General features: G+C 64.8%; 49 protein-coding genes and 1 other RNA gene (1 of these 50 cut by a window edge). 26 read left to right on the top strand and 24 right to left on the bottom strand.

The annotated features are described in order from the left end of the window. Positions 1 to 463: 463 nt before the first annotated feature. The 3 genes from ssrA to QUG01_RS06070 form a co-directional block, all read right to left on the bottom strand. Positions 464 to 829, bottom strand: a transfer-messenger RNA (tmRNA) gene (gene ssrA, locus QUG01_RS06080). Between the two features lie 69 nt (positions 830 to 898). Beyond that, on the bottom strand, positions 899 to 1,516 hold the full coding sequence (ribA, locus tag QUG01_RS06075; RefSeq protein WP_052246674.1) for a GTP cyclohydrolase II: 618 nt from the start codon (positions 1,514 to 1,516) through the stop codon (positions 899 to 901). Positions 1,517 to 1,576: 60 nt separating this feature from the next. Continuing rightward, a complete protein-coding gene (locus tag QUG01_RS06070; RefSeq protein WP_500829349.1) occupies positions 1,577 to 2,299 on the bottom strand; it encodes a GAF domain-containing protein in 723 nt (240 codons plus the stop codon). A gap of 107 nt (positions 2,300 to 2,406) precedes the next feature. Between QUG01_RS06070 and QUG01_RS06065 the strand changes: the two genes are divergently transcribed. Then, on the top strand, positions 2,407 to 3,480 hold the full coding sequence (locus QUG01_RS06065) for a patatin-like phospholipase domain-containing protein (protein ID WP_500829347.1): 1,074 nt from the start codon (positions 2,407 to 2,409) through the stop codon (positions 3,478 to 3,480). A gap of 52 nt (positions 3,481 to 3,532) precedes the next feature. Here QUG01_RS06065 and QUG01_RS06060 read toward each other — a convergent pair whose 3' ends face one another. The 4 genes from QUG01_RS06060 to QUG01_RS06045 form a co-directional block, all read right to left on the bottom strand. After that, positions 3,533 to 6,202, bottom strand: coding sequence for a M9 family metallopeptidase N-terminal domain-containing protein (locus tag QUG01_RS06060; RefSeq protein WP_500829346.1), 2,670 nt, complete (start codon positions 6,200 to 6,202; stop codon positions 3,533 to 3,535). Between the two features lie 411 nt (positions 6,203 to 6,613). Further along, positions 6,614 to 7,498, bottom strand: coding sequence for an Hsp33 family molecular chaperone HslO (hslO, locus tag QUG01_RS06055; protein ID WP_500829345.1), 885 nt, complete (start codon positions 7,496 to 7,498; stop codon positions 6,614 to 6,616). Next, positions 7,495 to 8,085: an Ntn hydrolase family protein gene (locus QUG01_RS06050; protein ID WP_043622951.1), complete on the bottom strand. Its 591-nt coding sequence runs from the start codon at positions 8,083 to 8,085 to the stop codon at positions 7,495 to 7,497. Before QUG01_RS06050 ends, hslO begins: the two co-directional genes overlap by 4 nt. A 136-nt stretch (positions 8,086 to 8,221) precedes the next feature. Continuing rightward, the gene (locus QUG01_RS06045) at positions 8,222 to 8,995 is read right to left on the bottom strand and encodes a substrate-binding periplasmic protein (protein WP_500829344.1); all 774 of its coding nucleotides are present in this window, start codon (positions 8,993 to 8,995) and stop codon (positions 8,222 to 8,224) included. 255 nt (positions 8,996 to 9,250) lie between these two features. Between QUG01_RS06045 and QUG01_RS06040 the strand changes: the two genes are divergently transcribed. Continuing rightward, complete coding sequence (locus tag QUG01_RS06040; RefSeq protein ID WP_500829343.1) at positions 9,251 to 9,517, top strand: hypothetical protein; 267 nt, start codon at positions 9,251 to 9,253, stop codon at positions 9,515 to 9,517. 115 nt (positions 9,518 to 9,632) lie between these two features. Here QUG01_RS06040 and QUG01_RS06035 read toward each other — a convergent pair whose 3' ends face one another. Continuing rightward, on the bottom strand, positions 9,633 to 11,006 hold the full coding sequence (locus tag QUG01_RS06035) for an MATE family efflux transporter (RefSeq protein WP_500829342.1): 1,374 nt from the start codon (positions 11,004 to 11,006) through the stop codon (positions 9,633 to 9,635). Positions 11,007 to 11,111: 105 nt separating this feature from the next. Here QUG01_RS06035 and QUG01_RS06030 point away from each other — a divergent pair, with 105 nt between their 5' ends. Continuing rightward, positions 11,112 to 11,768, top strand: coding sequence for a TetR family transcriptional regulator (locus QUG01_RS06030; RefSeq protein WP_500829341.1), 657 nt, complete (start codon positions 11,112 to 11,114; stop codon positions 11,766 to 11,768). Here QUG01_RS06030 and QUG01_RS06025 read toward each other — a convergent pair. The 11 genes from QUG01_RS06025 to QUG01_RS05975 form a co-directional block, all read right to left on the bottom strand. Continuing rightward, the gene (locus QUG01_RS06025) at positions 11,722 to 12,813 is read right to left on the bottom strand and encodes an ABC transporter permease (RefSeq protein WP_500829340.1); all 1,092 of its coding nucleotides are present in this window, start codon (positions 12,811 to 12,813) and stop codon (positions 11,722 to 11,724) included. The two genes, QUG01_RS06030 and QUG01_RS06025, sit on opposite strands and share 47 nt — an antisense overlap. Before the next feature lie 4 nt (positions 12,814 to 12,817). Next, positions 12,818 to 13,930, bottom strand: coding sequence for an ABC transporter permease (locus tag QUG01_RS06020; protein WP_500829339.1), 1,113 nt, complete (start codon positions 13,928 to 13,930; stop codon positions 12,818 to 12,820). Further along, positions 13,927 to 15,645, bottom strand: a complete 1,719-nt coding sequence (locus QUG01_RS06015) for an ATP-binding cassette domain-containing protein (RefSeq protein ID WP_500829338.1) — start codon at positions 15,643 to 15,645, stop codon at positions 13,927 to 13,929. Before QUG01_RS06015 ends, QUG01_RS06020 begins: the two co-directional genes overlap by 4 nt. Next, the gene (gene hlyD, locus QUG01_RS06010) at positions 15,642 to 16,625 is read right to left on the bottom strand and encodes a secretion protein HlyD (RefSeq protein ID WP_500829337.1); all 984 of its coding nucleotides are present in this window, start codon (positions 16,623 to 16,625) and stop codon (positions 15,642 to 15,644) included. The genes QUG01_RS06015 and hlyD overlap by 4 nt, the downstream gene beginning before the upstream one ends. A gap of 2 nt (positions 16,626 to 16,627) precedes the next feature. Next, the gene (locus QUG01_RS06005) at positions 16,628 to 17,272 is read right to left on the bottom strand and encodes a TetR/AcrR family transcriptional regulator (RefSeq protein ID WP_500829336.1); all 645 of its coding nucleotides are present in this window, start codon (positions 17,270 to 17,272) and stop codon (positions 16,628 to 16,630) included. A 91-nt stretch (positions 17,273 to 17,363) separates the two neighbouring features. Continuing rightward, the gene (locus tag QUG01_RS06000) at positions 17,364 to 17,864 is read right to left on the bottom strand and encodes a metal-dependent hydrolase (protein WP_052246679.1); all 501 of its coding nucleotides are present in this window, start codon (positions 17,862 to 17,864) and stop codon (positions 17,364 to 17,366) included. A gap of 318 nt (positions 17,865 to 18,182) precedes the next feature. Beyond that, the gene (locus QUG01_RS05995) at positions 18,183 to 19,817 is read right to left on the bottom strand and encodes a methyl-accepting chemotaxis protein (RefSeq protein ID WP_500829335.1); all 1,635 of its coding nucleotides are present in this window, start codon (positions 19,815 to 19,817) and stop codon (positions 18,183 to 18,185) included. Positions 19,818 to 20,013: 196 nt separating this feature from the next. Continuing rightward, on the bottom strand, positions 20,014 to 20,601 hold the full coding sequence (locus tag QUG01_RS05990; protein WP_500829334.1) for a HupE/UreJ family protein: 588 nt from the start codon (positions 20,599 to 20,601) through the stop codon (positions 20,014 to 20,016). A gap of 36 nt (positions 20,602 to 20,637) precedes the next feature. Then, positions 20,638 to 21,624, bottom strand: coding sequence for a GTP 3',8-cyclase MoaA (moaA, locus tag QUG01_RS05985; protein WP_500829333.1), 987 nt, complete (start codon positions 21,622 to 21,624; stop codon positions 20,638 to 20,640). 4 nt (positions 21,625 to 21,628) lie between these two features. Next, the gene (gene fdhF, locus QUG01_RS05980) at positions 21,629 to 23,776 is read right to left on the bottom strand and encodes a formate dehydrogenase subunit alpha (protein WP_500829332.1); all 2,148 of its coding nucleotides are present in this window, start codon (positions 23,774 to 23,776) and stop codon (positions 21,629 to 21,631) included. Positions 23,777 to 23,808: 32 nt separating this feature from the next. Next, positions 23,809 to 24,345 carry a 4Fe-4S dicluster domain-containing protein gene (locus QUG01_RS05975; RefSeq protein WP_500829331.1) on the bottom strand — a complete coding sequence of 179 codons (537 nt, stop codon included), beginning with the start codon at positions 24,343 to 24,345 and terminating at the stop codon, positions 23,809 to 23,811. Positions 24,346 to 24,632: 287 nt separating this feature from the next. On the opposite strand from QUG01_RS05975, the gene QUG01_RS05970 reads away from it, so the two are divergent. Genes QUG01_RS05970 through hypE form a run of 6 tightly spaced genes read left to right on the top strand, consistent with a single transcriptional unit; the run spans position 24,633 to position 30,528 of the window. After that, positions 24,633 to 24,974, top strand: a complete 342-nt coding sequence (locus QUG01_RS05970) for a hydrogenase maturation nickel metallochaperone HypA (RefSeq protein WP_500829330.1) — start codon at positions 24,633 to 24,635, stop codon at positions 24,972 to 24,974. A gap of 12 nt (positions 24,975 to 24,986) precedes the next feature. Next, the gene (hypB, locus tag QUG01_RS05965; RefSeq protein WP_500829329.1) at positions 24,987 to 25,802 is read left to right on the top strand and encodes a hydrogenase nickel incorporation protein HypB; all 816 of its coding nucleotides are present in this window, start codon (positions 24,987 to 24,989) and stop codon (positions 25,800 to 25,802) included. A 2-nt stretch (positions 25,803 to 25,804) separates the two neighbouring features. Next, positions 25,805 to 28,099: a carbamoyltransferase HypF gene (gene hypF / locus QUG01_RS05960; RefSeq protein ID WP_500829328.1), complete on the top strand. Its 2,295-nt coding sequence runs from the start codon at positions 25,805 to 25,807 to the stop codon at positions 28,097 to 28,099. Positions 28,100 to 28,108: 9 nt separating this feature from the next. After that, positions 28,109 to 28,351, top strand: a complete 243-nt coding sequence (locus tag QUG01_RS05955; RefSeq protein ID WP_103320464.1) for a HypC/HybG/HupF family hydrogenase formation chaperone — start codon at positions 28,109 to 28,111, stop codon at positions 28,349 to 28,351. 9 nt (positions 28,352 to 28,360) lie between these two features. Then, positions 28,361 to 29,500 carry a hydrogenase formation protein HypD gene (gene hypD, locus QUG01_RS05950; RefSeq protein ID WP_500829327.1) on the top strand — a complete coding sequence of 380 codons (1,140 nt, stop codon included), beginning with the start codon at positions 28,361 to 28,363 and terminating at the stop codon, positions 29,498 to 29,500. Further along, positions 29,497 to 30,528 (top strand): hydrogenase expression/formation protein HypE, encoded by a 1,032-nt coding sequence (gene hypE / locus QUG01_RS05945; RefSeq protein WP_500829326.1) that lies wholly within the window; start codon positions 29,497 to 29,499, stop codon positions 30,526 to 30,528. The genes hypD and hypE overlap by 4 nt, the downstream gene beginning before the upstream one ends. A 69-nt stretch (positions 30,529 to 30,597) precedes the next feature. Here the strand turns inward: hypE and QUG01_RS05940 are convergent, their stop codons facing one another. Next, the gene (locus tag QUG01_RS05940; protein ID WP_500829325.1) at positions 30,598 to 31,137 is read right to left on the bottom strand and encodes an REP-associated tyrosine transposase; all 540 of its coding nucleotides are present in this window, start codon (positions 31,135 to 31,137) and stop codon (positions 30,598 to 30,600) included. Between the two features lie 129 nt (positions 31,138 to 31,266). Between QUG01_RS05940 and QUG01_RS05935 the strand changes: the two genes are divergently transcribed. The 13 genes from QUG01_RS05935 (at position 31,267) to QUG01_RS05875 (ending at position 44,898) form a co-directional block, all read left to right on the top strand. After that, the gene (locus tag QUG01_RS05935; protein ID WP_500829324.1) at positions 31,267 to 31,752 is read left to right on the top strand and encodes a DUF6650 family protein; all 486 of its coding nucleotides are present in this window, start codon (positions 31,267 to 31,269) and stop codon (positions 31,750 to 31,752) included. 301 nt (positions 31,753 to 32,053) lie between these two features. Further along, on the top strand, positions 32,054 to 32,620 hold the full coding sequence (locus QUG01_RS05930; RefSeq protein ID WP_500829323.1) for a 4Fe-4S dicluster domain-containing protein: 567 nt from the start codon (positions 32,054 to 32,056) through the stop codon (positions 32,618 to 32,620). Beyond that, positions 32,617 to 34,638, top strand: coding sequence for a hydrogenase 4 subunit B (gene hyfB, locus QUG01_RS05925; RefSeq protein ID WP_500829322.1), 2,022 nt, complete (start codon positions 32,617 to 32,619; stop codon positions 34,636 to 34,638). Before QUG01_RS05930 ends, hyfB begins: the two co-directional genes overlap by 4 nt. Positions 34,639 to 34,648: 10 nt before the next feature. After that, a complete protein-coding gene (locus QUG01_RS05920) occupies positions 34,649 to 35,587 on the top strand; it encodes a respiratory chain complex I subunit 1 family protein (RefSeq protein WP_500829321.1) in 939 nt (312 codons plus the stop codon). Positions 35,588 to 35,596: 9 nt separating this feature from the next. Further along, positions 35,597 to 37,036 carry a hydrogenase 4 subunit D gene (locus QUG01_RS05915; RefSeq protein ID WP_500829320.1) on the top strand — a complete coding sequence of 480 codons (1,440 nt, stop codon included), beginning with the start codon at positions 35,597 to 35,599 and terminating at the stop codon, positions 37,034 to 37,036. Between the two features lie 10 nt (positions 37,037 to 37,046). Further along, positions 37,047 to 37,697, top strand: a complete 651-nt coding sequence (gene hyfE, locus QUG01_RS05910; RefSeq protein WP_500829319.1) for a hydrogenase 4 membrane subunit — start codon at positions 37,047 to 37,049, stop codon at positions 37,695 to 37,697. A gap of 4 nt (positions 37,698 to 37,701) precedes the next feature. Further along, positions 37,702 to 39,237 carry a hydrogenase 4 subunit F gene (locus tag QUG01_RS05905; protein ID WP_500829318.1) on the top strand — a complete coding sequence of 512 codons (1,536 nt, stop codon included), beginning with the start codon at positions 37,702 to 37,704 and terminating at the stop codon, positions 39,235 to 39,237. A 16-nt stretch (positions 39,238 to 39,253) separates the two neighbouring features. Beyond that, positions 39,254 to 40,960 (top strand): hydrogenase large subunit, encoded by a 1,707-nt coding sequence (locus QUG01_RS05900; RefSeq protein WP_500829317.1) that lies wholly within the window; start codon positions 39,254 to 39,256, stop codon positions 40,958 to 40,960. A gap of 9 nt (positions 40,961 to 40,969) precedes the next feature. Continuing rightward, positions 40,970 to 41,509, top strand: coding sequence for a formate hydrogenlyase complex iron-sulfur subunit (locus QUG01_RS05895; protein WP_500829316.1), 540 nt, complete (start codon positions 40,970 to 40,972; stop codon positions 41,507 to 41,509). 50 nt (positions 41,510 to 41,559) lie between these two features. After that, complete coding sequence (locus tag QUG01_RS05890) at positions 41,560 to 42,300, top strand: NADH-quinone oxidoreductase subunit B family protein (RefSeq protein WP_500829348.1); 741 nt, start codon at positions 41,560 to 41,562, stop codon at positions 42,298 to 42,300. Between the two features lie 2 nt (positions 42,301 to 42,302). Next, complete coding sequence (locus QUG01_RS05885) at positions 42,303 to 42,713, top strand: formate hydrogenlyase maturation HycH family protein (RefSeq protein WP_500829315.1); 411 nt, start codon at positions 42,303 to 42,305, stop codon at positions 42,711 to 42,713. Then, complete coding sequence (hycI, locus tag QUG01_RS05880; RefSeq protein ID WP_500829314.1) at positions 42,703 to 43,182, top strand: hydrogenase maturation peptidase HycI; 480 nt, start codon at positions 42,703 to 42,705, stop codon at positions 43,180 to 43,182. Before QUG01_RS05885 ends, hycI begins: the two co-directional genes overlap by 11 nt. 93 nt (positions 43,183 to 43,275) lie before the next feature. Beyond that, positions 43,276 to 44,898, top strand: coding sequence for a sigma 54-interacting transcriptional regulator (locus QUG01_RS05875; RefSeq protein ID WP_500829313.1), 1,623 nt, complete (start codon positions 43,276 to 43,278; stop codon positions 44,896 to 44,898). Positions 44,899 to 44,906: 8 nt separating this feature from the next. Here QUG01_RS05875 and QUG01_RS05870 read toward each other — a convergent pair whose 3' ends face one another. Further along, a complete protein-coding gene (locus tag QUG01_RS05870; protein WP_500829312.1) occupies positions 44,907 to 45,815 on the bottom strand; it encodes a LysR family transcriptional regulator in 909 nt (302 codons plus the stop codon). 133 nt (positions 45,816 to 45,948) lie between these two features. On the opposite strand from QUG01_RS05870, the gene QUG01_RS05865 reads away from it, so the two are divergent. Then, positions 45,949 to 46,707 carry an SDR family oxidoreductase gene (locus tag QUG01_RS05865; protein ID WP_500829311.1) on the top strand — a complete coding sequence of 253 codons (759 nt, stop codon included), beginning with the start codon at positions 45,949 to 45,951 and terminating at the stop codon, positions 46,705 to 46,707. A 129-nt stretch (positions 46,708 to 46,836) separates the two neighbouring features. Further along, on the top strand, positions 46,837 to 47,634 hold the full coding sequence (gene trpC / locus QUG01_RS05860) for an indole-3-glycerol phosphate synthase TrpC (RefSeq protein WP_500829310.1): 798 nt from the start codon (positions 46,837 to 46,839) through the stop codon (positions 47,632 to 47,634). 60 nt (positions 47,635 to 47,694) lie between these two features. Here the strand turns inward: trpC and QUG01_RS05855 are convergent, their stop codons facing one another. The 3 genes from QUG01_RS05855 to QUG01_RS05845 form a co-directional block, all read right to left on the bottom strand. Continuing rightward, positions 47,695 to 48,618 (bottom strand): lipase secretion chaperone, encoded by a 924-nt coding sequence (locus tag QUG01_RS05855; protein WP_500829309.1) that lies wholly within the window; start codon positions 48,616 to 48,618, stop codon positions 47,695 to 47,697. A gap of 1 nt (position 48,619) precedes the next feature. Beyond that, positions 48,620 to 49,552, bottom strand: a complete 933-nt coding sequence (locus QUG01_RS05850) for an esterase/lipase family protein (protein ID WP_500829308.1) — start codon at positions 49,550 to 49,552, stop codon at positions 48,620 to 48,622. 187 nt (positions 49,553 to 49,739) lie between these two features. After that, a complete protein-coding gene (locus QUG01_RS05845; protein ID WP_500829307.1) occupies positions 49,740 to 51,866 on the bottom strand; it encodes a patatin-like phospholipase family protein in 2,127 nt (708 codons plus the stop codon). A 205-nt stretch (positions 51,867 to 52,071) separates the two neighbouring features. Between QUG01_RS05845 and QUG01_RS05840 the strand changes: the two genes are divergently transcribed. Next, positions 52,072 to 53,589, top strand: coding sequence for a PilZ domain-containing protein (locus QUG01_RS05840; RefSeq protein ID WP_500829306.1), 1,518 nt, complete (start codon positions 52,072 to 52,074; stop codon positions 53,587 to 53,589). 206 nt (positions 53,590 to 53,795) lie between these two features. Beyond that, positions 53,796 to 54,989 carry the 5' portion of a S8 family serine peptidase gene (locus QUG01_RS05835; protein WP_500829305.1) on the top strand. 600 nt of this gene lie beyond the right edge of the window, so the window shows 1,194 of its 1,794 coding nt (coding positions 1–1,194); it begins with the start codon at positions 53,796 to 53,798; its stop codon lies beyond the right edge, outside the window.

Below are 54,989 nucleotides of genomic sequence, written 5' to 3'. Positions count from 1 at the left end.
CGGCGGACTGTGCGCCTTGCTTCCGGCCCAAATCGGCTCAAACGCGATCCACTCACCAAACGTCAACAGCCCCTAGCTGCGCCCGGCTTTCTCCTGCTTCAAAGACCAACTGGCTGAACTGCTCATCGCTCATACGCATCCGTACAGAAACTCCTGTCATCTTAGGTAGTAATCAGTATCTTATTTTACGCGATAGCCCCTTGGCTGTCCGCTTGTCGCCTGTACGCAGGCTGAAATTGATCTCTCCCAAGCCGGGAACAACTTGTCGGAAATAGTAGGTGGATCGTCGAAGGTAGATATGAGAAGCGAACTCATCAGGCCCATATCGATAGCTGGAACCAATGAATTCTGAATTGGGAATAGAAAAAGCCCCTACAGGTCTTTGGTGCACTATGGCACACTCTGGACATGTAAGGGCTTGATTCACTGAGGAAATGCTATCACTCAATGAGTTATGACATGTTGGTGGAGGCGGCGGGAATCGAACCCGCGTCCGGAAATCCTCTACAGTGAGTTCTACATACTTAGTCGTGTCATTTGGGGTTTAACCGCTGCCACGCCGACGGACAGGCTGGACTTTGGCGAGTTACCTATTGTTTCGCACTGAGCCAAGTAACCCGGCACAGCACTAGCAGATGTAGAGTGACACTACAGGGTTTTGACGCCCCCGGCCCATCTGCGAACCGTTGTAGTGTCTGGCCGGCCGTTAGGCTGCCAGAGCGTAAGTTTCGTCGTTTGCGACTATATAAATTCAGCGTTTTACGGGGTGACTGAAATCCCGGTATGCCCTCATCTGCTTCGCAACCCCCGTCGAAACCAGGTCGCCCCCAGATAGGAATGCTTATTATATTACAACTATCATCGCTTGGCGAGCCTTCGCATGGCTCGCCCATCCACCTTACTTGAACAGCATATGCCCCAGCTTGGCGGCCTTGGTGTCCAGGTAACGGTCGTTATACGGATTGCGCCCCACCTGCAAGGGCACATGCTCCACCACGCTGATGCCGGCCGCCTGCAAGGTGGCCAGCTTGCGCGGATTGTTGGTCATCACCCTGACGCTGCCTATGCCCAGATGCTCCAGCATGTGGCGGGCGATGCGGAAGTCGCGCATGTCGGCCGGGAAACCAAGCTGTTCGTTGGCTTCCACGGTATCCGCGCCGCCGTCCTGCAGCTTGTAGGCGCGGATCTTGTTGATCAGGCCGATGCCGCGGCCTTCCTGGCGCAGGTACAGCAACGCGCCGCGCCCGGCCTTGCTGATGGCCTCCATCGCCGCTTCGAGCTGGAAGCCGCAATCGCAGCGCAGGGAGAACAGAGCGTCGCCGGTCAGGCATTCCGAATGCAGCCGCGCCAGCACCGGCTGGCCATCGGCCACCTCGCCCAAGGTCAACGCCACATGCTCCTGGCCGCTTTCTTCCTCAAAGCCATGCATGGTGAACTCGCCCCATGGCGTGGGCAACTGGCAGCTGGCGATATAACGGATGACTGGCTCAGGAACAGACTGCGGATGCGACGGCATGACTTCTCCAACACTGAGGGGCGCAACGGAAAAAGGCCGGTTAGGCGGCCTGAATGGACTTTAGTTGGGGAGCGATTCCTCATTTTCAAGCGGCGGCAGCTTGACCAGCAGCTGCGGCAGCACCACGGCCAGCGCGGCCAGCCATACCAAGCGCTCCGGCGTAAAGTGGCCGGTCTGGAAGGATTCGGCGTCGATGATGCCCAGCACATTGTCGTCGCCGCCCAGCACCGGCAGGCAGACTTCGCTCTTCACCTTGGGGTCGCACTCGTAGTAGCCGCCGCCTTCGGCGCGCCACTGCGCCACATCGTCAACTAATACAGCCCAGCCGGTCAGGCCAACGCGGCTGTTGTTGCTGTGCTCGGCAAATGCCTCGGTCAGCGGAAATTCCGCTCGGCTTTCCAACCCTTGATAAGCCAGCTTGACCAGCACGGCGTTGTTGCCGGCGCCAATCTTGCGGTAGATGCCCAGCCAGTCGGCGCCTATCTTGTTGTTGACCGAATCCAGCAGCGCATGCAGGTTGACCAGCGCGGCGGTCGTATCGGCGGTTTCCGCGCCCAAGATCACGCGCAGGTCGTAAGGCGTCTCATCCAGCTCGTCGATCAGCGAGCAGCTGCCGCCCTCGCCCAGCTTGGGCACCTGATAACGATACAGATCTCGGCGCGGCGCCGGCTTGTTGACGGCAATCACCGCCTGCAACGTCATCACCGCGATCTGCAGTTCCGTGACATCGAGTTTCAGGGCTTGTTCGCGCAGATAGTCGGTCAACTGGCTTGCGGGTATCATCAAGGGCGCTCCTGGGCTGCGGCGCGTCGTGCAACGCGCTTGAATTGCGAAACGCAACAGGATAACAAACCCGGCCACGCTTCGCCATTTCGCCACTTTATATCGTAATGACCGCCATTCATATCCGCCAACCCGCGCTCATCATCAAAGCCGGCCGCCGCGCCCGGCAATTGCTGCAAGACGGCCTGCGGCCGGACCAAGTCGCCATCCTGCCCGGCGCGGCCGGCGGCCCCAAGGCAGTGGGCATGACCGGGCTGGATCAGGCGGTGTTCCGCTGGCTGGAACAGGCGCCGCGCGAGCGCGAGCTGGTGGGCGCCTCGATCGGCGGCTGGCGCTTCGCCTGCGCCATGCAGCCCGATCCGGCCGCCGCGTTGGCCCGGCTGGCGCAGCGCTACACCGAGGAAACCTACCATCCCGCCATCACCATCGCCCAGATCACCGCGCAAACCCGGCAGATGCTGCGCGATATCCTGGGCGAGGGCGGGATGGAAAACATCCTGAGCCATCCCCACTACCGGCTCAGCTTGCTGCTGGTGCAATCGCACGGGCTGGCCAACCGCGAGGACAAGGCCGCGTTATTGGCCGGGCTGGCCGTGGCGGCGGCGCTGAACGCGCTATCCCGCCCGTTGATCCGTTACAGTTTCCACCGGGTGATCTGCCATGACGCGCGCAGCAGTCTGCGCTTTCAGCCGCAGGATGCCATCCCCACCCGCCTGCACGCCTTGCATGCCGGCAATCTGGAAGCCGCGCTGATGGGCACGGTGGCCATCCCGGGCGTGCTGCAAGGCGTCCAGTTGCCGGACGCGCCGCCAGCCATCTACCGCGACGGCGGGCTGACCGATTACCACATCGACTTCCCCTTCGCCCACGGCGATGAGATCGCGCTGTATCCGCACTTCACCGACCGCATCGTGCCGGGCTGGTTCGACAAGACCCTCCCGTGGCGCAAACCCAGCGCGGCGAATCACGCCAATACCGTGCTGCTGGCGCCGTCGCGGCCCTACCTGGCCGCCCTGCCCGGCCGCAGACTGCCGGATCGCAGGGATTTTCGCCGCTATCTGGGCCGGGACGAGCTGCGCCGCCAGCACTGGCGCACCGCCACCGCGGAGAGCCAACGCCTGGGCGACGCGTTTCTGGAATGGCTGGAGATGCCTGCCACCATTGAGGTTCAGCCTTTGTAATCAAAAAAGCCGGGCGAACCCGGCTTTGACTGATTTCAGGCACCCGACAGCGTCAGCCCGCCTGCGCCCAGCACTGATCTTCCGGCACATTGCGCGGCGTGGCATTCAGCTCCACCACCACATCGCGGGACTGCGCGCCCTTGCTGACGCGCACGGTCATCTTGTCGCCCACGCCGGGTTGATCGGCATCGCGGCGGTAGTTGAACGCCCCCCACTCCGCCACCTGGGCGCGGCCCAATTGCGGGCCTTGCACCAGCTGATAGCGCTCCACCCCACCCACGCCCTGCAGCTGGCCGCGCAGGCAGCGCACCGGGCTGCCATAACTGGTCTTGGCCAAGCCCAACTCCCCCGGCTGCGGCGGCTGCGGCTTAGCGTCGCCCGCCGGACCCAGCGGACCTTCGCAGCGCAAGGCGGCGGTCTTGCGCTTGAAGTCGTAGTCGGTGGCGGCGCAATTGGCGGCAAGCAGATTATTCAGGCCGCCGGTTTTCACCAGGCTCTGCAAGGCGCCGTCCAGCACGCGGTCCAGCTCCTGCCGCGCCTGCGTGGTATTGGCCGCGTTCAGCGGCAGCGACCCCGTGCACTCGAAACGGCGCAGCGCGCTATCCTTGCCGTCCGCCCACACCTGGCAGCCTACCGGCAGCGAGCGGCGCATCGCCGCCTCTACGGCGGCGGCGTCGCCGGTTTGCCATTTATCGGCAGCCAACCAGTCCACGCCTTCCGTGGTGGAGGTATTGCCCAGTTGCCCGGTCTGCGCCAGCTTCACCTGCTGGTCGACATAGCTGCGGAAACCGGACACCAAGGCGGCATCGCCGCCCATGTCGCGCACCAGCGCGTCGAAGCGTTTGACGTCGTCCGCGCGCAAGGCGGACAGGATGTCGGCGATCTTGCCCGGCTGCTGCTGGTTCAGATAATAAAACCACAGCGCGGAATGGCTGTAGAAATCCCAGCCGTCGCTATAGCTGGAGCGCATGATGCGGGACGGCTCCAGGAAGCTGCCCGGCCAGCCGCCCGCCACCACGTCCACCACATGGCCGCGCACCTTGATGCCATCGCGCGAGGTGCTCCAGGCCATGAACTCGGCAAAGCCTTCGTCATACCACGGCATGCGGCGATCGTCGCGGTAGAACTCTGACGTGCCCCACATGCCAGGCTGGATGAAACGTCCGGACAGATAGTGCACATACTCGTGGCGCACCAGCTCTTCCAGCGTCAGGTAGCTTTCCTTCGGCACTTCGCGCTGGAAGGTGTAGAAGGTGCCGTCTTTTTCGATATAGATGCCGCCATTATCGGTGGACAGCTCATTCAGCAGGCCCTGGAAGCGCTGGTAGTCGGTCTTGGTGCCATAGATCACCATGCGCAGCTTGGCGTTGCCGTCATCGGGAACCGGATTGCTGGTGCCGGCCACGCGGAACAGTTGGGTCTGCACCTGTTTCATGGCGTAATACAGCGGCTCGACATCGGCCAGACTCAGCGGCGTTTCGAATACCAGATTGCCGTTATCGAAGCTCCAGCGATTGGGGAACAGATGCGCGCGCAGCTCCTGCTCGGCCTGGCAGATGCCGTAGCGCTCGCAGGGCGTCTTGCCCATCTTTTTCAGCGCATACACGGCCTCGGCCCAGGCCGCGCCATACTTCTCTCCTTTCAGATGCTCGGCCACCGCAGTTTCGGCCAGGGGCGCGGTGCGCGGATACTGCATGAAGCGGCCGGTTTCGCGCAGCGTGTTCAGGAACATCTGCTCATCGGCAAAGGCCGATTGACCGGCGCGCGTCAGCCCTGCCAGGCTGGCCACCAAGCCATCGAGCTGCCCCTGCTCCACTTTCTGCGCAAAGTCGGGCTGGTAGTGCATATTGAACAGCAGGGTCTGCATCGGATGCAGCGCGGAGCGCGCCCAGTTGTCCTTGACTGCGGCGTTGTAACGGCCAAAGAAACGGCCCAGCAGCGGCAGCGCGTAATCGGCCTTGCGCACCGAGTCGGCCAGGATCATGGTTTCCGCCACGCTCTGCCGCGCGTCGCGCTCGCGATACCAGTCATCGGCATCGCCGCCGCCATCCAGCGCCTTGACATTCCACAGAGCCGCATTGGCCGCCATCGCCTCCACCACCTGCATTACCGGCCTATCCACCTCCGGACCGTAATCGCCGACCTCCTGAGCATGGCTGTATTGCAGGAAATAGCCGGCCTTGAGGAACACCGCCAGCGGCCACAAGCCATTGGCGTTTTGGCCGTCCCAATTGGCCGCGCGCGTTCGCGCTTCGGCCGCCGCCAGCTTCATATTGGCCGGCGATACCGCGCGGTAACTCAGCGCGTCCGCCTGGAACAAGCGGTTGACGCAAGTGCCGTCCACGCTGGCCACGTAGCGCACCAAGTCCTGGCCGGACAGCTGGCCGAACCTGGCTTCATCGCAGTTGGCATACTGCGGCGCAAGCAGCTTGCCGCGGGCTGCCGCCCGCGCCGACTGGCCTTGCGGACCTTGAACCCGAGCGGGCGGCTGGGCGCTGCCCTCCGCCGGCGCCGCCGGCGGCAGGCCATGCGGATAGTCAGGCTTTTCCGACAAGGCGGGAGAGTGGGAGGAATAGCGCGCTGCAGGCTGATTGGCTTGCGGCGCCGGCTGGCTGGACGAACGCTGCTGGCCGCCATCAGTAGCGACGCAAGCGGACAAGGCGACTGCGATCACGGAAAGCCCCCAAGCCCGATACCGGCGGGGAGAGAGATTGGTTTTCATTGACTCATCCATTTTTAAAATGACGAAAGCTAATGCCATTCGCAATTAAAATCATAATGGATTAGATGGATATTGAATATTGTGTTTAAGGTCAGGTTTTAATCTTAAACAAAGAAATGAAAGCGGTAATTTTCACAGGCACGTGCTTGGCGGGAAAAACAGGCGCCCAATGTCTTGGACATCTACTGCCTGCGCATGCATTTCGCGGCGGTGATGCTATCGGCACGCCGGGCGTGGTTTCCGTCGCCAGGGAAGCCACCAAGTGGCCGCTGCTGTTGATCCTGGTGGCGGTCAGCATGTGGACGCTGTCCCGCACGCCGATGCTCAAGGTGCTGGTTCGCAAAGCCTGACGCAGACAAAGAATGCAAAAAAAGCCGCTTTGCGCGGCTTTTTTGTGGATGAGGACAGGGATCAGTGGCGCGCTTCGCGCACTGCCGCCACCACGTCGTAATCAAACAGCTGGTTGATGTCGTCTTCGTCGAACACATAATGCTGGTTGCAGTAATCGCAGACGATTTCCACGCTGCCCTGCTCCACCACCACTTCGCCGACTTCCTGGCCGCCCAGCATGGTCAGCATATTGCTGACGCGCTCGCGCGAGCAATTGCAGCTGAAGCTGACGCCCTCCTGCTCGAACACGCGCACCTCTTCCTCATGGAACAGACGGTGCAGTATGTCCTCGGCGCCCAAGCCTAGCAATTCATCCGCCTTCAGCGTGCGGCCCAGCGTCTGGATGCGGTTCCAGCCTTCGGCTTCGCCATGGCCTTCCGGCAGGCGCTGCAGCAGCATGCCGGCGGCAGTGCTGTCGTTGCTGGCCAGCACCAGCGCGGTGTCCAGCTGCTCGGAACGCAGCATGTAGTTTTCCAGCATCTGGCCGACGGAATCACCCTCCAGCGCCACAATGCCTTGCCAGGTCTGGTTCTTGTCCAGGCGGGGCTCCAGCGTCAGCACAAATTTGCCGCCCTCGCCCAAGAGTTCGCTCAGCGGCTTATTCGCCAGCTCGCCGTCCCATTTGGCCGTGGCGCGCACGGTGCGGTCGTTGTTGCACTCCACCACCGCCAGCTTCAGCGCGCCGGTGCCGTGGATTTGCAGAATCAGCGTGCCATCGAATTTCAGATTGGCAGCCATCAGCACCGAGGCGGCCATCATCTCGCCCAGCACGGTTTTCAAAACCGGCGGATAGGAACGGCGGCTCAGCACCTGCTGCCAGGCGCCGTCCAGCCTCACCAGCGCGCCGCGGACCGGCGCGCCGTCAAACAGGAATCGTTGCAGTTTGTCGTGTTGGTTCATGCTCATGCTTCCTTGGCCGCGGCGGCGGCCAGCTCAACGGTATAGACGGTCATCGGCAGCGAGGAGCTGACGTCGAATTCGCAGCCGGCGCGCACGCCGATCTCGGCGATTTCCTTGGCCGTCAGGTCCTGGTCGTACACCGCGTACATCGCCCCCATGGCGAACTTGCGGCCGGAGCCTATGGCCCAGACGCGGGAGAACTCATAGATCTCGCGCATCGGATAGACGCCAAAAATGCCGTGCCGATTGGCGATCACCACCATCATCTGGCTGGATTCGTACGGATCTTCTTCATCCTCTTCCGGCCGCAGATAGAAGGCGTCCTTCAATTTGGGATGCAGCTTGCGGAAGGTTTCGAAGATGCCCTGGCGGCTGCTCAGGTCCTTCTTTTTCAGATCGGCCAGCGCCCGCTTCAGCACCAGGTCGTGCGCGGCGGAACCGGACACCGCCAGATAGCTGTCGCCATGCTGGAAGATCTTGTCATGGAAACAATCGTACGGCGCCAGCAGTTTCTGGTCGTCGCCGAAAGTCGTCTGGCTGTCTGCGGCAATAGCGATCTGATTGCCCTTGCGTACGGCCACGATGGTTGTCATGCGGCTTACCTTGCTCTTGTTGCGGGCCATTCGGCCCCATCCGCTCACAGATAGGGGCGATTTGCGGTTTTTCCACCGCAGCGCGCGCCAAAACCGCCAAATATACCATAGCGCCGCCTCCCGCTCCATGCCGCGCTCAGGGCTCTACGCCAACACGCTCCACCTGCATGGGCGCGGTCGCGCCAGGCAGCCAGCGCTGATAAAGCTTGCGAAAGCTGCCGTCGCGCTTGAGATCGCGCAACGTCTGTTCCCAAGTCAGAATGGTGGCGCGGTCGGTCCCGCGGGAAAAAGCCAAGTAGAGATCAATTTTTTCCAAAGGCTGCAGCAGCTCGATTTCCTCCACCGGCAGCCCGGCCTTGCGCATCACCTTGTCAACCACGCTGTCGCCCTCCGACCACATCGACACGCGGTTGGCGTGCAACAGCAACGCGGACTGCACCGGATCGGCGCTCTCCACGATATTCTTGAATCCATGCTGCTTGGCCACCGCCAGGAAAATGCTGCTGCGAAATGCCGTCACCGGCTGCAGCTGCAGCTTGTCGCCCAGGCGTCGCAGCGCCTCCGCCTCGCCCTTGCGGCAATAGAGATTGATCTCCGACGCCGCCACCGGGCCGACCATGGTCATCAGCTTTTCCCGCTCGACCGTGCGGCCCAGCACAAACAGCAGCACATTGGGCCGCGTCAGCAAGAAGTTATAGGCACGCGCCCATGGCAGCAATTTCACCGGCTGGTCCTGATGCAGGCGATGTTGAATCTGGTTGACCAGATCCACCGCCATCCCCTTCACCTCGCCGCCGTCTTCAAAACTGATGGGCGGCCACTCATCGGTATAAATGGACAAAGGCTCCAAGGCGCGGGCGGGCGCCATCGCCCACAGCAGGGCCAAGCCTGACAAGAGACGAATCAGCATGAAACGCTCATCCTTATACGGGTTTTTCTCAGCATAATCGCCAGACACCCGTTCCGCCTCCTTCGATCTAACACGAATCAAAATCCCGGGCTAAGCCACTGTTAACTCAACACTTTTGGACAGGAATATTTGTACAGGAATAGCGGTTCTTACTTATAAACAAGCGGCCTACAGACGGATATCATGCAATGGCAAAGTTCAGCCCGCCAATGCCTACAGGGCCAGGCGGAGACCCCTTTCGTAAAGGTGAGTGCCATGCTTGACAGCAAACTGGAACTGGATGAACCACTGGAATGCATCCTGCAACGTCCCTTGACCGGCTTTGAGAAACAACAACTCAAAGACAAGCAGCAAATGTCCAGCAATGAGGCATTTGATGGCGATGAGGATGCAGCGGAATCCCACCCCATGCGCAAACGCCTGAAGGATATGGCGATGATGCAGGTGGTGCATGTTGATTATCCGCCGCATGAGAGCCGCAAAACGCTGATTGAGATTCCAATCGGCGCCAAAACCGCCTGAACCCGACACGCCAATCGAAAAGGCCCCATCCAGTAGATGGGGCCTTTGGTTTGCTGCCAAATGCGGCAAGTCCATCGAGCCGCACAGGTTTGCCGCCACCGATAAGCGCGTCGGCTTACGCGCCGGCCTGCATCCGCTGGCCCGCGGGCAGCAGCCGGCGCAACTCGCGCCACATGATTGCCATGACCAGCATGCCCAACAACAGGTTGACCAAGGGCATCGCCAGCCAGACGCCGTCCAGCCCCATCAGCAAGGGCAGCAGGCCAAGCGACGGCAATAACAAAATGGTCTTGCTTACCGTGATGCCCAAGGCCAGCCGTGTCATGGCCATCGCCTGCAGGACAGTGCATCCCACCACCACCAGACCATCCAGCGGCATGGCCAGCAGATGCAATTGCAGCGCGCGGCTGCCCGCTTCGATCAGCTCGGCGCTGCCATCGCTGTACCAGCTGGCGATGGCGGCCGGAAAAGCCTGCACCGCAGCCAGCGCCGCCAGGCCAATCGCCATGCACACTTTCAAACCATGCTGCAGCGCGGCGCGGACACGCTCCGGCTGCCCGGCCCCAGTGGCATGGCCAAGCAAAGGCTGCATGCCCACCGCCAGGCCGTGAATCACCAGCACGAACAGGGACTCGGTATACCCCGCCACCGCATAGGCCGCCACGCTAAGATCATTGCCCCATTGCAGCAGCTGATAATTATGCGCGTACAGCAGCACGGCCAGATTCAGCTCCATCAACAGGCTAGGCGCGCCCAGCGCAATCACCGGCCATAAGGCGCGCCAGTCCGGGGCCAACGCGCGCAAGCGCAGACGCAATCCGGCATGGCGAGTGAAGAAATAGCCCAAGCCAAGGGTCAGCACCACGCCTTCGGCGATCAAGGTGCCGATAGCCGCGCCTTCCAGCCCCATCGCCATCAGACCGACAAACACGTAATCCAGCAAAATGTTCAGCAAGGCGCCCAGCGTGGTCAATACCGTGGCCAAGCCAGGCCGGCCATCATTGCGCACCAGATAGGTGACGAGCATCTGCCCCATGGTCAGCACTGCGCCGCTGAGCATCCACCACAGATACGGATAAGCCTGCTCCCTCACCTCTGCCTGCCCATCCGCGCGCAGCCAGCCCAACAGCACATCGATATTGGGCAGGCCAAACAGCGGAATCAGCGCGCCAAACAGCGCCAGCAGCAGCAAGGCGGCCAACAGCGCGCCGCGCGCGCCCGCCATGTCGCCCGCCCCTTGGCGGATCGCGATGCGCGTGGCCACGCCCATGCTGATCATCGCGCCCAGACCCACCTGCAGCATCACCATCGGATAGGCCAGGTTGATCGCGGCCAGGCCATGGCTGCCGACATAGTGGCCGACAAACACGCCATCGATCACGGCGTACAGTCCGGTCACCAGCATGCCGGCAACGGAAGGGATGGCATAGCGCCAGAACAGTTTGGAGACGGGCAGCGTATCTAGATCGCGGGTATGCACGTTCGACATAACAGACATAAAGCATGAGAAAACGCGATTTTATCATTTAATCAATCATGCGTGATTAATTATTTTCCGGCACAATGTTCCCACAAAGAAAACAATGGAAACGGTATGGCGCGCAAAACCAAGGAAGACTCTCAAAAAACCCGGGACGCGATCCTCGACGGCGCGGAGCGGGTGTTTCTGGCCAAAGGCATCGCCAATACCACCATGGCGGAAATCGCAGACGCCGCCGGCGTATCGCGCGGCGCGGTGTACGGCCATTACGACAACAAGCTGCAGGTATGTCAGGCCATGATAGATCGCGCCTTCGCGCTGGACGCGCTGCGATTCCCCGCCCAGCGCGGCTCCGCCTGCGACACCTTGCTGGCCGCCGGCTGCTACTACCTGGCGCAGTTCCTGGAGCCGGGCTCGCCGCAGCGGGTCAGCCAGATTCTCTACCTGAAGTGCGAACAAATCGAAGAGAACCGCAGCGTGCTGCGGCGGCGCGAGATGGCGGACAGGCTCACCATGCACTACACGCGGCGGCAATTGCGCCGCGCCATCGCCCAAGGCGAACTGCCCGCGACGCTGGACGTGGGACTGACCGCGGACTATCTGGTTTATCTGTTCACCGGCTTATATGAATTGCTGGAAAACGGGCCGGCCACGCTGCCGCGCTGCGAACGCATCCTGCGCGGCGCGCTGGAAGGGCTGCCGCACGCCGCCAGCCTCAGAGCGCCTATTCCACATGACGGCGGAAGCACCACAGCGCCAGGCTCAGCGTGACCAGCGCGATCAGCCACAGCGGCAGCAGCCAAGGCCAGGCGTCGGCAAAGCCGTATCCCTTCAAGAATGTCCCTTTGAGAATGGGGATGAAGTAGCTGAGGGGGTTGATCCGCGCCAGCCATTGCAGCGCTTCGGGCATGTTTTCGATCGGCGAGACATAGCCGGACAGGATGACCGCCGGCACCATGAACGAGAACACGCCCAGAAAAGCCTGCTGCTGGGTGCGCGACAGGGAAGAGATGAACAGGCCGACGCCGGCCAGCGCCAGGCCATAGCTGGCCATGCTGAGCAGCAGCAAGGCCATCGAGCCGTCGAACGGCACGCGGTACACCCATGCCGCCGCCAGCGCGATCAGGGTGCCTTGCAGCAGCGCCACCAGAATGCCGGGCACCGCCTTGCCGGCCATGATGTAGGCCGGCGTCAACGGCGATACCAATAGCTGGTCGAAGGTGCCCTCCTCGCGCTCGCGCGCCACCGACAGGGCGGTCACGATCAGGCAGCCTATGGTGGTGATGATGGCCACCAGGCTGGGCAGCACATGCCATTGATATTCCAGATTGGGATTGTAGAGGTTGCGCACCGCCAGCTGCGGCATGGGGCCGTCGCGCTCGGCCTGATAGCCCGCCACGATTTGGCCAATATAAGCGCTGGCGATCTGCCCGCTGTTGGAACGCCGCCCATCGACGATCACCTGCAGCGGCGCGCTCCGCCCGGACGCCAGCGCGCGCGAGAAATCCTGCGGAAACACCACCGCCAGCAGCGCGCACTGCCGGTCTATGCAATCGCGCAGCTCGGGCAGGCTATGCACCGGCACCACATGATCGAAGGTGGCGCTGACGGCCAGCCGTTTCACCAATTCCTGCGATGCCGCGCCGGCATCCTGGTTGTACACCGCCAGGCTGGCATGCTTGACCTCCAGCGTGGCGGCAAACGGAAACACCACCAGCTGCAATAGCACCGGCACCACCAGCAACAGCCGTTCCTGGCGATTGCCCATGATGGTCTGCAGTTCCTTGACGATCAGCCACAGCAAGCGTTGCCACATGGCATCAATCCAGCGTTCGTCTAGTCTTGCGCACGGTCTGCCCCAGCCAGAACGCGCCCAGCGCGATCAGGCTGGCCGCGTTGAACCACAGCAGCGACGGGATCACGCCGGCCTGGAACAGCGTCTGCAGCGTGCTGGCGAAATAGCGCGCCGGCAGGATGCGGGTCAGCCACTGCAAGGGCAGCGGCATGCTGGAAATCTCGAACACAAAGCCGGACAACATCAGCGCCGGCAGATAGCCGGCGGTCAGCGCCGCCTGCGCCGCGTCAAACTGGGTGCGCATCACCGTGGACAGAAACAATCCCATCCCCAAGGCATTGGCCAGGAACAAGGAGGACATCAGCCACAGCAGCCACAGCGGCCCGCGGAACGGCACCTGCATGACAAACACCGCCACCAACAGGCACAACAGCATGGCGGCGATGCCCAGCACGTAATACGGCAGTATCTTGGACAATAACAGCTCTGTGCGGCTGACCGGCGTGGACAGCAGCGCCTCCATGGTGCCGCGCTCCCATTCGCGCGCCACCACCAGCGACGACAACAGCGCGCCGACAATGGTCATGACGATGGCGATGGTGCCGGGCACCAGAAAGTTGGGGCTCTCCGCGCTGGGGTTGAACCAGACGCGCTGCTCAATCTCTATGGCCGGCGGCGGCGCCCGCCCATGCTCGTCCGCTTCCGCCTGCTGCCACTGCAGCCAGGCGCCCTGCGCATAGGCGGCGACGAAATTGGCGGTATTGGGTTCTGCGCCGTCCGTCAGCAGCTGTATCGTGCCGCTGCGCCTCTGCCAGTTGCGCGAAAAATCGTTGGCGATGATCACCGCGCCGCGTATCTTGCCATGCGCCAGCATTTCATCGAGCTCCGCCCGGTTTTTGACCGGCTTCACCTCGAATGACGGCGTGGCATGGAAAGTGGCCGCCAGACTTTGCGCGGCGGCGCCGCCATCCTGGTTCAGCAGACCCAGGCGGATATGGGCCGAATCCAGATTCACCGCGTAACCGAGGATGAACAGCAAGGCCACCGGCAGGATGAAGGCGATCAGGATGCTGCTCGGATCGCGCACGATCTGGAAGCTCTCCTTGCGGCACAAGGCCCATAGTCTGCGCCAGTTCATCGATCCGCCTCCTCGACCAACTGGATGAAGGCATCCTCCATCGTCGGATTGGGCCTGGCTGAACTGGCAACGCTGGCCTTCAGCGCATCCGGCGTATCCAGCGCCAGCAGCTTGCCGCGATAGACCAGGGCGATGCGGTCGCAATATTCCGCCTCGTCCATGAAGTGGGTGGTCACCAGCACGGTGACGCCCTTCTCCGCCAGGCCATTGATATGCGTCCAGAATTCGCGCCGCGTCACCGGGTCCACGCCTGAGGTCGGCTCGTCGAGGAACAACAAGGGCGGCTCATGCATCACCGCGCAGGCCAGCGCCAGCCGCTGCTTGAAACCCAGCGGCAGCGTGGCGGCCACCGCGTCCATATACGGCCCCAGGCCGAACACTTGCTCCATTTGTCCGACTTTTTCCTTCTGCGCCTTGCCGGACACGCCATAGACGCCGGAGAAGAACATCAGATTGCGCCGCACCGTCAACTGGGCATACAGCGAAAACTTCTGCGCCATATAGCCCAGCTGCTGCCGCGCCGCGGTGGGGCTGGCTTTCAAATCCAGCCCCATCACCAGCGCCTGGCCGCTGCTCGGTTTGAGCAGGCCGCACTCCATCTTGAAGGTGGTGGACTTCCCGGCGCCATTCGGCCCCAGCAGGCCGAACACCTCTCCGCGCCGCACGGCGAAGCTGACATTATCCGTGGCGTAGAAATCGCCAAAGCGCTTGGTCAGCCCCCGCGCCTCGATCACCGCCTCCTGATGATGGACAGGCACTGGCGGCATCACCGCGGCCAGCACCGAATCGCCGCCCGGCCCGCCGCCCAGCAGGCTGATGAAGGCATCCTCCAGCCGCGGCGGCGCGGCCTGCAGCGCGGCGTCCGGACCGGCATCGGCCAGTCGCAAATCCGGCCAGCGATTTTCATCGCGCAGCAACAGGCGCAAGCCGCTGCCTTGTATCGTGCCGTCCATCAGTTCAGGCTGTCGCAACAGCCGCTGCAAGAGCTGACGACGGTTGCCGGCAATGCCGGACAAGCTTAGACAGCGGCCGGCCAGTGGCTGGATCAGCTCGGCCGGCGGGCCGCCGGCGCGGATGCGGCCATGGTCCATCAGATAGACCACGTCGCAGGCCTCTGCCTCGTCCAGATACGCGGTGCTCAACAATATGGCGATGCCTTCGGCCGACAGCGCGCGGATCAGCTTCCATAGCTCGCGGCGCGAGATCGGATCCACGCCGACGCCCGGCTCGTCCAGCAGCAGCACCCTGGGCTTGCCCAGCAGCGCGCAAGCCAGGCCCAGCTTCTGCTTCATGCCGCCGGACAGCTTCCCCGCGTAGCGGCCGGTGAACGGCGCCAGGTCGGTCAGCGCCAGCAGGCGCTGGAATTCCCCGCTCTTGTCCTGGGCGCCCACCTCGCGCAACTCGGCGTACAGGTCCAGGTTTTCCTGCACCGTCAGGTCTTCGTACAAGCCGAATTTCTGCGGCATATAGCCGATGCTGCGCCGCAAGGCGTCGGCGTCGGCTTGCGGGTCAAGCCCCGCCACCCGGGCCGACCCGCCGCTGGGCGACAGCAAACCGGCCAGCATGCGCAAGAGCGTGGTCTTGCCCGCGCCGTCCGGCCCCACCAGCCCGGCGATGCAGCCCGCTGGAATCTCCAGGGCCACCTCCGCCACCGCGTCCATGCTGGCGCCGGGAAAGCGCTTGGCCAGCTTTTCGGCGCGGATGGCGGCGATCATGACGCCAGCCTCACCGTCACGGGCATGCCATGGTTCAGGCCGGCGTCGGCGTCGCTCACCACCACGCGGATGCGGTAGACCAAGGAGGTGCGCAGATCGACGGTTTCGACTGACTTGGGCGTGAATTCGGCGGTCGGCGAAACAAAGCCGACCACGCCGTGATAGCGCTTGTCCGGGTGGCTGTCGCTGGCAATCGTCACCTTGGTGCCTGAAGAAAAACGTCCCAGCTGGCTTTCCGTTACATAGGCGCGTACCCACACCGGCTGGCGCAGCGACAGATTGAACGCCGGCGCGCCTACCTGCACCAGGCTGCCGACCTCCACCGCCCGCGTCAGAATGATGCCGGCGCTGGGCGATTGCAGGCTGGCGTCCCGCAGGGCCAGCCGGGCGGCGGCCAGATCGGCGCGCGCCTGTTTCAGCTGGGCGTCGGACTCGGCGATTTCCTCCGGCCGGTAACCTCTGGCCAGCAATTTCCACTGCTGCTGGGCCGCATCGCGCTGGGCTTGCGCCTGATCGCGCTGCGAGCGGGCGGTTTCCAACAGCTGCTGGCTGCTCGCGCCATCCGGCGTCAGCCTGCTTTGCCGCCGATATTCGCTTTCCGCCTGGACCAGCGCCGCCTTGGCCGCTTCCAGCCTGGCCCGCGCCTGGGCGATGTCCTCGCTGCGGTTGCCTTTGTGGATCAGCGCGTTGCGCGCCGCCAGGGCCGCCTCGTTGGCGATGGCCGCGTTCAGGCTGTTGCGCAACGGTTCGACATCCAACTGAGCGAGTATCTGCCCCGGCTGCACCTGGTCGCCTTCGTCCACCAGCACTTTGGCCAGACGGCCGGACACCCGGAACGACAGCGTCACGTCGCGGATGTCCACATTGCCGTACAGAGTGGACTGGCGCGCCGCCTCCGCCGCGCGTTGGTAGAGGTAGTAAGCGGTTCCGCCCGCCGCCAGCAGCAATAAGGCCAACGCCGCCATCCAACGCTTGCGCATGGTTACTCTCCCATTCTGGTAATGCCGGCCAGCGCCCAGGCCAGGCGTTGCCGCGCCGCCGGAATATCCGCCATCCAGCGCTGGAGCTGCCTCGCCTGCTGCGGCAGCCAATCGCAGGCAGCCAGCGGGCCCCGCGCCAACAGCAAGGGCAGCCCGATGGCCGAGACCAAGTAGCACAGCAGTTGCGGCGGCGGCGCGTCTACCAGGCGCCCCTGGCGCTGGGCCCGGGCCAGCAATACCAACAGCAAACGCATATGGCGCGACGGCAGCCGCAGCAAAAACGCTTGCGCCGCCGGCTCGCCGGCCAAAGCGTCCGCCGCCAGATGGCTGGCGAAACCGGCATGTGCGGCCGCCAGTTGCAGCAGCTGTTCGATGACGTCGCGCAAGCGCGCCAGGGCATCACCCGGCTGCCGCAGACGGGCCGCCTGGCGCAGCTGCCGGTAGATAGGCGCGTACCACAGCTCGACCAGTTCGGTGACAAAGCGTTCGCGGTTGCCGAAGTGATAAACGAAGCTGCCTGGATTCACCCCAGCGGCGGCGGCCACCTCGCGCACCACCAGGCCCCGCAGGCCGGTGCGCCGCACCATGTCCAGACCCTGGCTCAGCAGGCGCTGTCGGGTATCGCCGGATTTTTTCGAGGCATCCATGGCTGACTTATACGACTGTATAAATCAGTCCGCAATCGAATCTACTCAATATGCTTGGAAAAATCGACGCCATCTGCGCAAACGCAACAACTCAGAAAGTTTTGCTCATCAGAAAGCCGGCGCCGAACCACAGGCCAACCGTCATCAGCGGTTCGGCCATCTTGGGGCCCAGCAACATCAGCGGCGCGCGGAAACGCACCCGCACCGGCCACAATAGCGGAATGCCCGCCGGGGTCAGCCAGTCGCCTACCAGATGCGAGGCGTAGCCGACGCACAGGCCCAGCACCAAAGGCATGGCGTGACCCAGTCGGACACCCCACTCGTGCAGGCAGGCGGCGCTGGCGTAGAACACGCCCACCACGGCCAGCAGACTGTGGGTGATGCCGCGATGGCCAAACAGATAGGCCACCGGGCGGGAGAGGAAGGGAATGCGCCGGCCCAGCCAGCTCTTGGGATGGTCGATATCCGGCAGCAGCGAGCCGGCCAGGCCGCCGGCCAGCAGCAATGCCGCCATCAGCGGCGGCGCATGCAAGACCAGCGCGGCGGCCACCGCGCAGAACGCGCCAAACGCGACATGCGTGGCCACCATCATGCGGCTACCCTGCCGCTTTCTCTCATTGCCATTTCCATACTGCCCCTGCGGCATGTTGACATCCCTTGCTACCGACCGCACATGCCGCCATCGCATCACCTGGCCCATCGCCTTGCGCGACGAGCGGGCGCCATGCTACTGCCGTCCGGCTGCAGATGCAAAAAAACTTGCCGAATAGTCTTCTCAAAGCCCGCATCCTATGCAAATGGCGTCGATAGCAGCAGCTGACGAGCGTCACATCGGCTTTGCGAAAACAAAAGCCGGCTGGCTCGCGCCATCCGGCTTCATCACACTGCCCCGCCAGGAAATTCCGCTGCGCTACACCTGGAATTGCGCAACAGACGAACGCAGGCTGCCCGTCACCTCCTCGATGCGCTGTATGCTTTCCGAGGCCTGGGTGGCGGCCACGGCGTTGCCGGACGCCACCTGGGCGATCTTCTCCACGTGCCGCGCGATGTCCTGGCTGGCCGTGCCCTGCTCCTGCAGCGCGTGCGAGATGTCGTTGACCACCTGCACCACCTGGCTGGCGCTGCCGTGTATGCGCTGGATCAGCTCGCCGCCCTGCTCCGCCAGTTCCAAACCGGTGCGGACCCGCGCCACCGTCTCGCTCATATTCTGCCGCGACAGGTCGGAACTGGCCTGAATTTCGCTGATCATCTCCGCGGTTTGCTCCGTAGCCTTGGCCGTGCGCTCGGACAGCTTGCGCACCTCATCCGCCACCACGGCGAAGCCGCGGCCGGTCTCGCCGGCCCGCGCCGCCTCGATGGCGGCGTTCAGGGCCAGCAGATTGGTCTGGTCGGCGATGTCCTTGATCACTTGCATGATGCTGGAAATGGTGGACGTCTTGCTCGCCAGCTCGGCGATGGCGGCTTCCGTCATGTCTACCGTCTCGCTGATGCCCTGCATCTCCGCCACGGCCTTGGCGATGACCTCGCTGCCGGAGGCGGACAGCTGGCCGGAACCCTGCGACACGGTGCGCGCGTCCACCGCATGCTGGGCGATGTGGTTGATGCTGACGGTCAGCTGCTCCACCGACGCCGCCATGGCGGCCGCGCCCTCGCTCTGGCCCTGCGAGTTGTCCGCCACCATGCGGGCGCCGCCCACCACGTCGGCGTTCAGGCGGCCCAGCTCATCGGCATCGCGCATGATCTCGCCGACCAGCCGCCGCAGCTGCCCCTGCATCTCGCGGATATTCGACAGCAGACTGTCGCGGTCGCCCTCCGCCAGCGTGATCTCGCGGTCCAGCTTGCCGGCGGCGATTTCGCGCACGATGGCGGCCGCTTCGGACGGCTCTGCGCCGAGTTCGCGCATCACGCTGCGATACACCCACCAACCCAGCGACAGGCTTACTACCATAAACAGCAGCACCTGCCCGCCCACGCTCAAGAGCTGGCTCAACAGCACCGCGTTGACATCATCCAGATACAAACCGGTGCCGATGATCCAGCCCCAGCGCGGCGTGGCCTGGAAGTAAGCCATTTTCGGCTGCGGCTGGGCCACCCCGGGCTTGGCCCAAACATACTGCACATAGCCCTTGCTGCCGCCGTCCCGCACAGCCTGCTCGAACAGCGCGCCGATATCGGCCCCGGCCCCGTCCTTGACGCCGTGCATATTGCGGCCCACCAGCTTGGGATTCATGCCATGGGCCAGCCATTTCAGGTCCTTGTCCAGCGCGAAGAAATACTCGTTGCCGTCAAACCGCAGGCGCGTCAGCTCCTGCAGCGCCAGGCGCTGCGCCTCCGCCTCGGGCACCAGGCCGGCGGCCGCTTGCGCCTCATGCCGCGCCACCAGACTGTTCACGGTCTCCACCTGGCTGCGCAGCAAGTCGCGCCGATCAGACAGCATTTGCTGGCGCAACGCGTTCATCAGCAAAGCGCCCAGGATGCACACCAGCACGATGGCGCCTATGGTCTGCAGCAACAAGCGTCTTTTCAGGGAAATGGTTCTCGCCATTGCTCCGTCCGGTTTGTAAGAAAAACAGAACAATAACCCAGTCAATTATTCAATTTCAATATTTACTGCCGATTTATTGATTATTGTCATTTACCTTTTACAGACCAGGCACCGCCTCTTTCGCTTCAACCCGACAAATGAAATGCCGCCCGCCTTCATGGCGGACGGCATGATGGCATGCCTCAATGGCATCGAACTACAGCACCCCGGCCAGATACCCCGCGCCCAGCAAGGCAATGCCGCCGCCCAGCACGCGGGCGTACCAGGCGCTGCGCGCCTTGAAGAACACGCCTATGGCCATGCCGGCGATGTGCAGGATCATGGTGCCCAGCGCCATGCCGCTCAGCGCCGCCACGGCCTGAGCCGCCGGCAGCTCGCTGCCGTGGGCGATGCCATGAAACAGCGCGAACAGCCCCACTACGGCCAGCCCCCAGGGCAAGGCCAGCCGCACGCGGGCGCATACCAAAAGACCCAGCACCAGCAGGGAAGCCGCAATCATCGGCTCCACCACCGGCACGGCCGCGCCGGTAAAGCCGATCAACCCGCCCACCAGCAACAATCCGGCGAAGGCAAACGGCATCGCCCATACCTGGCGCGTGGCCAGCACGCTCCAGATGCCCACCGCCAGCATGGCGGCGAAGTGATCCAGCCCGGTGAATGGGTGGACAAATCCCATGAAAAAGGCCGTGCCGTGGTGGATGCCGGCATCGCTGCCTATGTGCGCCAGCGCCAGGCCCGGCAGCAAGGCCATCAGGGGGAGCGATATCCAGATGCGTGTTTTCATTTTCGTTTCCTCAGGTCAGTCAATTTCATTGTTTTCTCAGCCGCCGGTATGCGACATGAAGCGCAGCACCCGGCTGGGCGCAGCTGCAAAATCATGCCCCCAGGGCTTGCGCGCCACCGCCCGCCGGATGGCGGAGGACAACGCCTCGTCGCCGGCGCCGCCGCGCAACAGCTGCCGCAATTCCAGCTTATGCTCCTGGCCCAGGCATAGATAAAGCGTGCCGTCCACCGTCAGCCGCACGCGGTTGCAGGTGGCGCAGAAGTGCTGGGACAGCGGCGTGATGAAGCCCACCTGCCCGCGCCCGTCGGCGGTTTGCCAGTAGCGGGCGGGGCCGCCGCCCAGCTCAGTGGCGCAGGGCTGAAGCGCGAAACGCCGAATGAGCCGGACCCTCGCCTCATCCAAAGGCAGATAGGCTGCGGCGCGGCCGGCCTCGCCCATGGGCATCGCTTCGATCAGGCGCAGAATGAAGCCATGCTCGAAACAAAACGCCGCCATGGATTCGATCTCGCCATCGTTGACGCCGCGCAGCGCCACCATATTCAGCTTGATCGGGGCCAGCCCGGCCGCCTTGGCGGCCATCAGGCCGGCCAGCGTGGCGTCCAGGCTGTCGCGGCCGCACAGTTCGCTGACGCATTCGCGCCTGAGCGAATCCAGGCTGACATTGACCCGGTTCAGGCCTGCCGCCTTGAGACGGGTCGCGTACCGCGCCAGCTGGGTGGCGTTGGTGGACAAGGACAGATCGCTCACGACGGGCATGGCGGCCAAGTCCGCCACCAGATCGACGATGCCGGCGCGCAGCAGCGGCTCGCCGCCGGTCAGCCGCACCCGGCCCACGCCCATGGCGGCGAACAGGCTCACAACATGGCGGATTTCGGCAAAGCTCAGCCAGTCGGCGCGCTCGGCGTATGACGCGTCGCGCGCCGGCCGGCAATAGCGGCAGCGCAAATCGCAGCGGTCGGTCACCGACAGGCGCAGATAGTCGATGCGCCTGCCGTGGCTGTCGATCAACGGCTCCGGCACCATCACCCTACTCCGCCAGCGCGGCCTTGCGCAGGTCCGCCTTCAGCCGCGCGTAAACGCCGCGCGCGTGGTTTTCGGCCCAGGACTGGTCGGCGATCGGCTCCACGCGCACCGTGCAGTATTTCAGCTCCGGCGTCTTGGAGATCGGGTCCAGGTGATCCACCGTCAGCTCGTTGCAGGCGCCTATCCACCATTGGTAGGTCATGTACACTGCGCCGGCGTTGACGCGCGGATTGTGGTTGGCGCGCGTGATCACCTTGCCGCGGCGCGAGGCCACCCACACCAGCGACTGGTCGGCGATGCCGAATTTCTTGGCGTCATCCGGGTGGATCTGCACAAAGCCCGGCTCGTCGGCCAGGGTTTGCAGCGCCGCGCAGTTGCCGGTCATCGAGCGGCAGGAGTAGTGCCCCACCTCGCGCACCGTGCACAAGCCCAGCGGGTAGTCGGCATCCACTTTTTCCAGCGGCGGCCGCCACTCGGCGGCGAACAGCCTGGCCTTGCCGCTGGGGGTGTCGAACTGATAGCCCTCGTACAGCCACGGCGTGCCGGGGTGGTCTTCGCTGGGACACGGCCACTGCACATAGCCGAGGCCGGCCATCTTGTCGTAGCTGGCGCCGGCGTACAGATGGCACAGGCCGCGCAGCTCGTCCCAGATTTGCTGGGCGTTGTCGTAATGCATAGGGTAGCCCATGGCCATGGCGATCAGGCTGTAGATTTCCCAATCGTCCTTGACGTCGGCCGGCGGATCTATGGCCTTGTAGCAGCGCTGGAAGCCGCGGTCGGCGCTGGAGAACACGTTTTCATGCTCCCCCCAGGAGGTGGCGGGCAGGATCACATCGGCCGCCATCGCCGTCTTGGTCATAAAGATGTCCTGCACGATGATCAGGTCCAGCTTTTCGAAGGCGCGCCGCATCATGCCCAGGTCCGGTTCGGTTTGCAGCGGGTCTTCGCCGAAAATGTAATACGCCTTCAGCGTGCCGGCCTCGATGCGGTGCGCCGCCTCGGTAATGCCGCAGCCCTTTTCGGCCGGCAGGCTGTCCACGCCCCAGGCCTTAGCGAAACGCGCGCGCGCTTCGGCGTCGCTGACGTCGTAATAACCCGGCAGGGTGTTCGGCAGCGCGCCCATATCGCAAGCGCCCTGCACATTGTTCTGGCCGCGCACCGGGCCGACGCCGACATGCGGCCGCCCCAGGTTGCCGGTTAAGGTGGCGAGGCTGGACAAGCCCTTGACCACATCCACCGCCTGGCCCCACTGAGTCACGCCCATGCCCCACAGAATGGTGGCGCTGGGCGCGGCGGCGTACATGCGGATGGCCTGACGGATCAGCTCGGCCGGCAGGCCGGTGATCTCAGCCGCGTATTCCGGCGTGTATTTGGCCACGGCGGCCTTGTATTCCTCGAAGCCCTCGGCGTGTTCGGCGACGAAATCCGGCTTATACAGGCCCTCGCTGATCAACACATTGGCGAAGGCGTTGACCAAGGCCATATTGGAGCCGTTTTTCAGCTGCAGATGCAGGTCGGCCACGCGCGCGGTTTCGATGTAGCGCGGGTCGCAGACGATGATCTTGGCGCCCTTCTGTTTGGCCTTGAGGATGCGGCGGGCGACGATGGGGTGGGAATCGGCCGCGTTGTAGCCGAACACCAGAATGCAATCCGTATCCTCGATCTCGCAGATCGAGTTGCTCATCGCGCCGTTGCCCAGCGTGGCCATCAGGCCCGCCACCGACGGTCCGTGGCAGACGCGGGCGCAACAGTCGATGTTGTTGGTGCCGATCACCGCGCGGGCGAACTTCTGCGCGATGTAATTCGATTCATTGCCGGTGCCGCGCGATGAGCCGGTCAGCATGATGGAATCCGGGCCATGCTCGCGCTTGATCTGGCCCAATTTGTCCGCGACGAAGGCTACCGCCTCGTCCCAGCTCACGCGCTCGAACTCGCCGCCGCGCCGGCGGCGTATCATCGGATGGCGCAAGCGCGGGGTCAGCAGTTTGGTGTCGTTGAGGAAGTCCCAGCCGTAATAGCCCTTCAGGCACAGCTCGCCCTGATTGGTCACGCCGTCCGCGCCTTCCGCGCCGACGATCTTGCCGTTTTCCACCAGCAGATTGAGTTTGCAGCCCGAACCGCAGTACGGGCAAACCGAAATTACCTTTTCCATTTTCCGTGTCCTTTTTCCCGGATGGCGATGCGTCAAAGCGGCAGCGTCGGCGTATCCAGCGCGGCCTGCTGGCGGCGTTTCTGCAAAACGGCTTCCAGCGCCTGCGGCTCCACCATGCGCAACGCCTTGGTGGGACAGGTGGCGATGCAGGCCGGACCGCCCGGCTTGCCCACGCACAGGTCGCACTTCAGCGCCTTGGCCTTGATCTGCCGCGTGGCAAAGCTGCCCGGCTCCGGCCGCTGCGGCACCGTCACCACCTGCATCGCGCCGTAGGGACAGGCCACCATGCAGGTCTTGCAACCCACGCAGCGTTCCTGCAGCACCTGCACGCTGTTGCCCGCGTAAACAATCGCCCCGCTGGGACAGGCATTCAGACAGGGCGCGTCGTCGCACTGCCGGCACAGCACCGGCGTGCTGATGCGCGCGCTCTTGATCAGGGTCAGCCGGGGATGGAAGGTGTCCGGCGACAATGGTTCGCCGGTTTTTGGCGCATGGGCCAGGGCGCACGCCACCTCGCAGGTGCGGCAGCCGATGCAGTTTTGGGGTTCAGCGATGATGAACCGATTCATGTTCAGCCTCCTCAAGCGGCGGCAGCCGCCCGAACGTCGATTGCAAGCGTTGCGAATTCTCGCTCATGACGTTGCATAAGCCATGCCAGCCACGCGCCAAGGCTGCCTATCCCATGCAACGCCCTGTTTCTGAAAAGAATTGCTGTCCGCGCAGCCTTGCCTTCGGTGTCGAAGACAGACCGCCTCCAGCCGGCATCGTCAGAAATGACGACATCTCGACACGGCCGCGCCGCCGCGGCGACGCCACGCCGCGATGCCGCCGGACCGCCCCATTCAGGAGAAAAACCTTGCACGAACTGACACTTGCGGAACACGTGGTCCACATCGTGGAGGACGCCGCGCGCCGCGCCGGCGCCCGCCGCGTCACCCGAGTCCGGCTGGCATTGGGTTTGCTAGCTCATGTGGAGACAGACACCCTGCTCTACTGCTGCCAGCTGGCGGCGCGCGACAGCCTGGCGGCCGACGCCGACTTCCAGGCCGAGCGCAGCCCGGCCCAAGCCCATTGCGCAGATTGCGGCGCCGACGCCGAGCTTGCGGCCCTGCCCGCGCGCTGCCCGCGATGCGGCAGCGAGAATCTAAGCCTGCGCGGCGGCGAGGAGATGCGGGTGATCGATATCGGAATCAGTTAGGAGGACAGCATCATGTGCACCACTTGCGGCTGCGGCCACGGACAGGTCCGCATCAACGACAAACGCAGCCATGGCCATGGCGCGCCCAGAAACGGCTACCGGCAGGCCGGCCAGGCCCAAGGCCCGCTGGACGCCGTCCACGCGCCGGACACGCCGGCCGAGCGCATCGTCGCCATCGAACGGGACATTCTGTCCGACAACGACGCGCGCGCCGCGCGCAACCGCCGCCTGCTGGCAGCGCGCGGCATCTTCGCGCTGAATCTGGTGTCCAGCCCCGGCTCCGGCAAAACCAGCCTGCTGGTTGACACCCTGCGCCGCTGGGCGGGCCGCGCGCCGGTGGCCGTAGTGGAAGGCGACCAGCAAACGGCCAACGACGCCGAGCGCATCCGCGCCACCGGCGCGCCGGCAGTGCAGATCAACACCGGCAAGGGCTGCCACCTGGACGCCCGCATGGTGGCGGAGGCGCTGGACAGCCTGGAACAGGCGCGGGCGATGCCGGATGGCGGCCTCTTGCTGATAGAAAACGTCGGCAACCTGGTGTGCCCGGCCGCCTTCGACCTGGGCGAGGCGCATAAGGTGGCGATTCTTTCCGTGACCGAGGGCGAGGACAAACCGCTGAAATATCCGGACATGTTCCGTGCAGCGGACTTGTTGATCATCAGCAAGACCGACCTGCTGCCGCATGTCGACTTCGACATGGCCGCCGCCATCCGCATGGCGCGCCAGGTGCGCCCCGGCCTGCAGGTGATCCGGCTGTCCATCAAAACCGGCGAAGGCCGCGGGGAATGGCTGGACTGGCTGGCAGCCGGCTGCGGCAAGGGAGGCTGATCATGGCGCGGGAACAACTGACAGTCAGAGGCATCGTCCAGGGCGTGGGCTTCCGCCCCTTCGTCTACCGCCTGGCCGGCGAACTGGCGCTGTCCGGCTGGATACGCAATGACGGCGACGGCGTCACCATGGAGCTGCAGGGCGGCGACGCGGCGCTGAGCGGCTTCGCAGAAAGGCTGCTGTCGGAACGCCCGCCGCTGGCGCGCATCGACCAGTTGCTGCGCCAGCCGCTGCAGGAACAGGCGCAGCCCGATAGCTTCGCCATCCTAGCCAGCGAGTCCGGCGGCGCCCATGCGGCCATAGGCGCCGACAGCTGCACCTGCGACGCCTGCCTGGCCGAGTTGTTCGACCCCGCCAATCGGCGTTACCGCTACGCCTTCATCAACTGCACCGACTGCGGCCCGCGCTACACGCTGGTGAGCCGCCTACCCTACGACCGCGCCCAAACCAGCTTGGCCGGCTTCCCGCAATGCCCGGCCTGCCTGGACGAATACCGCGATCCGCTGCACCGCCGCTTTCATGCCGAACCGAACGCCTGCTCGATTTGCGGCCCCAGCCTCGCCCTACTGGACACGACGGGGCCGGTGGCGGGAGACGCCATCGCGGAAACGCTAAAGCGGCTGCGGCGCGGCGAGATCGTCGCCATCAAGGGGCTGGGCGGTTTCCACCTGGCCTGCGATGCCAGAAATGCCGCGGCCGTGGCCAGGCTGCGCCAGCGAAAGGCGCGTGAGGAAAAACCGCTGGCCATCATGGCGGCGAATGCCGCCTCGCTGGCCGGACTGGCTCGGATCGACGAACTGTCCGGCCGCCTGTTGCGCTCGCCGCAACGCCCCATCGTACTGCTGCCCAAAACCACCGGCTGCGATGACGCACTGCCCGGCGTGGCGCCGGACGTGGCCTGGCTGGGCGCTATGCTGCCGTACACGCCGCTGCACTATCTGCTGTTCCACGAGGCCGCCGGCCGGCCGGCGGGCATGGACTGGCTGGCGGAAGCGCAGCCGCTGCTATTGGTGATGACTAGCGCCAATCCGCATGGCGAGCCGCTGATCACCAACAACGCCGCCGCCCGCGCCCTGATGCCGCAGCTGGCCGACGCCGTGCTTGAGCATAACCGAGACATCGTCACCCGCTGCGACGACAGCGTGCTGCGCGTGGGCTGCCACGGCCACGCGCAATTCCTGCGCCGCGGCCGCGGCTACACGCCCTGCGCCATCGGCCTGTCGCGCGGCGGCCCGTCCGTACTGGCGCTGGGCGCGCACCTCAAAAACACGCTGTGCCTGACCCGCGGCAACGAGGCCTTCCTGTCCCAACACATCGGCGACCTGGACCGCGTGGCCAACTGCCGGGCGCTGGAAGCGGCGGCCGAACATCTGCAAACCCTGCTGGCCACTCGCCCAGCCTTCATCGCCCATGACCTGCATCCCGACTACTTCAGCAGCCGCCTGGCGCGGGAGCTGGCCGAGCGGCTGAACATTCCTGCGCTGGCCGTGCAGCACCATCACGCCCACATCGCCGCCATTCTGGCGGAACAGCAATGCGACGAAACCGTGCTGGGCCTGGCGCTGGACGGGGTGGGCCTGGGAGACGACGGCGGCGCCTGGGGTGGCGAGCTGCTGATGGTGGACGGCGCGCACAGCCAGCGGCTGGGCCATCTATCCACATTGGCGCTGCCGGGCGGCGACCGCGCGGCGCGCGAGCCATGGCGCATGGCCGCCGCCGCGCTTCACGGCTGGGGCGCAGACGAGGAAATCCCCGCCCGCTTCCCCAATGAGGCCGCCGCGCCGCAATTGGCCCTCTGGCTGAATCAAGGCAAGGCGCTTACCCGCACCAGCAGCCTGGGTCGCCATTTTGACGCCGCCGCCGCGCTGCTGGGCATCGCCGCCCGCACCAGCTTCGAGGCGCAGGCCGCGATGCGGCTGGAGGGGCTGGCCGAACGCCATGGCCTGCCGCCCAAACCGCCGCGGCTGCACCAAATAGACCAGGACAACCATCTCGACCTCACGCCACTGCTGCGCCAACTGGCGTCCGGCATGGCGCCAGCCGCAGGCGCGGCGCTGTTCCACGCCTGCCTGATCGAAGCGCTGGCCGACTGGGCCGCCCAGACGGCCCGCCGACTGGGCCTGCGCCGCGTGGCGTGCGGCGGCGGCTGCCTGCAAAACGCCATCCTGGCGCGCGGCCTGCACGCGGCGCTTGGGCGGCGCGGCCTGTCCATGCTGCAAGCGCGCCTGGTGCCGGCCGGCGACGGCGGCCTGGCGCTGGGCCAGGCCTGGGTGGCGCAGCGCCATTTCAACCAATAAGGAAACACCATGTGCCTGGCTATTCCCGCCCAAGTCACCGAAATCCTGGCCGACGACCAAGTCAGAGTCGCGCTGGGCGGCCTGCATAAAATCATTTCCACCTCGCTGGTGGACAACGTGAAAACCGGCGATTACCTGATCGTCCACGTCGGCTTCGCCATCGGCAAGCTCGACCCGGCCGAGGCCGAGCGCACGCTGGCGCTGCTGGCCGAAATGGGCGCGACGCCGGACAACCCGGCCGCCTACCGCTAGGAAAACAAGATGAAATACATAGAAGCGTTCCGCGACGGCACCTTGGCGCGGCGTCTGGCCGCTACCATTCAGGCAGAAACCAATCCCGCGCGGCAATACCGGCTGATGGAATTCTGCGGCGGCCACACCCACGCCATCGCCCGCTACGGCCTGCCGGACCTGCTGCCAGCCAATATCCGCCTGATTCACGGGCCCGGCTGCCCGGTATGCGTGCTGCCCACCGGCCGCATCGACAGCGCCATCGCGCTGGCGCGCGAACCGGGGCGGATCCTCTGCACCTACGCCGACACCCTGCGCGTGCCGGCCAGCGGCGGCCTGTCCCTGCTCAAGGCCCGCGCCGCCGGCGCCGACGTTCGCATGGTCTACAGCTGCGACGACGCGCTGGCCATCGCCCAGGCCCATCCCGGCCGACAAGTCGTGTTCTTCGCCATCGGCTTTGAAACCACCACGCCGCCCACCGCCGCCGCCGTCCTGCGCGCGCAGAAGCTGGGACTGGCCAATTTCAGCGTATTCTGCAACCACGTGCTCACGCCTGCCGCCATGGTGCACATCATGGAATCGCAGGGCGATCCGGACGCGGTGGCGCTGGACGGCTTCATCGGCCCGGCTCATGTCAGCACGGTGATAGGCTACGGCGCGTACGAGGGCTTCGCCGCCCAATACTGCCGGCCGGTGGTGATTTCCGGCTTCGAGCCGCTGGACGTGATGCAGTCCATCCTCATGCTGGTGCGCCAGCTGAACGCAGGCCGCGCCGAAGTGGAAAACCAGTTCAGCCGCGTGGTCAGCCGCGAGGGCAACCGCAAGGCGCAAGCGATGTGCGCACAAGTCTTCGAGCTGCGCGACGAGTACGACTGGCGCGGCCTGGGCACGGTGCCCTTGAGCGCGCTTCGCATCCGGGCCGACTACGCCGATTTCGACGCCGAGCGCCGCTTTGCCCTGCCCTACCGCCAGGTGCCGGACCACAAGGCCTGCGAGTGCGCCGCCATCCTGCGCGGCCACAAGCAACCGGCCGACTGCCGCGCCTTTGGAACCGCCTGTACGCCGGAGCGCCCGCTGGGCGCCTGCATGGTGTCGTCCGAAGGCGCTTGCGCGGCCCATTTCACCTATGGCCGCTTCCGCGCGGCCCCTCAGAACGGAGACGCGGCATGACTCGCATCGACTTCAATCATGGCCGCGTCGACCTCAGCCACGGCAGCGGCGGACATGCCATGGCCAGGCTGATCGAGCAGTTGTTCGTGGCCGAATTCGACAACGGCTACCTGGGCGCGCAGCACGATGGCGCCGCCCTGCCCATGCCGCCGGCCGGCAGCCGGCTGATCCTGGCTACCGACAGCCACGTGGTATCGCCGCTGTTCTTTCCCGGCGGCGACATCGGCAGCCTGGCGGTGCACGGCACCGTCAACGACGTGGCGATGTGCGGCGGCACTCCCTTATACCTGACCACCGGATTCATTCTGGAAGAAGGCTTCCCGCTGGCCGATCTGCGCCGCATCGTGCGTTCCATGGCCGCCGCCGCCCGCCAAGCCGGCGTAGCCATCGTCACCGGCGACACCAAAGTCGTGCAACAAGGCAAGGGCGACGGCGTATTCATCTCCACCACCGGCGTCGGCTACGCGCCCGCCGGCGTCGACATTTCGCCGCGCCGCATCCGCCCCGGCGACCAGATCCTGCTGTCCGGCCACCTGGGCGACCACGGCGTGACCATCATGTCGCTGCGAGAAAACCTGGGCTTTGAAACCGCGCTGCGATCCGACAGCGCAGCCCTGCACACCCTGGTGGCCGACATGCTGCGCGCCGCGCCGGACTTGCGCTGCCTGCGCGACCCGACGCGCGGCGGCTTGGCGGCCGTGCTGAACGAATTCGCCCAGCAAGCCGGCTGCGGCATGCGGATCCGCGAGGCCGCGCTGCCGATACGGCAAGAAGTGGCCGCCGCCTGCGAGCTCTTGGGCCTGGACCCGCTGTACGTGGCCAACGAAGGCAAGCTGGTGGCTGTGTGCGCCCCGCAAGACGCGGACGCGCTGCTGGCCGCGATGCGCGCCCACCCGCAAGGACGCGACGCGGCGATCATCGGCGAAGCCATCGCCGACGCCAATCAGTTTGTGCAGATGGAAACCGCCTTCGGCGGCAGGCGGATGGTGGACTGGATCAACGGCGAGCAACTACCGAGGATTTGTTGAGCCGGATGCCACCCGTTCGGATGGTCAATCCAGTAGGGCGGGCAGGCCAAAGGCCTTGCCCGCGCACCACTACCCCCTCATCTCAGCCATCACCCCGTCTCCCGCCCAATCGGCAGGATATCGCCCCTGAGCCACATAGCGATGGAAGGTGGAATACGCCCAATCGCCAACCCTCGCCGCCAAACCGTGCTTCACCGGGTTGAAATGCAAATAATCCAGATGCGCGGAAAAATCCGCCTCATCGCGGATGCGATGCTCCCAGAATCTATGTTGCCACACGGTTCCGTGACGTTTCTCCGCCCGGCGCGCCGAATGCCAATCCGCCCGGAAATAATGCCGGCCCACCGCACGCGTCACCCGGCTTTTGATCGCGCTCCAGCGCGTCGAAAAATCGCCATCACCTGGAGGCAAGGTCCATATCGCATGCAAATGGTCCGGCAGCAAGACCCAGCCATCTATCGCAAACGGACGCTCCCGCCGCACCGCTATCACTGCCACGCGCAAAGCCTGCCTTAGCAAAGGATCAGTCAATATCGGCTGGCGTCGCTCCGTCACCACCGTGAAGAAGTAGCATGCGCCTGCTACATGATCTCTGCGGTAATAGGGCATCGGCGGCCTCCCACAAAGCAATCAGCATGCCTGCCTCGGCGACACATAGGAAACTGGCCTAAATTCATGGCAGGCGCGGGCAAGGCCTTACAGCCTGCCCGCCCTACATAGCTCACCATGGAGTAATTCATGAAATTTCGCGAAATCATCAGCCGGATCACAGGCTTCAGCATTCCGATCTTCGGCATTCAATGGAACCCGCCTGAAGCCGAGTGTGCCGCCGCCAAACGCGTTCTGACTTTCCTCGAAGATAGGAGAGTGCTTTATATTCCATCCGAAATGGAAGTCCCTCACTACTGTGTAGAGTCGATCATCCGCATACGAGAGTTCCTGACTGATGAGCTTGGAAAGCTGCACTCGAACAATGAACTAGCACAAAACCTCCGGGCAATGCGATCCGCATGCCGGAAATTCTTGAATACCGTCCAGGCTGATGATCATATCGTTCAGTTCGGAGCCCACCATGATCACTTTGCAAGCTGGATTTTTAATGGCGCGGTTGGGGAGCTGCGCGGCACATTTGGCATACACATTGCATGCATAGCTGCATCACACGGGCTTGATATTGAAGACGATCTGGCATCCATTCTGCCAATCCCTAGCGATGATGATTAACATCACCGGGTAGGGCGGGCAGGCCAAGGGCCTTGCCCGCGCCATCGCTCCCCCCTTGTTACCTTCGCCCCTCGTCACTTCTGACGACGCTCCTTCCCCGCCGACACCGCATCGACACTGTCACCTCGCCATCCACACCCAACTAAACCACTGAAATTTCAAAGCATCTTGCTAAAAAAACAAGCTGGCACACCTCCTGCGTAAGTGAGGCTATCCCGGGCCCCGCCTGGCTTTACTTGGGGGAATCATGAACCGCTTCGTCATTGCAGAGCCCGAGCTTTGCAATGGATGCAATACCTGCATGGCCGCCTGTTCCGCGCTGCACCGCGCGGCCGGCCTGCAGGCGCATCCGCGGCTGGCCGTCACGCGCACGGCCGCCGTCACCGCGCCGGTGCTGTGCCGCCATTGCGACGACGCGCCTTGCGCGCGCGTCTGTCCGGTGGCGGCGATCTCGCTGTCCGGCCGCACCATCGATCTCAATGAAACGCTGTGCATAGGCTGCAAGCTGTGCGCCATCGCCTGTCCGTTCGGCGCCATCCAACTGGCCGGCACGGCCTGCAGCGGGGTGGCCGCCATCAGCCCGGCCTGGCAGCCGCCGCTGGCGGAAACCGAGCCGGCCGCCGCGCCGCATGACAGCAACGCCATGCTGTCGCCTCTCTTGGCCTGGGAGCCGGGCGTGAAAGCCATCGCCGTCAAGTGCGACCTGTGCCAAGGCCTGGCCGATGGCCCGGAATGCATGCGCGTCTGCCCGACTCAGGCGCTGCGGCTGGAAGACAACGATGCGCTCGCGCGCGCCGCCGACGCCCGCCGCCAGGCGGCGCTGCATGCGCTGGGCGCGGAGCTGGACCTACCGGAGGAAAGACCATGAGCCTGGCTCCCCTGCAATGGCTGTTGCTGGCCGTCTGCCTGTACGGCGCGGGCGCGCTGCTGAGCCTGCTTCTCTCTAAGCTGGAGAATCTCGCCATCGCCGCGTCGTCGCTGTTCGGCATGGCCGGCGCGGCCTGCGGGCTGGCCGCCGCCTGGCCGGCGCTGCAAAACGGTTCGGTGGAGCGCTTTGTATCTGCCGGCCCGTTTGAATTCGCCCATTTCGCGGTACGGCTGGACCCGCTGGCGGCGCTGCTGCTGCTGGCCATTTCAGCGTTGACCATGCTGACCTCGCTGTTCGGCTGGTCTTATGTTCGGGAATACCGCGGCCGCGGCGTCGGCGCGATGGGCTTCTTCGCCAATGCCTTCATCGCCTCGATGACGGCGCTGGTGGCGATGGACAATGCGTTTTACTTCTTGATCCTGTTCGAGGCGATGTCGCTGGCGTCTTACTTCCTGGTGATTTTCGAGCAGGATGAGGAAGCCGTGAACGCGGGCTTTCTGTACTTCCTGATCGCCCACGCCGGATCGGTGCTGATCCTGATCGCCTTTTTCCTCTTGTACGCGCAAAGCGGCAGCCTGGACTTTGACAGCTTCCGCGCCTTGAAGCTGGACGGACCGCTCGCCTCCGTCGTGTTCCTGCTCGCGCTGTTCGGCTTCGGCGCCAAGGCAGGCATGGTGCCGCTGCACGGTTGGCTGCCGCGCGCCCACCCGGCCGCGCCCTCGCACGCTTCGGCCCTGATATCCGGCGTGATGGTGAAGATAGGCGTGTTCGGCATCATCAAGGTGGCCGTGGACATCCTGGGCGCGCACACCGCCTGGTGGGGCCTCTTGGTGCTGGCCATAGGCGGCGTGTCCGCCGTGCTGGGCGTGCTGTACGCGCTGGCCGAGCAAGACCTGAAGCGCCTGCTGGCCTACTCCACCGTGGAGAACGTGGGCATCATCCTCTTGGGCGTGGGTGCCGGCATGCTGGGCCTGGCCGCGCATCAGCCCTTGCTGTCCGCGCTGGGTTTTGTCGCCGCCGGCTACCACCTGCTCAACCACGCCTTGTTCAAAGGCCTGCTGTGCATGGGCGCCGGCGCCATCCTCTACCGCGCCCACAGCAAGGACATGGAGCAACTGGGCGGCTTGGCCGCGCGCATGCCGTGGACGGCGCTGAGCTTTCTGGCCGGCAGCCTGGCCATCTGCGCGCTGCCGCCGTTCAACGGCTTTGTCTCCGAGTGGTTCACCTACCAGGCGCTGTTCGCCGTCAGCCAGGATGCCGGCTTCGCGCTGCGCCTGGCCGGCCCGTTAGCCATGGTGATGCTGGCCTTGACCGGCGCGCTGGCGGCCATGGCCTTCGTCAAGGCTTACAGCATGTGCTTCTCCGGCGCGCCGCGCAGCCTGCATGCGGCGGAGGCGACCGAGGCGCCGTTGCCCATGCGCGCCGCCATGCTGCTGGCCGCGCTGGCCCTGTTGTTGCTGGGCGTGGGCGCGAGCGCGGTGTCGCCGCTGATGGCCAATGTGGCTGCATCTTTGACGCACGCCGCGCCGCAATCTGTGACCGACGGCCTGTCCATCCACCCCGGCCTGCACGCCCAGACCATGGTGTCCATGCCCCTGCTGGCGCTACTGCTGATCTCGCTGCCCCTGTGCGTGCTGCTGGCGCTGTCGCTGCTGCGCGGCGCGCGGCTGGCCCGTCGCCAGCAGGGCGACGCCTGGGCCTGCGGCTATGCGCAGGAGGCGTCGATGGTGGTCGGCCCGCAGGGCCTGACTCAGCCGGTGGCGCATATGTTCGCGCCGCTGTACCGCCTGCGCGGCCAGTTGTCGCCGGCCGCCAAGCTGGACGCCGCGCTGGAGAAGACCATAGCCGGCGCGACGCGCGCCGAGCCGATATGGGATAGGACGCTGACGCTGCCCATCGCCCAATGGGTGGATAGGCTGGCGGCCCGCATCCGCTGGCTGCAGCACGGCGACTTCCGCCTGTACTGCCTGTACGTGGTGATCGCGCTGCTGGCGCTATTGCTGATCGCCGCGCGCTAGGAGGAGAACCATGTCCCCATTGCAATCGATTCCGCTGGCCGTCGCCCAGGCCGCGCTGCTGCTGGCGCTGGCGCCGCTGTTCACCGGCGTGTCGCGGATGGTACGCGCCCGCATGCACTCGCGGCGCGGCCCCGGCGTGCTGCAGGACTACCGCGACATCGCCAAACTGTTCCGCCGCCAGGATGTGGCGCCGGGCCAGGCCGGCCTCGCCTTCCGCCTGGCGCCGGCCGTGCAGCTGTCCGCCATGCTGATGCTGGCGATGGCGCTGCCCGCGCTCACCCGCCACTCGCCGGCCGGCCCGCTGGCCGACCTGATCACCTTCGTCTACCTGTTCGGCCTGGCCAGGTTTGTCTTCTCGCTGTCCGGCCTCGATTCCGGCAGCGCTTTCGCCGGCATCGGCGCCGGCCGCGAGTTGACGCTGGGCATTCTGGTGGAGCCGACGATGATGCTGGCGCTGCTGGTGGTGGCCTTGATCGAGGGCAGCACCAATCTGGGCGCCATCGCCACCGGCATGTCCGGCAGCTATCTGCAGTCGCCGGCAGCCATAGCCCTGGCGCTGGCCGCCTTCGCCTTCGCCGTGTTCATCGAGATGGGCAAGCTGCCCTTCGACCTGGCCGAGGCGGAGCAGGAGCTGCAGGAAGGCCCGCTGACCGAATACTCCGGCCCCTCGCTGGCGCTGCTCAAGCTGGGCCTGGCGCTGAAGAAGGTGGTGCTGGCGCAGTTCATGCTGGGCGTGTTTCTGCCGCTGGGCGCGGCCGACAGCCTGGAAGCCGGCGCGCTGCTGGCCGCCGCGGCCTGGCTGCCGCTCAAGCTGCTGGCGGTATTCGTCCTTGCCTCCCTCATTGAGAACAGCATGGCGCGCGGACGTTTCCTGCTGACCGCGCGCGTCACCTGGGTGGGCTTCGGCCTGGCCGCGCTGTCTTTCGTCTTTTATCTCACCGGTCTTTAAGGAGCACTCATGGAACACCTCGCTCTGGCGACCATCTTGCTGCCCTTCCTCGGCGCGGCCCTGGTATTGGCCAGCCCGCGCGAGGCCGGCCGCGTCCTGGCGCCGCTGTTCGCGCTGCTGGCGACTGTCGGCGCCATCTGGCTGGCTGTCGACTTCAAAACGGCCGGCGGCATGGCCGCGCACTACTCCTTGCTCAGCTTCAACGGCATCGAGCTATTGGGCCTGATCGTGGACCGGCTCAGCACGCTGATAGGCATGGCCGTGGTGGGGCTGGGCTTCTTGGTGGCGCTGTACTCCACCGCCTATATGACGCCGGCCAACCGCGAGCACCCGCACGCCGCCGCGCCGCGCTACTACGCCTACCTATTGGTGTTCATCGGCGCGATGGCCGGCCTGGTGCTGTCGTCCACGCTCTTGGGCCAGTTGGTGTGCTTCGAGATCACCGGCGCCTGCTCCTGGGGGCTGATCGGCTATTACCAGAAGCCCAAGGCGCTGCAATCGGCATTGAAGGCGCTGCTGATCACCCATATCGGCTCGCTGGGCCTGTATCTGGCCGCCGGCTGGCTGTTCGCCCAAAGCGGCAGCTTCAGCCTCAGCGCCATCGCCGCCCTGCCCGACTCCGCCAAGATCGTGGTGCTGCTGGGCGTGCTGTGGGCGGCCTGGGGCAAATCGGCCCAGCTGCCGCTGCATATGTGGCTACCGGACGCGATGGAAGCGCCGACCCCGGTCTCCGCCTATCTGCACGCGGCGTCCATGGTGAAGGTGGGCGTCTACATCTTCGCACGCGCGCTGGACGCCGCCGGCAGCGTGCCGCATCTGGTGGGCTGGGTGGGCGCGATCATGGCCACCGTCACCCTGCTGTACGGCTTCTGGATGTATCTGCCGCAAAAAGATATGAAGCGTTTGCTGGCCTATTCCACCATCACCCAGCTGTCTTACATCTTCCTGGCGCTGTCGCTGTCTGCCTTCGGCTCGCGGCTGGCATTCAACGGCGCCGTCGCCCACATCTTCAACCATGCCTTCGCCAAGAGCCTGTTCTTCCTGGTGGCCGGCGCGCTCAGCTACAGCTGCGGCACCCGCTTGCTGCCGTCCTTGCGCGGCCTGTTGCGCGGCGCGCCGCTATTAGGCGTGAGCTTCTGCGTGGCCGCGCTGGCGATCACCGGCGTGCCGCCGTTCAACGGCTTCTTCAGCAAATTCGCCATCTTCGCCGCCGGCTTCCAGTTATCGGCCAGCGAACCGTGGCTGCTACCGCTGATGTTGCTGGCGATGGCGGAATCGGTGGCCAGCTTCGCCTGGTTCCTGCGCTGGTTCGGCAAGACGGCGCCGGGCGAGCCGTCCCCCGTGGTGGCCGCGGCCAAGCCGCTGCCTTGGCAAATGAAAACCGTGCTGGCCGCGCTGCTGGCGATGAGCCTGGCGTCCAGCTTCATCGCTGCGGCGTGGCTGGCTTGAGGAGGCGCAGATGGATGGCATGTTGATCGTCAACAATCTGGCTGGGCTATTGATCGTCACTTCGCTATTGGTGATTTGCGCCAACCGCGTGGCGACGGCCGCCTGGTTCTATGTTTTGCAATCGCTGACCCTGGTGGGCGTGTTCCTGGCGCTGGCCATCACCCAGGGCTCGCACGAGCTGACGCTATGGGCGGCCTCGGCCTTCGTCACCAAGGTGGTGCTGGCGCCGCTGATCCTGATCAAGCTGCTGGGCCCGCTGCCGGATGCCCCCGAGCTGAAGGGCTTGCTCGGTCCGGCCTGGATGGCCGTGCTGGCGGCGCTGATCGTGCTGGTCAGCTGGTATGCGGTGGACGCCGTGCAGCTGGCGGTGGTGGCGCACCTGAAGCCGGCGCTGGCGGTCTCCTTGGGCCACTTCCTGCTGGGCCTGGCCTGCATCGTCACTTCGCGCAACATCCTCAAGCAGATTTTCGGCTACTGCCTGATGGAAAACGGCGCCCACCTGACGCTGGCCTTGATGGCCGGCAAGGCGCCGGAGGTGGTGGAGATAGGCATCGCCACCGACGCGGTGTGCGCGGTGCTGATCATGGCGCTGCTGGCGCGCCGCATTCATCGCACGCTGCAAACGCTGGACGTGCGGCAACTGACCGCTTTGAAGGGTTGAGGCCATGACTGCTACGCATTGGCTGGTTTTTCTGTTGTTGATTCCGCTCGCCGCCTCCGCCCTGTGCGCGGGCAGCCGTCTGGCCGGCGAGGCCTGCGCGTGGCTGGCGTCCACGCTGCACCTGGCCAGCGTGTCGCTGCTGCTGGCGCTGTCGCTGGCCGCCTGCGCCTGGGTGATAAGCGGCGGTCCGCTGGAGGCGCTGGAGGCGCTGGACGGCTGGCTGCGGGTGGACGCGCTGGGCGCGCTGGGCGCGCTGTTCCTGGCGCTGATAGGCGTGCTGGGTTTCGCCACCGGCTTGTACGCGGTGGGCTATATGCGCCACGAACTGCAGCACGGCGAGGTGGGGCCGGCGCGGCTGGCCGGCTTCTACGCCATCTTCCAGTTATTCCTGTTCACCATGCTGCTGGCCGTCACCGCCAACAACGTCATCATGATGTGGGTGGCGGTGGAAGCCACCACGCTGGGTTCGGCCTTCCTGATGGGCTTCTACGGCCAGCGCTCCTCGCTGGAGGCCGCCTGGAAATACATGGTGATCTGCACCGTCGGCGTGGCTTTCGGCCTGTACGGCGTGGTGCTGGTCTATTCCAACGCCGCCAGCCTGCTGGGCGACCACGGCGGCGCGGCGCAATGGACGGTGCTGATGGCCGAAGCCGGCCGGCTGGACCCGGCGCTGACGCGCATCGCCTTCGTCTTCGTGCTGATAGGCTTCGGCACCAAGGCCGGCTTCTTCCCCATGCACGCCTGGCTGCCGGACGCGCACAGCGAGGCGCCCAGCCCGGTCAGCGCGCTATTGTCCGCCGTGCTGCTCAACTGCGCGCTGCTGATCGTGATCCGCTTCCACATGCTGGCCGCGCGCGCGCTGGGGCCGGGCTTCTCGGAAACGCTGTTATTGGCTTTCGGCCTGATGTCGGTGGCGGTGGCGGCGCTGTTCATCCTGTCACAGCGCCACATCAAGCGGCTGCTGGCTTATTCCAGCGTGGAGAACATGGGTCTGATCGCCATAGCCCTGGGCCTGGGCGGCCCGCTGGGCGTGATGGCGGCGCTGTTCCACACCGTCAACCACAGCCTGGCCAAGGCGCTGCTGTTCTGTGGCTCCGGCAATGTGCTGCTCAAGTACGGCACGCCGGACATGGGCTCAGTCAAGGGCCTGCTGCGCGCCGCGCCGCTGACGGCCATGCTGTTCGGCGCCGGCGCGCTGGCGCTGGGCGGCATCCCGCCCTTCAACGTGTTCTACAGCGAGTTCCTGATCGTGGCGGCCGGTTTCAGCCAGGGCCATGTCGCGCTGACCATCGTCGTACTGCTGCTGTTGACCATCGTGCTGGCGGGGCTGGCGCGCATGCTGGCGGCGATATTGTTCGGCCCCGCGCCGGACCAGGTAGAGCCAGGCGAAGCCGGCTGGCTGACGCTGCTGCCGCTGATCCTGCTGATGCTGACCATGCTGGCGATAGGCCTGTTCATGCCCGACAGCCTGCAAACCCTGTTGCGCGAGGCCAGCCAGTTGGTGCTGGCTGCCGCCGACCATCCCTTAGCCATCCGCTGAGGCCTGGGAGAAAAAAATGAATGACGACAAACTGGGCCGCAACTATCTGGACGGCCTGAAACAACGTTTCCCGCACACGGTGTTGGAAGAGGAATGGCAAACCGCCGATCAACTGACCGTCACGGTGAAGCTCTCCAGCCTGCCCGAAGTGGTGGAATGGCTGTATTACCAGAACGAAGGCTGGTTGTCGGTGCTGTTCGGCAACGACGAGCGGCCGCTCAACGGCCATTTCGCCGTCTACTACGTGCTATCGATGGAAGGGCCGGTCAAATGCTGGGTGGTGGTGCGCGCGCTGATAGCCCCGGAGCGGCCGGAATTCCCTTCCGTCACGCCGCGCGTGCCGGCGGCGGTGTGGGGCGAGCGCGAGGTGCGCGACATGTACGGCCTGACGCCGGTCGGCATTCCCGACGATCGCCGGCTGGTGCTGCCGGACGATTGGCCGGACGATCTCTACCCGCTGCGCAAGGACGCGATGGCCTACAACCAGCGCCCCTCCCCCACCACCGACACCGAGACCTACACCTTCGTCAACGACGCCGCCGGCGTCACCCGCGACGTGCCGCTGGGGCCGCTGCACATCACCTCGGACGAGCCGGGCCACTTTAGATTGTTCGTGGATGGCGAAACCATAGTCGACGCCGACTACCGCATGTTCTACGTGCACCGCGGCATGGAGAAGCTGGCCGAAACCCGGATGGGCTACGACGAAGTCACCTTCTTGTCCGACCGCGTCTGCGGCATCTGCGGCTTTACCCACAGCGTGGCCTACGCCAGCGCGGTGGAAAACGCGCTGGGCCTGGCCGTGCCGCCGCGCGCGCAAATGATACGCAGCGTGTTCCTGGAGGTGGAGCGGCTGCACAGCCACTTGCTGAACCTGGGGCTGGCCAGCCACTTCGTCGGCTTCGACACCGGCTTCATGCAGTTCTTCCGCGTCCGCGAAAAGGCCATGACCATGGCCGAACTGTTAACCGGCGCGCGCAAGACCTACGGCATGAACCTGATAGGCGGCGTGCGCCGCGACATCCTGAAAGAAGAACGCCAACGCACGCTGAAGCTGGTGGCCGAGCTGCGCGAGGAAACCACGCGGCTGGTGGACATGCTGCTGTCCACGCCCAATCTGCGCCAGCGCACCAGCGGCGTCGGCATTCTGGACCGCAAAGTGGCGCGCGATTTCAGCCCGGTGGGCCCGCTGCTGCGCGCCAGCGGCTTTGCCCGCGACATCCGCGCAGACCACGCCTACGGCGCCTACGCCAACCTGCCTTTCGACGTGCACACCGAAGACAGCTGCGACGTGCTGGGCCGCGTGCTGATCCGCGCCCGCGAATTCTTCGACTCGCTGGCCATGATCCAGCATGCGCTGGAAAACCTGCCGGCCGGACCGGTGCTGCTGGAGGGCTTCGCCTATCAGCCGCACCAGTTCGCGCTGGGCTTCGCCGAAGCGCCGCGCGGCGAGGACATCCACTGGGCGATGACCGGCGACAACCAGAAGCTGTACCGCTGGCGCTGCCGTGCGCCCACCTACGCCAACTGGCCGCCGCTGCGCTACATGCTGCGCGGCAATACCGTGTCCGACGCGCCGCTGATCGTGGCCAGCATCGACCCCTGTTACTCCTGCACCGACCGCGTGACGCTGGTGGACGTGAAGAAGAAAAAGTCCACCACCGTGCCGTACAAGGAAATCGAACGCTACGGCCGCGAGCGCAAAGATTCGCCGCTGAAATAGGAAAACTCCATGTTCAAGCTATTCAAGATCATAGCCAAGGCGGGCGAGCCGACAACGAAATACCCGTTCGCCCCGTTTCCGGTCAGCCCCGGCTTTCGCGGCAAGCCTGAGCTGAACGCCCGCCAGTGCATCGCCTGCGCCGCCTGCACCCAGGCCTGTCCGGCCGGCGCGCTGACCATGCAGACCGACAGCCGCGCCGGACAGCGCGAATGGGCGCTGAATCTGGGCCGCTGCATTTTCTGCGGCCGCTGCGAGGAAGTTTGCCCCACGCGCGCCATCCAGCTGACCCAGGAATTCGAACTGGCCGTGGCCAGCAAGGACGACCTGATCCAGCGCGCCAGCTTCCGGCTGGAGAACTGCGCCTGCTGCGGCAAACCGTTCGCGCCGCTCAAAGAAGTCCATCACGTGATGGACCTGCTGCGCCAGAGCGGCCTCCATCTGGACGAGCATCTGCGCGGGCTGTACGCCGCCTGCCCCGAATGCAAACGCAAGCAGACCATAGAGCGCGACGCGCTGCGCCATGCCAGAGGCGAGGAGAACAGAATATGATTCCCATCCAACCGGACAGCAAGCTGATCATTCCGCGCGACGAATACGGCATGCCCAAGCCGCTGACCGAAAGCGAAGGCATCGCCCAGCTGAAGCAGAAGCTGCTGAAGGACATCCAGCGCTCCGCCTATGTCTACCGCGTGGACTGCGGCGGCTGCAACGGCTGCGAGATCGAGATCTTCGCCGCCATCACGCCGGTGTTCGACGCCGAGCGCTTCGGCATCAAGGTGGTGGCCTCGCCGCGCCACGCCGACATCCTGCTGTTCACCGGTGCCGTCACCCGCGCCATGCGCCTGCCGGCGCTGCGCGCCTGGCAGGCCGCGCCGGACCCCAAGATATCGGTCTCCTACGGCGCCTGCGGCTGCAGCGGCGGCATCTTCCACGACCTCTACTGCGTCTGGGGCGGCAGCGACAAAATCGTGCCGGTGGATGTCTATATCCCGGGCTGCCCACCCACGCCGGCCGCCACGATTTACGGCTTCGCCATGGCGCTGGGGCTGCTGCAGCAGAAACTGCACGCCAGCCATCAGGTGGAAGGCGAATGCGACCGCGCCCTGCTGCCGCACCCGCGCATTCCGCTCGACACGCGGGTGCGCATCGAACGCGAAGCGCGGCGGCTGGCCGGCTACCGCAGCGGCCGCCTCCTGGCCGACCAATTCATGGACCTGGCTTCGCAAGCCGACGGCTTGACGCTGGACGAGCGCGTCAAGCGCCACCTATCGACGGTGGACGACCCGCGCGAGAACGAAATCCTCACCCGGCTGTGGGATATCAGCACGGAAGGAGGCTAGCCATGAGCCGCATCGTGTTTCACTCGCTGGGACGCAAATTCCTGCAGCGCGAAGAAGACATGCCGGACGACGACGGCGCGCGGCAGGTGATCTACCAGACGCTGGCGCTGGGCCACCACATCGGCGTGATCGATTGCCTGCAAACTATGCTCAGTTGCCCGGAGGACGACTATGCAGAATGGCTGGCTGCGCTGCCCGAGGGCGAGGCGCGGCGCAAGCTGGCCGGCGCGCTGCGCTTTGGAGAGATCATGATAGACGCCAGCCACGCCGCCCCGCTCGCCCTGGCGCTGACGCGCGGACGAGACGCGATGAGCGAAGAACAACGCCGCTGGAGCGACGCGCTGATGCGCGCGCTGGCGGCGATGGACGCCGAACCGGCTCTTTACCTGATGGTGAAACGACATGAAGACTGACACGCCGGACCTGATCCTGGCCGTAGGCAACCGCATGATGGGCGACGACGGCGCCGGCCCGCTGCTGGCCGATCTGATGCGCCAAGCGCCCCTGCCCGGCTGGGAGGTGGAAGACGGCGGCAGCGCGCCGGAAAACGCCACCCACCGCGTCGCCGCGCGCGCGCCGCGCCGCGTGGTGCTGGTGGACGCCGCCGACATGGGCCTCGCCCCCGGCGAAATCCGCCGCGTGCCGCCGGATGCGCTGGCCGACATGTTCATCATGAGCACCCACGACCTGCCGCTGAGCTTTGTGATGGAGCGACTGGCGGAAACCGTGCCGGTGGTGGAGTTCATCGGCATCCAGCCCGATCTGGTGGCGTTTTACTGCCCGATGACGGAGCCGGTGCGCCAGGCCGTGGAACGGCTGTACGCCACGCTGCGCGATGATCCGGCGCTGGAGCATTTGCCCTGGCTATCTGACGCAGATTAAACCGATGGCGATTAAGCGGCGCTTATGCTTTGAGCAGGTGCGGCCGGCCGGTAAAATTTGCTCTGCAAGTTTCCGCCATTTCCGAGCCCACCCATGCCGATACTCGCGCCTCAACCCTGCGGCCAGCCTGCGCCGCCCGCCGATCCGCTAGCCGCCTTGCGCGCCGACCGCGACCAACTACAAATCCTGGTGGACGTCACCAACGCGGTGCTGTCCACGCTGCAGCTGGAAGAACTGGCGGAGAAAGTGGCGCAGGCGCTGCAACTGGCCTTCGGCGTCAGTTTCGTCGGCCTCAATCTGCATGGCGAAGACGACGGCGAGCTGCAAGTTCATGATATCTACCTGGAGCGAGAAGGCCGCGAACGCTGCCGCCATACCCGCTACCCGCGCGAACGCCTGCCGGCGCGCGAGGCGATGCTGGGGCGCCAACTGCTACTCGCCAGCGAGCCGACGCTGGAGCAGATGGCCGCCGTCCACCCGCGCTTTGCCGATGTGATGCGCGCCGGCTGCCGCTCGCTGTGCGCGCTGCCGCTATGCGGGGCGTCCGGAACCGTGGGCGCGCTGCTGCTGGCCTATCCCGGCGACAGCGGCTATTTCCGCGCGGTGCTGCCTTTACTGCAACAGGTGGCGGCTCGGCTGACCCTGGGCCTGGACAATGCGCTGGCCTATCAGGAAATCTCGCGCTTGAAAGACCAACTGGCCAGCGAAAACCTGCAGCTGACCAGCGAAATCCAGCATTACCAAAATTTTGACGAAATCATCGGCCACAGCGCGGCCATGTCCGCCGTGCTGGAACAAGTGGAGATCGTCGCCGCCAGCGACTGCTCGGTCTTGCTGCTGGGCGAAACCGGCACCGGAAAGGAGCTGATCGCGCGCGCCATCCACGCCCACAGCCCGCGCGCCGGCAAGCGCATGGTGAATATGAACTGCGCCGCCATTCCCGCCGGGCTGTTGGAGAGCGAGCTGTTCGGCCACGAAAAAGGGGCTTTCACCGGTGCCACCGCGCAGCGCCTCGGCCGCTTTGAAATGGCGGACCAGAGCACGCTGTTTCTCGACGAAGTCGGCGACATTCCGCTGGAGCTGCAGCCCAAGCTGTTGCGCGTGCTGCAGGAGCGCGAGGTGGAACGGCTGGGCGGTCAGAAGATCATTCCGGTGGACGTGCGCGTGATCTCCGCCACCAGCTGCGACCTGATGGCCATGATCGCCGACAAGCGCTACCGCAGCGATCTGTATTACCGGCTCAACGTGTTTCCCATCCTGTTGCCGCCGCTGCGAGACCGGCCGGACGATATTCCGTTGCTGGCGCAGTTTTTCACGCAGAAGTTCGCGCGGCGCATGAACCGCTGCATAGAAAGCATCCCGGCGGAAACGCTGCAGCGGCTGCAGCGGCACAACTGGCCGGGCAATGTGCGCGAGCTGCAAAACGTCATCGAGCGGGCCGTGATTCTGACGCGCGGCCCGGTGCTGAATCTGCCGCAAACCGACCTCGCCTATCATCAGGCCGCGCCGTCTTGTACCCCGCCCGCGCGGCGGGAGACGCCGCTGTTCGACGCCTGCGAGCCGGAAAAGGAACGCATTCTGCGGGTGCTGAAGGAATGCAACGGCATCGTCGCCGGCCCGCGCGGCGCGGCCGCCAGGCTGGGCCTGAAGCGCACCACCTTGCTGTCGCGCATGCAGCGGCTGGGCATTTCCAGCCGCGAGCCGGCAGAGAGTTAAGCGTCGGCTCACGCCAGCAATTGCAGTTGCTCCCGCAGCAAGGCGCCCGCCCACTCGACAAACACCTGCACCCGCCGCGACAAATGGCGGCGATGCGGATAGAGCACCGACACCGGCAAAGCCTGCGGCGGCCAGTCGGCCAGCACTTCCACCAGCCGCCCCGCCGCCACATACTGCGCGGCGTCGTAGCGCGGCAGCTGGATCAGGCCCAGCCCGGCCAGCGCGCAGGCGGTGTAGGTTTCCACATGATTGACGCTGACGCAGGAGCGCATGGGCCGCTCGCGCCAATCGTCCTGCTGCTGATACTCCCAGCCCAGCGCCTTGCCGCTGGCCGGCGAGGCATAAGTGACCGCCAGGTGTTGATCCAGATCGTCCGGCGACAGGGGCAGGCCATGCCGCGCCAGATAATCCGGGCTGGCGTAATTGCCTTGCGGCATCAAGCCGATGCGCCGCGCCACCAGCCGCGATTCGCTGAGAAAGCCCACGCGGATCACGCAATCGACGCCCTCCTGGATCAAGTCCACCGGCCGGTCGGTCACGCCCAGCTCTAGCTGAACGTCCGGGTATTGCCGGAAAAAATCCGGCAAGGCTGGCGCCAATACCTGGCGGCCTATCGGCCCGGGCACGTCGATGCGCAGCTTGCCGCGCGGCCCGGCGCCCTGCTGGCTGAACAGCGCCTCGATCTCGTCGAAATCTGCCAGCAGCTGGCGGCAACGCTCGTAGAAACCGCTGCCGTCCAGCGTCAGCTGCACCCGCCGCGTGGTCCGGTGCAAAAGCCGCGCGCCCAGTTGAGCCTCCAGCTGCTGCACCGCGCTGGAAACCGACGCGCGCGGCAGCTGCAATTGCTGCGCCGCCTTGGTGAAACCGCCCGCATCCACCACGGTGACGAATACCTGCATGGCTTGTATCCGATCCATCCGCCCTCCAATTAGCACGTTTTTATGGATAGTGTAATCAAATCAGGGCGATTTATCTTGCTCTATGCCAGCAATACACTGCGAAGCATCCACAGCCCGCCGCGCTTTGCGGTCAATCTTACGGAGAAGTGAAATGAGCCAATCCCAATTCGCAGGTCAAGTTGCTCTGGTCGTCGGCGCATCGCGCAATATGGGCCGGGCCTTTGCCGAGGCGCTTGCTGCCGAAGGCGCCGCCGTCGCCATCCACTACAACAGCGCCGGCTCGCGCGCCGACGCCGAAGCCGCCGCGGCCAAGATCCACGCCGCCGGCGGCCAGGCCTTCGCGGTGCAAGCCGACATCACCAAGACGGCGGAAGTGCGCCGCCTGTTCGATGCGGTGGAGCAACGCTTCGGCCATCTGGACATCCTGATCAACACCGCCGGCATGATGGTGAAGAAGCCGGTGACGGAAGTCAGCGAGGAGGAGTTCGACGCCATCTTCGCGCTGAACACCAAGGCCGCGTTCTTCTGCCTGCAAGAAGCCGGCCGCCGCATCCGCGACAACGGCCGCATCCTCAGCATCGGCACCTCCTTGCTGGCAGCCACCACCGGCTACTACGGCGCTTACGCCGGCAGCAAGGCGCCGCTGGAGGACTTTACCCGCGCTCTGGCCAAGGAGATCGGCCACCGCGGCGTCACCGTCAACGTGGTGGCCCCCGGACCAATGGACACGGCCTTCTTCTACTCCGTGGAAACGCCGGAAACCGTGGCCTATCTGAAATCAGCCAGCATCAACGGCGAGCTGGGCCAGGTGGCCGATCTGGTGCCGCTGGTCAAGCATCTGGTATCGCCGGAAAACCGCTGGACCACCGCGCAGACCCTGTTCATCAACGGCGGCTTCGTGTCGCGCTGAGCCTGCTGCGACAACCCCAACGGCGGCCTGGGCCGCCCTTGAATCTCCCCCATCCCGTCCCGATCCGGCTTGCCATCGGGCGGGATGTTCTGCATGATGGCCTATTCGACTTTCAACCTCCGAATCAGCATGTCCGATATTCTCGACACCATCATCGCCACCAAACGCCAGGAAATCGCCGCGGCGTTGTCCGCGCGTCCACTGGCCGCGGTGCGCGCCGAGGCAGAGGCGCGCGGCGACCGCCGCGACTTCGTCGCCGCCATCCGCGCCAAGCACGCGCTGGGCAAGGCCGCGGTCATCGCCGAAATCAAGAAGGCCAGCCCCAGCAAGGGCGTGATCCGCGCAGACTTCCAGCCCGCCGCCATCGCCGCCAGCTACGCCGCCCACGGCGCAGCCTGCCTGTCGGTGCTGACCGATCGCCAATACTTCCAGGGCGACGCCGCCTACCTGGAAGCCGCCCGCGCCGCCTGCCATCTGCCGGCGCTGCGCAAGGACTTCATCGTCGACGAATACCAGGTGTACGAAGCCCGCGCCATGGGCGCGGATTGCATCCTGTTGATCGCCGCCGCGCTGGAACTGCCCAAGATGATGGCGCTGGAAGCGCTGGCCCATGAGCTGGGCATGGCGGTGCTGGTAGAAGTGCACAATGAGGCGGAACTCGACGCCGCGCTGCAGTTGAAGACCGAGCTGGTGGGCGTCAACAACCGCAACCTGCGCAGCTTCGAAGTCAGCCTGGCCACCACGCTGAAACTGCTGCCGCGCATCACCGACGGCCGCATCGCCGTCACCGAGAGCGGCATTGCCAGCGTGGACGACGTGCGGCTGATGCAGGCCAGCGGCGTGCACAGCTTCCTGGTGGGCGAAGCCTTCATGCGGGAAGCGGAGCCGGGCGAGGCGCTGCAGCGGTTGTTTTTCCACCAGCCCTGACCCTGATTGCTTCAATGGAAACAGGCGCCGTTCGGCGCCTGTTTTCCTTGCAGCCGACACTCAATGGCTGGCGACAAAGCCAGGCAGACGCAAGGCCTCCTGCGCCGAGAAACGCTGCGCCTGCAATTGCGCCACCGCCTGCTGCTGTTGCGGAGCGCTGAGTCGGCCATTGGCCAGGATGGCGGCGCGTTCGCGGGTGAAATCATTGACCCGCTGCCGCCATGCCGCCTGCTCCCTGTCCAGTTCAGACAAGCGATCGGCCGCAGCCTGCCCCACCATGGAAGCGCGCAGCTGGTACAGCTCCTGCTCGCCCCCGCCGCGCTGGCGCAGCGCCGCCTCCGCCTCCGCCAAGGCCAGATGCTTGACCGGATCCTCGCGCGCCGCGCGCAGCTCAGGCGGAAGCTGCCGCTCCAGCAAGGCGATTCGCCGCTGCTTTTCCGCCGCGCTCAATGAGGGATCGGCCAGAATGGCCAAGCGTTGCGCGGTGAACGCGTCATAGCGGTCCTCGTCGCCGAATAGCCCCGCCACCTCGGCCGCGCTGAAATACTGCAGCCGCACCGCCCGCGCCGCGGCCAGCCTTTGCGACAGATCGGCGCTGGCCGCCACCGTCATGCCGGCCAGCGACTGGCGATAGGCGACGTAACGGTCGAACAGGCTCATCGCCTGCGCCAACGGCTTGGCCGGCAAGCGGCCTTGCAGATAACGCTGCAGCTCGGCGCGGATTTGCGGCAGGGTGCGCTCGCCCTGCGTGGCCAGGTAATAGTCGAACAAACGGCGCAGCTCCTGATCGACCCGCAACGCGCCCGCGCCATCGGCCTGGACCGCGCCGTCCGGCGAAGTGCCGCGCAGCGAGGCCGCCTGACCGCCCCATGCCACGGCGCCCGGCAAGCTGGACGGCCCCGAGGCGGGGGTCGGCCAATACCACCAGGCCAGCGCCGCGCAGCCGGCCAGCAAGGCCAATCCCCACCCACGGCGGCGTCTCATCTTACAGCCCCGCGTTCTTCAACCGGTTGGCCTGCTGACGATACAGCGTGACCGGACTCACCTCGAACAGGCTGACCAAACCGAAACTCTGGTTGATCTCGTTGACGTGGTTCATCTGGTAATTGTCGCGTATCACCTGACCCAGATGGGCCGAGCACACACCCACCAGGCCATCGGACGGCGTGGAGCCGAAAGCCAGGCCCAATACCCCCATCGGGATGGTCAGCGGATCGAGGATATTGGTAGTGGTGGCCGCGCCGGTCCATGAATAGTAGCGCACGCCATTCGCCTGGTAGTCGCCCTCGCCGCAGGCCGAGGTCGGCACGCCGCCCGGGAACTTGGCGTTGAAGGCCAGAGAGCCGGCGGTGGTCAGCGAGTTCAGCGCGGCGATGGGTTGCTGCGGCAAGTCGCTGGTGCCGGAGAAGAAGGCGATCACCTTGGCCAAGGCGCCGGCGATGGCCGAAGCGACCGCTTCGCTGACCGTTCCCGGAGGGGCCACGCCGCGCACGATGTCGGCCACGGTGGAACCCTTGTTGACGCCGCCCACCGTGGTGACCGAGGCCACCAGATCCGGCCGCACGCCGGCCACGTAGCGCGCCGTGGGCGCGCCCTGGCTATGGCCGATCAGATTGACCTTTTGCGCGCCGGTAATGGCCAATATCTGCCGCACTTGCTGCAGCAGCTGTTCGCCGCGGGCCTCATTGCTGTCGGTGGCCGACACCTCAGCCACGAACACCTGGGCGCCGTCGGCCTTCAACGCCGCCGGCACTTGATAGAAATAGTCCACGCCCAGCAACTGCCCAAAACCGAACAGGCCGTGCACCAGCACGATGGGATAGCGGGTTTGGGTGTAGCCGCTGGAAGCCAGGGCCGATGCGAACGGCAGCAGCAGCAAGACGAGTGCGAAAGCGCTGCGCGACAACAGACGTTTCATTATCTCTCCCGATGTGTTTTTGACCAGGGCCGCCGGATGGCGGCCCTTAACCGGGATAGAACATGACAAGCGCAAACGCCAGGACTAAATCAAACGTTCGTACCACTATTGCAGCGCAGCAGGCCTAAAGGACAGCCCCGCGATCCATCGCCAATGCATCGCGGGGCCATCGCAGCGCGCCGCGCGCTCAATAATCGACGCCGAGGTAGATATACCCGGTCAACTGCCCGCCGCGGGCGCTGCCGATACCCACAAAAAACGGCCCCAGGATGGTATCGGCCCCCAGGAACAGCGAACCGGCTGGAATCCAGCTTCTCTCCCTGTTGGGTTGAAAATCGAGATTGTTCTGCCCCCACAGCCGCCCGCCTTCCAGCGACACGCCGGCATAGACGCCAGAGCCCAGCACTGGCGGCAAGGAGGCGGCCCGCCAATAAACCATCAAGCGCGCCAGCGCGGTTTGGTCCGCGACCAGCTCGCCAGTCTGGTAACCGGTCAGGTTCAAAAAGCCGCCTAACTCCTGTGGAACATTCTTCTTGCGATCCCCGCTCGCTTTCAGCGTGAAGCGCGCCGTAAAGTCGCCATAGGTCTTGGCCACCTCGCCCACCAGATCATAAGCTTGCTGGTCGGTATCGCTGCCCAGGCCCGGCAGGCCCTTGCGCAATTTGCCGCTGAAGTAGTAACCCGCGCGCGGCCAGCGCGGATTGTCAAATTGATCCACCACCAAGCGGGTGCTCAGGCCGACATCGCGGAAACGGCCGCCGTCGCCGATCTCAAACGGAAATCCTTGCGCAACGGATATGCGATTGTTTTCGTGGTACAGCCCGATGCGCCACTCTCCGTATTTGCCCAGCGCCAAGCCAAGATTGAGCTGGCCGCCCACCACATCGTCATTAATGGTCGAGAGGGCGGTATGGTTGGCGTCAAACAAACGGAACTGCTTCTGGTAAGCCCCCAGCGAAGCCGCCGCAAAAACCGGGCTGCCGCGCCACAGCGGTTGATACAGCTCGCTATTGAACATCCGCTGGTAGCCTATCGCCACATCATTGCGCCAGGACGCGCCCGCATCGTTCAGCGCCGCCCACTCATGGGCGGCGCGGAAAGTAAATGCGCTGTCGCCCGGCGTGTCGCTGTTCAGATTGAGTCCAAAGTGCAGCGAGTTCTGGCCTATGCTGCGTTCCACCGGCATCACCGTCATCACGTTGCGGCCGGTAGCGCTATCGACGCGATAAGACAGCTTGTCATATTCGCCGCTGGCGAAAATCTCATCCAGACGTTGCCGTGCCACGCCAACGGGGACCGCCGGCCCGTTGAAGCTCAAGGACTCCTGCAGGGTGGCCAGCTTGGTGAAAGTGCCGTCCTTGCCTTCCACCTTGACTTCGTCCAGCACCGGATAGCGCGGCCGCTGCAAGCGGCTTTTCCACGCGGCGTACTGTTCTTCCGATACCGAGAGCGCAGACAGCTGGGCATCCATCTTGCGCGCCGCCTCCTCGCCGCGCTTGACGATGGCGCGATGGTCGCCAAATGAAGCGGCGGTATAGCCGGTGAGATCCGGGCGGATCACGATGTCGTTCTTGTCCAGCAACTTCATCTGCTGCCTGACGTTGCGCATCACCGCCAGATTGGAGCTTTGCGCCACCACGTCGAACCAGGACTGGATTTCGTCGGCCTTCAGCAGCGGCGAGCCCACATCCACTACAATCACATGTTTGGCGCAGCGCCCCTTCACATCCTGCACCGGCACATTGCGGGCAATCGCGCCGTCCACCAGCAGGCGGCCATTGTCCTCCACCAGGTCGAACACGCCCGGCACCGCCATGCTGGCGCGCAAGGCGCGCGACAGCGAGCCCTTGTCGAACACGACCGCGTCGCCGGTCAGCAGGTCTGCTGCGACGGCGCGGAACGGGATGGGCAACTTGTCGAAGCTGTCGATATTGCGATCGCGCGTGATGTTGTGGATGTACATCTCGATGCCCTGGGAGTTGATGGCGCCGCGCGGCAAGCGCAGTTCGCCGTCTTTCAGGCCAAAGCTGGCATCGAGATAATTCTTGTAGTCATTGCGCTTGCGGTCATACGGGATATTCGCTCGCGCCGGCCGGCCGGACAGCATCTGATCCCAGTCGGCGCCATTGAACTCCTTCTCCATCTCGTCCAGCGGCAAGCCATTGGCGTAAATGCCACCGATCAAGGCCCCGGCGCTGGTGCCGGCAATGCAGGAAATCGGAATGCGCAGCCGTTCCAGCTCCTTCAATACCCCAAGGTGGGCGAAACCGCGCGCGCCGCCGCCGCCGAGCACAACCCCAACCCCTTCAGGCACTTGCGGCTCTTCCGCCGCGCGGGCAGACGGAACCGCGGCCAAGGCCGCCAAAACGAACGCCGCGACCGATACCCAAAATGAGAATTTCCTTGTCCAGGCCATGTTTGTTAATTTTGAGATTGTAGTTTCACCATCATCAAGGCGTGACGTAAGATAGAGTGACAAATAAGCGAGTACATCACTTTCATTAATAAAGCTGGGCTCAATGTTTGATTTCAAATCGCTAGTCACTTCGCTTCTGAGCAAAAACACGCCGGCATCCGGCGTGGCGCAATCGGCAACCCTGCTGGTACGAGACTTGCCGCAGGCTGAATACTTTACTGCCTTGGTGGAAATCATCAAGGCTATTTCCAAAATTAACGCCGATACCGAGATATCGTTGAAAGAGCGCGTCAAAACGCTGCTCTATGTGGACGACAAGGCCGCCGACATTCATCAGCAGCTGTGCAGCGACTACCTGCATGCCAGGCCAGGCAGCAAGGGCTACCTGCCCACCATTCTGGCGTATTGGCATGAGCTGTCCACCGCCTACCAGATTTGCCTGCGCCTGCACAAAAACGCGCCGAGCCAAATCGTCGAAACCGACCTGCAACTCGCCACCGTGCGCGGCCTGCATCACCAGATGCGCCTGCTGGCCTGGAACGCGCTGCGCTACCTGAAACCGGAAGGCAGCGCCTGGCAGCAGGGCTTCCGCTTTTACATCTACGCCGAGGAAGCCGGCTTCGCCCGCACCCCGCTGCTGCTGTATCCCCACTCGCGCCAGGAAATCACCTGCGAGCATCTGCTGCTGCAAGCCGGCATGCTGTATCTGGCGCAGACGGAAAACATGCTGCACAAAGAGATCATCGCAGTCGACCAACTGCTGCTGCTGATCTGCCAACAGATTCCGCTGGAAAAGCAGCCGCCGCTGGAGACGCCGGTTTTCGTCTTCAATTTGTCGATGGCGGAGCCGCCTCAGCCGATGCTGCGCGGCATGGCCGGAAAATGGCACCGCTATTGGTCGTCATATGAAATCAGCACCCGCCTGGCCGACCTGATGTTCGATCTGGACTCCCGCATCCCGTCGCAGCTGGCCGCGCTGGACTGCGAACTGGAGCGCGAGGAGTGGGCGGATTTATGCGAAAAGCTGGCCATCCGCTGGTCAAACGACGGCGGCAAATCGCTGCGCAAATCGGAGCGCTCGCTGCACGCCTCCAGCGCCCACGTCTCCATCGGCTTCGAGCGGGTGGCGTTCCAGATCAAGGTGCAGGACGTCAGCGGCTTGGAAGTCGACCGCGTCGATGAATGGCGCATCAACGACATCAGCAGCACCGGCATGGGCCTGACCTTTATCGGCAAAGCCATCGAGCAGCTGGCCATCGGGCGGCTGATTCTGGTGCGCACCGACAGCCACCCGCCGCTGCTGGGCATCATCCGGCGCATCCTGCGCCAGAACAACGGCACCAAGGTCGGCATCGAAATACTGGGGCAAACGCCGGTCGGGGTGTCGCTGCTGGACCCTCAGCAGCCGGAAACGCCTCCTTCCAGCGGCATCTACATCACCCAGCCCAACTCCCGCCAGGGGCAGCGCTGGTTCCTGATGCCCAAGCCGCTGGCCAGCGCCGACAAGGAATTGATCCTCACCGCCCAGGGCAAATCCTATCAGATCAAGCTGAAAGAGCCCCGGCGGGAATTCGAAGACTGCAACCATAGCAACTTCGACACCCTGGCCAAGATAGACTGAGTCATCCTGCGACGCGGCCCTCGCCGCGTCCTCTCTTTTCCCTTCCTCTAGCCTCCCCCCGCTGCCGCTCGCGCCGCGCGCAAAGCCGCGCTTATCTTTGGCTGCAATCAATAAATGACAAAAACGTATTTACGCAATAAAAATTAACAAATAATATCTTTAAAGCGGCAATATGCCGCTCAAAGGCAAAAATAGAGGAAACCACCATGCAACTTCGTTTCATCAGCAGCGCCATCGCGCTCGCGCTGGCTTCGCAGGCCAGCCATGCCGCGGCGCCGGGCCAGCCGGCCTATCCGCTGCAAGCTGGCGATCCGCTAGCCAATCAGCAATGGCATCTGCAGAACACCGGCCAGAATGCGTTCTCCAAGCGCGGCGGGGTCAAGGGCATTGATCTTGATCTCGCCTTCACCCATTTGCGCGGCATCCGCGGCGTGGGCACCACCATCGCCGTGATCGATGATGGTCTGGAAATCCGCCATCCGGATCTGGCGGCCAATATCGTGCCGGGATCAAAAAACCTGGTGACGGGCAGCGATGATCCGACCCCGGCATCGCCGGACAATGCGCACGGCACCTCGGTGGCCGGCATCGCCGCCGCCGTCGGCTACAACGGCATAGGCGGCCGCGGCATCGCGCCGTCGGCCGGACTGAAGGGCTTCAACTGGCTGTTGGCGCAAACCATGGAGGGCTGGCTGCTATCCCACGGCAAGCAGCCGGGCGGCAAGCCGCTGGAAGCCTTTACCGACGCCCGGGTTTTCAACCAAAGCTATGGCTCGTCCGCCATCACCTCGCAGCCGGGCAATCCGGATGCCGACATCGAGCTGAAAACCGAAGAGGAGACTTACGAGGAAGTCAGCCGCAACAGCCACTGGGGCCGCGGCGCGGTTTTCGTCAAATCGGCCGGCAACGCCTACAACTATTTCCGCGTCAATGGCGGCTACCTGCTGGGCTACCAAGGCAATAACGGCCTGCCGGTGCAGGACTCCAACCTCACCACCGACAACAGCAATTACTGGAATGTCGTGGTATCGGCCCTGAACGCCGACGGCGTGCGTTCGTCCTATTCGTCGGTCGGCGCCAACGTGCTGCTGACCGCGCCAGGCGGCGAATACGGCACCGACTCGCCGGCCATGGTCACCACCGACCTTTCCGGCTGCAATCGCGGCTACAACGTAAGCGGCGACGCCGCCAACAGCCTGCATGGCGGCACCGCGCTCGATCCGAACTGCGATTACAACAGCGTGATGAACGGCACCTCGTCCGCGGCGCCGGCCACGTCCGGCTCGTTCGCGCTGGTGATGTCGGCCAATCCCGCGCTCTCCGCCCGCGACGTGCGCCATCTGCTGATCACCACCGCCCGCAAGGTGGACGCTGCGCAGCCTGGGGTAACGCTGGCGTTC

The sequence above is a fragment of the Chromobacterium sp. CCUG 76385 genome (genome assembly GCF_059916625.1).
This window is presented reverse-complemented; position numbering and strand designations above follow the sequence as displayed.

Excerpts from the sequence above, each read along its gene's own strand:
- QUG01_RS06025 (WP_500829340.1), bottom strand. The coding sequence starts at position 12,813 with ATGTGGCAACGCTTGCTGTGGCTGATCGTCAAGGAACTGCAGACCATC.
- QUG01_RS05990 (WP_500829334.1), bottom strand. The coding sequence starts at position 20,601 with ATGAAAACACGCATCTGGATATCGCTCCCCCTGATGGCCTTGCTGCCG.
- QUG01_RS05895 (WP_500829316.1), top strand. The coding sequence starts at position 40,970 with ATGTTCAAGCTATTCAAGATCATAGCCAAGGCGGGCGAGCCGACAACG.
- QUG01_RS05870 (WP_500829312.1), bottom strand. The coding sequence starts at position 45,815 with ATGGATCGGATACAAGCCATGCAGGTATTCGTCACCGTGGTGGATGCG.
- QUG01_RS06060 (WP_500829346.1), bottom strand. The coding sequence starts at position 6,202 with ATGAAAACCAATCTCTCTCCCCGCCGGTATCGGGCTTGGGGGCTTTCC.
- QUG01_RS05955 (WP_103320464.1), top strand. The coding sequence starts at position 28,109 with ATGTGCCTGGCTATTCCCGCCCAAGTCACCGAAATCCTGGCCGACGAC.
- QUG01_RS06045 (WP_500829344.1), bottom strand. The coding sequence starts at position 8,995 with ATGCTGATTCGTCTCTTGTCAGGCTTGGCCCTGCTGTGGGCGATGGCG.
- QUG01_RS05935 (WP_500829324.1), top strand. The coding sequence starts at position 31,267 with ATGAAATTTCGCGAAATCATCAGCCGGATCACAGGCTTCAGCATTCCG.
- hyfE (WP_500829319.1), top strand. The coding sequence starts at position 37,047 with ATGGATGGCATGTTGATCGTCAACAATCTGGCTGGGCTATTGATCGTC.
- QUG01_RS05840 (WP_500829306.1), top strand. The coding sequence starts at position 52,072 with ATGTTTGATTTCAAATCGCTAGTCACTTCGCTTCTGAGCAAAAACACG.
- QUG01_RS05930 (WP_500829323.1), top strand. The coding sequence starts at position 32,054 with ATGGCCGCCTGTTCCGCGCTGCACCGCGCGGCCGGCCTGCAGGCGCAT.
- trpC (WP_500829310.1), top strand. The coding sequence starts at position 46,837 with ATGTCCGATATTCTCGACACCATCATCGCCACCAAACGCCAGGAAATC.
- QUG01_RS06040 (WP_500829343.1), top strand. The coding sequence starts at position 9,251 with ATGCTTGACAGCAAACTGGAACTGGATGAACCACTGGAATGCATCCTG.
- hlyD (WP_500829337.1), bottom strand. The coding sequence starts at position 16,625 with ATGCGCAAGCGTTGGATGGCGGCGTTGGCCTTATTGCTGCTGGCGGCG.
- QUG01_RS06065 (WP_500829347.1), top strand. The coding sequence starts at position 2,407 with ATGACCGCCATTCATATCCGCCAACCCGCGCTCATCATCAAAGCCGGC.
- QUG01_RS06030 (WP_500829341.1), top strand. The coding sequence starts at position 11,112 with ATGGCGCGCAAAACCAAGGAAGACTCTCAAAAAACCCGGGACGCGATC.
- QUG01_RS05890 (WP_500829348.1), top strand. The coding sequence starts at position 41,560 with ATGCCCAAGCCGCTGACCGAAAGCGAAGGCATCGCCCAGCTGAAGCAG.
- QUG01_RS05875 (WP_500829313.1), top strand. The coding sequence starts at position 43,276 with ATGCCGATACTCGCGCCTCAACCCTGCGGCCAGCCTGCGCCGCCCGCC.
- QUG01_RS05855 (WP_500829309.1), bottom strand. The coding sequence starts at position 48,618 with ATGAGACGCCGCCGTGGGTGGGGATTGGCCTTGCTGGCCGGCTGCGCG.
- QUG01_RS05900 (WP_500829317.1), top strand. The coding sequence starts at position 39,254 with ATGAATGACGACAAACTGGGCCGCAACTATCTGGACGGCCTGAAACAA.
- QUG01_RS05865 (WP_500829311.1), top strand. The coding sequence starts at position 45,949 with ATGAGCCAATCCCAATTCGCAGGTCAAGTTGCTCTGGTCGTCGGCGCA.
- hyfB (WP_500829322.1), top strand. The coding sequence starts at position 32,617 with ATGAGCCTGGCTCCCCTGCAATGGCTGTTGCTGGCCGTCTGCCTGTAC.
- QUG01_RS06050 (WP_043622951.1), bottom strand. The coding sequence starts at position 8,085 with ATGACAACCATCGTGGCCGTACGCAAGGGCAATCAGATCGCTATTGCC.
- QUG01_RS05975 (WP_500829331.1), bottom strand. The coding sequence starts at position 24,345 with ATGAATCGGTTCATCATCGCTGAACCCCAAAACTGCATCGGCTGCCGC.
- QUG01_RS06070 (WP_500829349.1), bottom strand. The coding sequence starts at position 2,299 with ATGATACCCGCAAGCCAGTTGACCGACTATCTGCGCGAACAAGCCCTG.
- QUG01_RS05850 (WP_500829308.1), bottom strand. The coding sequence starts at position 49,552 with ATGAAACGTCTGTTGTCGCGCAGCGCTTTCGCACTCGTCTTGCTGCTG.
- hypD (WP_500829327.1), top strand. The coding sequence starts at position 28,361 with ATGAAATACATAGAAGCGTTCCGCGACGGCACCTTGGCGCGGCGTCTG.
- QUG01_RS05920 (WP_500829321.1), top strand. The coding sequence starts at position 34,649 with ATGTCCCCATTGCAATCGATTCCGCTGGCCGTCGCCCAGGCCGCGCTG.
- hycI (WP_500829314.1), top strand. The coding sequence starts at position 42,703 with ATGAAGACTGACACGCCGGACCTGATCCTGGCCGTAGGCAACCGCATG.
- QUG01_RS06005 (WP_500829336.1), bottom strand. The coding sequence starts at position 17,272 with ATGGATGCCTCGAAAAAATCCGGCGATACCCGACAGCGCCTGCTGAGC.
- QUG01_RS06000 (WP_052246679.1), bottom strand. The coding sequence starts at position 17,864 with ATGATGGTGGCCACGCATGTCGCGTTTGGCGCGTTCTGCGCGGTGGCC.
- hypB (WP_500829329.1), top strand. The coding sequence starts at position 24,987 with ATGTGCACCACTTGCGGCTGCGGCCACGGACAGGTCCGCATCAACGAC.
- QUG01_RS06020 (WP_500829339.1), bottom strand. The coding sequence starts at position 13,930 with ATGAACTGGCGCAGACTATGGGCCTTGTGCCGCAAGGAGAGCTTCCAG.
- ribA (WP_052246674.1), bottom strand. The coding sequence starts at position 1,516 with ATGCCGTCGCATCCGCAGTCTGTTCCTGAGCCAGTCATCCGTTATATC.
- fdhF (WP_500829332.1), bottom strand. The coding sequence starts at position 23,776 with ATGGAAAAGGTAATTTCGGTTTGCCCGTACTGCGGTTCGGGCTGCAAA.
- QUG01_RS05885 (WP_500829315.1), top strand. The coding sequence starts at position 42,303 with ATGAGCCGCATCGTGTTTCACTCGCTGGGACGCAAATTCCTGCAGCGC.
- moaA (WP_500829333.1), bottom strand. The coding sequence starts at position 21,624 with ATGGTGCCGGAGCCGTTGATCGACAGCCACGGCAGGCGCATCGACTAT.
- QUG01_RS05905 (WP_500829318.1), top strand. The coding sequence starts at position 37,702 with ATGACTGCTACGCATTGGCTGGTTTTTCTGTTGTTGATTCCGCTCGCC.
- QUG01_RS05995 (WP_500829335.1), bottom strand. The coding sequence starts at position 19,817 with ATGGCGAGAACCATTTCCCTGAAAAGACGCTTGTTGCTGCAGACCATA.
- QUG01_RS05915 (WP_500829320.1), top strand. The coding sequence starts at position 35,597 with ATGGAACACCTCGCTCTGGCGACCATCTTGCTGCCCTTCCTCGGCGCG.
- hslO (WP_500829345.1), bottom strand. The coding sequence starts at position 7,498 with ATGAGCATGAACCAACACGACAAACTGCAACGATTCCTGTTTGACGGC.
- QUG01_RS06015 (WP_500829338.1), bottom strand. The coding sequence starts at position 15,645 with ATGATCGCCGCCATCCGCGCCGAAAAGCTGGCCAAGCGCTTTCCCGGC.
- QUG01_RS05940 (WP_500829325.1), bottom strand. The coding sequence starts at position 31,137 with ATGCCCTATTACCGCAGAGATCATGTAGCAGGCGCATGCTACTTCTTC.
- QUG01_RS06035 (WP_500829342.1), bottom strand. The coding sequence starts at position 11,006 with ATGTCGAACGTGCATACCCGCGATCTAGATACGCTGCCCGTCTCCAAA.
- hypF (WP_500829328.1), top strand. The coding sequence starts at position 25,805 with ATGGCGCGGGAACAACTGACAGTCAGAGGCATCGTCCAGGGCGTGGGC.
- hypE (WP_500829326.1), top strand. The coding sequence starts at position 29,497 with ATGACTCGCATCGACTTCAATCATGGCCGCGTCGACCTCAGCCACGGC.